The organism is Proteiniclasticum sp. C24MP (assembly GCF_043951855.1).
Classification (GTDB): domain Bacteria; phylum Bacillota; class Clostridia; order Clostridiales; family Clostridiaceae; genus Proteiniclasticum.
Window position 1 is genome coordinate 1 of record NZ_JBINJW010000008.1, and the last position, 57671, is coordinate 57671.

46 protein-coding genes, 2 riboswitches and 2 other annotated features (1 of these 50 running past the window's edge) are annotated in these 57671 nt (G+C 45.2%); of the genes, 13 read left to right on the forward strand and 33 right to left on the reverse strand.

The features are described 5' to 3' along the window. Positions 1-176 precede the first annotated feature (176 nt). A riboswitch (Fluoride riboswitch) is annotated at positions 177-253 on the forward strand. Between the two features lie 55 nt (positions 254-308). Then, positions 309-1490, forward strand: a complete 1182-nt coding sequence (locus ACHAL6_RS07605) for a cation:proton antiporter (protein WP_395269782.1) — start codon at positions 309-311, stop codon at positions 1488-1490. 20 nt (positions 1491-1510) lie between these two features. Here ACHAL6_RS07605 and ACHAL6_RS07610 read toward each other — a convergent pair whose 3' ends face one another. Then, a complete protein-coding gene (locus ACHAL6_RS07610; protein ID WP_395269784.1) occupies positions 1511-2008 on the reverse strand; it encodes a DNA-deoxyinosine glycosylase in 498 nt (165 codons plus the stop codon). A 128-nt stretch (positions 2009-2136) separates the two neighbouring features. On the opposite strand from ACHAL6_RS07610, the gene ndk reads away from it, so the two are divergent. Next, on the forward strand, positions 2137-2538 hold the full coding sequence (gene ndk / locus ACHAL6_RS07615; protein WP_395269786.1) for a nucleoside-diphosphate kinase: 402 nt from the start codon (positions 2137-2139) through the stop codon (positions 2536-2538). Positions 2539-2620: 82 nt separating this feature from the next. Here ndk and ACHAL6_RS07620 read toward each other — a convergent pair whose 3' ends face one another. From ACHAL6_RS07620 to thrS, 4 genes are all read right to left on the reverse strand, one after another. Beyond that, positions 2621-3253 carry a glycerol-3-phosphate acyltransferase gene (locus ACHAL6_RS07620; protein WP_395269787.1) on the reverse strand — a complete coding sequence of 211 codons (633 nt, stop codon included), beginning with the start codon at positions 3251-3253 and terminating at the stop codon, positions 2621-2623. A gap of 61 nt (positions 3254-3314) precedes the next feature. Further along, complete coding sequence (locus ACHAL6_RS07625) at positions 3315-3866, reverse strand: flavodoxin domain-containing protein (RefSeq protein ID WP_395269789.1); 552 nt, start codon at positions 3864-3866, stop codon at positions 3315-3317. A 128-nt stretch (positions 3867-3994) separates the two neighbouring features. Continuing rightward, entirely contained in the window at positions 3995-4381 is a 387-nt protein-coding gene (locus ACHAL6_RS07630; RefSeq protein WP_395269791.1) for an HNH endonuclease signature motif containing protein, read from the reverse strand. A 16-nt stretch (positions 4382-4397) separates the two neighbouring features. After that, a complete protein-coding gene (thrS, locus tag ACHAL6_RS07635; protein WP_395269793.1) occupies positions 4398-6395 on the reverse strand; it encodes a threonine--tRNA ligase in 1998 nt (665 codons plus the stop codon). Positions 6396-6432: 37 nt separating this feature from the next. Beyond that, positions 6433-6647, reverse strand: a binding site (T-box leader). A 157-nt stretch (positions 6648-6804) separates the two neighbouring features. Between thrS and ACHAL6_RS07640 the strand changes: the two genes are divergently transcribed. From ACHAL6_RS07640 to ACHAL6_RS07655, 4 genes are all read left to right on the forward strand, one after another. Continuing rightward, positions 6805-7140, forward strand: coding sequence for a hypothetical protein (locus ACHAL6_RS07640; RefSeq protein ID WP_395269795.1), 336 nt, complete (start codon positions 6805-6807; stop codon positions 7138-7140). Positions 7141-7517: 377 nt separating this feature from the next. Then, the gene (locus ACHAL6_RS07645; RefSeq protein ID WP_395269797.1) at positions 7518-7994 is read left to right on the forward strand and encodes an NAD(P)H-dependent oxidoreductase subunit E; all 477 of its coding nucleotides are present in this window, start codon (positions 7518-7520) and stop codon (positions 7992-7994) included. 1 nt (position 7995) lies between these two features. After that, positions 7996-9873 carry an NADH-ubiquinone oxidoreductase-F iron-sulfur binding region domain-containing protein gene (locus ACHAL6_RS07650; protein WP_395269799.1) on the forward strand — a complete coding sequence of 626 codons (1878 nt, stop codon included), beginning with the start codon at positions 7996-7998 and terminating at the stop codon, positions 9871-9873. An 11-nt stretch (positions 9874-9884) separates the two neighbouring features. Further along, entirely contained in the window at positions 9885-11618 is a 1734-nt protein-coding gene (locus ACHAL6_RS07655) for an NADH-dependent [FeFe] hydrogenase, group A6 (RefSeq protein ID WP_395269801.1), read from the forward strand. 68 nt (positions 11619-11686) lie between these two features. Here ACHAL6_RS07655 and ACHAL6_RS07660 read toward each other — a convergent pair whose 3' ends face one another. From ACHAL6_RS07660 to ACHAL6_RS07675, 4 genes are all read right to left on the reverse strand, one after another. Then, the gene (locus ACHAL6_RS07660; protein WP_207600768.1) at positions 11687-11962 is read right to left on the reverse strand and encodes an HU family DNA-binding protein; all 276 of its coding nucleotides are present in this window, start codon (positions 11960-11962) and stop codon (positions 11687-11689) included. A gap of 175 nt (positions 11963-12137) precedes the next feature. Further along, positions 12138-13016 (reverse strand): Hsp33 family molecular chaperone HslO, encoded by an 879-nt coding sequence (gene hslO, locus ACHAL6_RS07665; RefSeq protein ID WP_395269803.1) that lies wholly within the window; start codon positions 13014-13016, stop codon positions 12138-12140. A 4-nt stretch (positions 13017-13020) separates the two neighbouring features. Continuing rightward, positions 13021-13749, reverse strand: a complete 729-nt coding sequence (locus ACHAL6_RS07670; RefSeq protein WP_395269805.1) for a class I SAM-dependent DNA methyltransferase — start codon at positions 13747-13749, stop codon at positions 13021-13023. 369 nt (positions 13750-14118) lie between these two features. Further along, on the reverse strand, positions 14119-14838 hold the full coding sequence (locus ACHAL6_RS07675) for a single-stranded DNA-binding protein (protein WP_395269807.1): 720 nt from the start codon (positions 14836-14838) through the stop codon (positions 14119-14121). A 183-nt stretch (positions 14839-15021) separates the two neighbouring features. Here ACHAL6_RS07675 and ACHAL6_RS07680 point away from each other — a divergent pair, with 183 nt between their 5' ends. Continuing rightward, a complete protein-coding gene (locus ACHAL6_RS07680) occupies positions 15022-15537 on the forward strand; it encodes a DUF4364 family protein (RefSeq protein ID WP_395269809.1) in 516 nt (171 codons plus the stop codon). Positions 15538-15587: 50 nt separating this feature from the next. Here the strand turns inward: ACHAL6_RS07680 and ACHAL6_RS07685 are convergent, their stop codons facing one another. The 6 genes from ACHAL6_RS07685 to ACHAL6_RS07710 all read right to left on the reverse strand — a co-directional run bounded on the left by ACHAL6_RS07685 (position 15588) and on the right by ACHAL6_RS07710 (position 27111). Then, positions 15588-16895, reverse strand: coding sequence for a bifunctional folylpolyglutamate synthase/dihydrofolate synthase (locus ACHAL6_RS07685; RefSeq protein ID WP_395269811.1), 1308 nt, complete (start codon positions 16893-16895; stop codon positions 15588-15590). A 115-nt stretch (positions 16896-17010) separates the two neighbouring features. Next, positions 17011-19647 (reverse strand): valine--tRNA ligase, encoded by a 2637-nt coding sequence (locus tag ACHAL6_RS07690; protein WP_395269813.1) that lies wholly within the window; start codon positions 19645-19647, stop codon positions 17011-17013. Between the two features lie 94 nt (positions 19648-19741). Next, positions 19742-19955: a binding site (T-box leader), on the reverse strand. 13 nt (positions 19956-19968) lie between these two features. Continuing rightward, positions 19969-24258 carry an acyl-CoA dehydratase activase-related protein gene (locus ACHAL6_RS07695; protein WP_395269815.1) on the reverse strand — a complete coding sequence of 1430 codons (4290 nt, stop codon included), beginning with the start codon at positions 24256-24258 and terminating at the stop codon, positions 19969-19971. A gap of 250 nt (positions 24259-24508) precedes the next feature. Next, positions 24509-25144 carry a recombination regulator RecX gene (gene recX, locus ACHAL6_RS07700; protein WP_395269816.1) on the reverse strand — a complete coding sequence of 212 codons (636 nt, stop codon included), beginning with the start codon at positions 25142-25144 and terminating at the stop codon, positions 24509-24511. Further along, entirely contained in the window at positions 25119-26366 is a 1248-nt protein-coding gene (locus ACHAL6_RS07705) for a M16 family metallopeptidase (protein ID WP_395269817.1), read from the reverse strand. Before ACHAL6_RS07705 ends, recX begins: the two co-directional genes overlap by 26 nt. 16 nt (positions 26367-26382) lie before the next feature. Continuing rightward, positions 26383-27111 carry a class I SAM-dependent methyltransferase gene (locus ACHAL6_RS07710; protein ID WP_395269818.1) on the reverse strand — a complete coding sequence of 243 codons (729 nt, stop codon included), beginning with the start codon at positions 27109-27111 and terminating at the stop codon, positions 26383-26385. 205 nt (positions 27112-27316) lie between these two features. Between ACHAL6_RS07710 and ACHAL6_RS07715 the strand changes: the two genes are divergently transcribed. From ACHAL6_RS07715 to ACHAL6_RS07725, 3 genes are read left to right on the forward strand one after another with little or no spacing between them, the layout of a single operon-like run. Next, positions 27317-28630, forward strand: coding sequence for a PLP-dependent aminotransferase family protein (locus tag ACHAL6_RS07715; protein WP_395269820.1), 1314 nt, complete (start codon positions 27317-27319; stop codon positions 28628-28630). A gap of 38 nt (positions 28631-28668) precedes the next feature. Beyond that, positions 28669-29352: a response regulator transcription factor gene (locus ACHAL6_RS07720; protein WP_395269822.1), complete on the forward strand. Its 684-nt coding sequence runs from the start codon at positions 28669-28671 to the stop codon at positions 29350-29352. Continuing rightward, positions 29345-30838: a sensor histidine kinase gene (locus tag ACHAL6_RS07725; RefSeq protein WP_395269823.1), complete on the forward strand. Its 1494-nt coding sequence runs from the start codon at positions 29345-29347 to the stop codon at positions 30836-30838. The genes ACHAL6_RS07720 and ACHAL6_RS07725 overlap by 8 nt, the downstream gene beginning before the upstream one ends. A gap of 69 nt (positions 30839-30907) precedes the next feature. Here the strand turns inward: ACHAL6_RS07725 and ymfI are convergent, their stop codons facing one another. Next, positions 30908-31633, reverse strand: a complete 726-nt coding sequence (ymfI, locus tag ACHAL6_RS07730) for an elongation factor P 5-aminopentanone reductase (protein ID WP_395269825.1) — start codon at positions 31631-31633, stop codon at positions 30908-30910. A 432-nt stretch (positions 31634-32065) separates the two neighbouring features. Between ymfI and ACHAL6_RS07735 the strand changes: the two genes are divergently transcribed. Next, positions 32066-33244 (forward strand): acetyl-CoA C-acetyltransferase, encoded by a 1179-nt coding sequence (locus ACHAL6_RS07735; protein ID WP_395269826.1) that lies wholly within the window; start codon positions 32066-32068, stop codon positions 33242-33244. A 147-nt stretch (positions 33245-33391) separates the two neighbouring features. Here ACHAL6_RS07735 and ACHAL6_RS07740 read toward each other — a convergent pair whose 3' ends face one another. The 17 genes from ACHAL6_RS07740 to ACHAL6_RS07820 all read right to left on the reverse strand — a co-directional run bounded on the left by ACHAL6_RS07740 (position 33392) and on the right by ACHAL6_RS07820 (position 52726). Then, positions 33392-34222, reverse strand: a complete 831-nt coding sequence (locus ACHAL6_RS07740) for an RnfABCDGE type electron transport complex subunit B (RefSeq protein ID WP_395269828.1) — start codon at positions 34220-34222, stop codon at positions 33392-33394. 15 nt (positions 34223-34237) lie between these two features. Next, positions 34238-34813, reverse strand: coding sequence for an electron transport complex subunit RsxA (gene rsxA / locus ACHAL6_RS07745; RefSeq protein ID WP_395269830.1), 576 nt, complete (start codon positions 34811-34813; stop codon positions 34238-34240). Further along, positions 34813-35526 carry an RnfABCDGE type electron transport complex subunit E gene (locus ACHAL6_RS07750; RefSeq protein ID WP_395269831.1) on the reverse strand — a complete coding sequence of 238 codons (714 nt, stop codon included), beginning with the start codon at positions 35524-35526 and terminating at the stop codon, positions 34813-34815. The genes rsxA and ACHAL6_RS07750 overlap by 1 nt, the downstream gene beginning before the upstream one ends. A 2-nt stretch (positions 35527-35528) precedes the next feature. Next, positions 35529-36923: an RnfABCDGE type electron transport complex subunit G gene (locus ACHAL6_RS07755; protein WP_395269833.1), complete on the reverse strand. Its 1395-nt coding sequence runs from the start codon at positions 36921-36923 to the stop codon at positions 35529-35531. Further along, positions 36923-37795 carry an RnfABCDGE type electron transport complex subunit D gene (locus tag ACHAL6_RS07760; protein ID WP_395269834.1) on the reverse strand — a complete coding sequence of 291 codons (873 nt, stop codon included), beginning with the start codon at positions 37793-37795 and terminating at the stop codon, positions 36923-36925. Before ACHAL6_RS07760 ends, ACHAL6_RS07755 begins: the two co-directional genes overlap by 1 nt. Positions 37796-37806: 11 nt before the next feature. Beyond that, entirely contained in the window at positions 37807-39069 is a 1263-nt protein-coding gene (locus ACHAL6_RS07765; RefSeq protein ID WP_395269835.1) for a 4Fe-4S dicluster domain-containing protein, read from the reverse strand. Positions 39070-39262: 193 nt separating this feature from the next. Then, complete coding sequence (locus tag ACHAL6_RS07770) at positions 39263-40057, reverse strand: MetQ/NlpA family ABC transporter substrate-binding protein (protein WP_395269836.1); 795 nt, start codon at positions 40055-40057, stop codon at positions 39263-39265. Between the two features lie 135 nt (positions 40058-40192). Then, the gene (locus tag ACHAL6_RS07775) at positions 40193-40834 is read right to left on the reverse strand and encodes a methionine ABC transporter permease (protein ID WP_395269837.1); all 642 of its coding nucleotides are present in this window, start codon (positions 40832-40834) and stop codon (positions 40193-40195) included. Further along, on the reverse strand, positions 40824-41795 hold the full coding sequence (locus ACHAL6_RS07780; protein ID WP_395269839.1) for a methionine ABC transporter ATP-binding protein: 972 nt from the start codon (positions 41793-41795) through the stop codon (positions 40824-40826). Before ACHAL6_RS07780 ends, ACHAL6_RS07775 begins: the two co-directional genes overlap by 11 nt. Before the next feature lie 97 nt (positions 41796-41892). Continuing rightward, positions 41893-41998: riboswitch (SAM riboswitch) on the reverse strand. Positions 41999-42099: 101 nt separating this feature from the next. Continuing rightward, the gene (purD, locus tag ACHAL6_RS07785) at positions 42100-43353 is read right to left on the reverse strand and encodes a phosphoribosylamine--glycine ligase (RefSeq protein WP_395269841.1); all 1254 of its coding nucleotides are present in this window, start codon (positions 43351-43353) and stop codon (positions 42100-42102) included. Between the two features lie 10 nt (positions 43354-43363). Continuing rightward, the gene (purH, locus tag ACHAL6_RS07790; RefSeq protein WP_395269937.1) at positions 43364-44869 is read right to left on the reverse strand and encodes a bifunctional phosphoribosylaminoimidazolecarboxamide formyltransferase/IMP cyclohydrolase; all 1506 of its coding nucleotides are present in this window, start codon (positions 44867-44869) and stop codon (positions 43364-43366) included. After that, positions 44847-45425, reverse strand: coding sequence for a formyltransferase family protein (locus ACHAL6_RS07795; protein ID WP_395269842.1), 579 nt, complete (start codon positions 45423-45425; stop codon positions 44847-44849). Before ACHAL6_RS07795 ends, purH begins: the two co-directional genes overlap by 23 nt. After that, positions 45413-46414, reverse strand: coding sequence for a phosphoribosylformylglycinamidine cyclo-ligase (gene purM / locus ACHAL6_RS07800; RefSeq protein ID WP_395269844.1), 1002 nt, complete (start codon positions 46412-46414; stop codon positions 45413-45415). Before purM ends, ACHAL6_RS07795 begins: the two co-directional genes overlap by 13 nt. Beyond that, a complete protein-coding gene (gene purF / locus ACHAL6_RS07805; protein ID WP_395269845.1) occupies positions 46411-47805 on the reverse strand; it encodes an amidophosphoribosyltransferase in 1395 nt (464 codons plus the stop codon). Before purF ends, purM begins: the two co-directional genes overlap by 4 nt. Then, complete coding sequence (purC, locus tag ACHAL6_RS07810) at positions 47802-48509, reverse strand: phosphoribosylaminoimidazolesuccinocarboxamide synthase (protein WP_395269846.1); 708 nt, start codon at positions 48507-48509, stop codon at positions 47802-47804. The genes purF and purC overlap by 4 nt, the downstream gene beginning before the upstream one ends. Continuing rightward, entirely contained in the window at positions 48509-48988 is a 480-nt protein-coding gene (purE, locus tag ACHAL6_RS07815; protein WP_395269848.1) for a 5-(carboxyamino)imidazole ribonucleotide mutase, read from the reverse strand. The genes purC and purE overlap by 1 nt, the downstream gene beginning before the upstream one ends. A gap of 18 nt (positions 48989-49006) precedes the next feature. Further along, positions 49007-52726 (reverse strand): phosphoribosylformylglycinamidine synthase, encoded by a 3720-nt coding sequence (locus ACHAL6_RS07820; protein WP_395269849.1) that lies wholly within the window; start codon positions 52724-52726, stop codon positions 49007-49009. A gap of 294 nt (positions 52727-53020) precedes the next feature. Here ACHAL6_RS07820 and ACHAL6_RS07825 point away from each other — a divergent pair, with 294 nt between their 5' ends. Next, positions 53021-54934, forward strand: coding sequence for an NAD(+) synthase (locus ACHAL6_RS07825; RefSeq protein ID WP_395269850.1), 1914 nt, complete (start codon positions 53021-53023; stop codon positions 54932-54934). A gap of 106 nt (positions 54935-55040) precedes the next feature. Then, positions 55041-57671: the 5' portion of a calcium-translocating P-type ATPase, PMCA-type gene (locus ACHAL6_RS07830; RefSeq protein ID WP_395269851.1), read on the forward strand. It continues 48 nt past the right edge of the window; 2631 of the gene's 2679 nt are visible here — the first part of the coding sequence; the start codon lies at positions 55041-55043; its stop codon lies beyond the right edge, outside the window.

The following is a 57671-nucleotide window of genomic DNA, read 5'->3' on the forward strand; positions in this document are numbered from 1 at the left end:
CTGGGAAACGGAGAAGGACTTCAGAACGGCGAAGGCAATGGTCTGAAAGACGGCGCTGGTAATGGAAACGGCAACGGATTCGGAAGAAACAGATAACATATCATTTCCCCTAAGTTCAGAGCATCAGAAGATGCTCTGATTTTTTTGTTTTCATGTTCTGTCATCTGTGCTATTATAGGAAAGTCGGGAATGAAGATCTCCCGTAGCCCATGAGGCTAAAACCGCTGTTCCGGCTGATGACTTCTGCAGTTTCTTGCAGAGATCATCAGCTTTTGTATTATAAATTCATATTATTACGGAGGGAAAACATGTTACTTAGTTTATCACTGATCCTCATTATCGGATTTTCCTTAAGCGGGATTCTGAACAGATTCAGAATCCCGGGACTCATCGGACTTATCTTCACCGGTATTCTTCTCGGACCGCAAGGTCTGGATCTCATTTCAAAGGATATTTTGAACATTTCCAAAGATCTGAGGGAAATCGCGCTGATCGTCATCCTCCTGCGGGCGGGACTCACTCTGGATCTTCGCGACCTGAAGAAGGTAGGAAGACCAGCTGTGCTCATGAGCTTTATCCCAGCCACCTTTGAAATTCTGGCCATATCGCTCATTGCTCCCCCGCTTCTGGGGATCAGCTTCATTGAGGCGCTGATTCTGGGCGCTGTACTTAGTGCAGTATCCCCTGCAGTTGTGGTGCCTAGAATGATTCACCTTATGGAGAGCGGATATGGAAGAAAAAAACGGATTCCACAGCTGGTTCTTGCTGGAGCTTCTGTAGATGACATTTACGTCATTGTATTATTCACCGCTTTTCTTGGATTGTATGGTGGAAATCAGCTGAATGCAGGTGTTTTTCTTTCTGTCCCGGTATCTGTCCTTTCCGGCTTAGCGCTGGGAATCATTGCTGGGCTTCTTATGGTGAAAGTGTTCAGGATGATTCATATCAGAGATACCATCAAGGTGCTGATCATATTGAGCGTATCCTTCCTTTTCATGAGCTTTGAAGACCTCATTGCGCCATACTTCCCTCTTTCCGGACTTCTTGCAGTCATGGCGCTGGGAGGAACGATTCTCAAAGGGTATGAGATGCTGGCGAAAAGAATCATCGGCAAATTCTCCAAAATCTGGGTAGGTGCGGAGATCCTTCTGTTTGTCCTGGTAGGTGCGGCAGTGGAGATAGAGGCACTCTCCGGTGTCGGATTCAGAAGTGTGATTCTGATTGGGGCTGCTCTTCTGTTTAGAATGATCGGTGTGTTCATCAGTCTTATCAAGACGAATCTGAACAGGAAGGAAAGGCTTTTCACGGCCATAGCGTATCTTCCAAAAGCCACGGTGCAGGCGGCCATAGGAACCATTCCGCTAGCACAGGGCGTAGCGGCTGGAAGCACCATTCTGAGTCTTGCGGTTCTTGCAATCATGCTTACAGCACCTCTGGGCGCTTTGGGGATAGACCGGCTTCATACGAAAATGCTGACCAGAGATGTATGAAGAAAACGGGAATACGCGAGTCAGATATAGGGGGATAATTCCCTGTGCCACTGTTCTATGAGTTTCTGCAGTGACCAGGAAGCATTGGCTGGACTTGTGGAAGGAAGTACTCTGGCGGCAATGCCGGTTGCGTCCGCGCAGTATTTTCCATACAGCGTAAAGGACGTATTACCATTGCAGAAGATGGCACGGATCTTCCCTGTCTCCAGAATTTCTGAGAAGTCGTTTGCCACCACATTCCGGATACTGGAGTCGCTGGAACCTTCGATGTCGCTGGATGCGATGGTATCCCAGAGGGCAATGTGATACATCTTCAGCATATCTTTTTTCTCTTCGATGGTACTTACTTCCCCCTGATATCCCGTAACGGCTTTTAGGACTTTCCAGAATCTGTTCTGCGGATGCCCGTAAAAGAAGCTTTCTTCTCTTGACTTCACGGAAGGGAAACTTCCTAGTATCAGAATACGGGATGTTTCATCATATACGGGACCAAAGGGATGGGTTTCTCTTTCTGACATATGTTCTCACCTCTTTTTCAATCAGTATAGCATAATGTTCTGGTATAACTCAGGACCATTGTTCTATGAAACAGCGCATAATACTGATATAATTTATTCAGAGAAATCAATGATGTTAGGAGAATTTTATGGAAAAGACACTGGTACTGATCAAACCGGATGCCGTGGAGAGAAATCTCATCGGGAGAATACTCAGTCTCTATGAAGACCGAGGACTGAAGGTGACCGCACTGAAAATGCTGAATGCAGATAAAGAGACTGCAATGAAGCATTATGAGGAACACATAGGAAGACCCTATTTCGAGAATCTCATGAACTATATCACAAGAAGTCCCCTGGTGGCTCTGGTGCTGGAAGGTGATGACGCCATCGCACTTGTACGTGAAATCAACGGGAAGACCGATCCGCTGGAAGCCGCTGATGGAACCATCAGAAAGCTTTATGGGGAGACAAAGACCTACAATACGGTTCATGCATCAGATTCGGAAGAAAGCGCCGCAAGAGAAATTGAAATCTGGTTCGGCAGATGACACTTCTCACACTTAAAGCAAGAGGTTCTACGGAGTCCTTGATAAAGAAAGACTAGGCATTCAGTAAATGCCTAGTCTTTCTTTATTTTGAATCTTTTTTTCGATGCAGTACAGTCGAGAGCTTTGTCTCCTCACCGTTTAGGATTCTTTTGAAATTCGGTATATGAAGTTTTATGCTCAAGAGTCCTCCTAGTAGGGTAATCATGACCGGCCATAAACCAAGATCCTTGAAGATGGTCATGAACAGAACATAAATCAGCAGTGATAATGTTCCAATGGCGATATAGTCCGTTGCGAAGGTCACACCTGCTATGATGAACATGGCAATGATGCCGTAGACCGGATTCATGCCCAGAAGAATTCCGATCAGGGTTGCAGTTCCCTTTCCTCCCTTGAATTTCATGAAGAAAGGATAAATATGACCGAGGATGGCGGAGTATCCACCAATGTACAACAGCAGTGCACCTTCTTTGTTGAATCCCACAGAGAACAGATGTTTCACCAGAAGGACCGCAAATACGCCTTTCAGTATATCGATGAGTGCCACAACGACGCCGAATTTCCACCCCAGGGATTCCACAGCATTGGATGCTCCGGCGTTTCCCTGTCCTAAGTTTCTGATATCGACTTTTTTAATCAGTCTTCCAAGCAGATAACCCGATTGGATATTGCCAAGTAAATAACCGATCAGTGCAACAATTATATAATCTCTCATGTTTCTCCTTCTGGAATTCTTCCAAATCAATTATTTCGGCTGAAAGAGGCATAGCTGCACTTTATAGTGACTGCACCTCCTGAACCAGATCTCTGATCAGTTCACGATCGGTGAAATCCACTTGCCTGTGAAATACCGCAAGCATTCCCTTTTCGTCTGAAGTCAGTGGTCTCTTCTTCTTTTTCATATCGATCTTCAGTTTCATGAGCCTCATGAGCAGTCGATCGATGAAGCTCAGTTTTCTGAAGTCGAATCCGCCTCTATAATAGTATAGTTTTACATTCTTTTTTTCAACATCTTTCAGGTTATTCTCAAATATTTCTCTCTGAACCTCTTCCGAACGAAGGGATAGACCTGTACAGAATACAAAAACATTAGGAATCCCATCCACCTGATCTTCATCCATCACCTTTTTCAGTCCATTGATGCCGATGGCATACAGCCCTCCGCCGAAAATCAGTGTATCAATTCCACTTAATACTTCTTTGAGATTTTTCACTTCATTGAGATCATATTTGAGATCATATGCCTCCAGAGAAAGGTCTTCTGCAATCCAATGGGCATATTTCCTAGTGAATCCTGTTTTTGAAGAATATACTACTGCTGCTTTCAACTAAACCACCTCTACTTAAATACTTGATATTTTTAAGATAACACTATCATTGTGATAGTCAAGGATTTTCAAAAAAAAGAAAGATCTGAAAACAGATCTTTCTTTCGTAATCCAGTTAAGGCCATCCATCATACCAAGGGGTCGTAGTAATCTTCTTCTTCTTCTACAAGCTGATGACCACTCATGAGAAAATCGATGATGTCAATTCTTCGATAGCCTTCCTTATATCTTTTCAGTGTCTTCACAAGCGTTCTTAGAAGGCTGTTTGATAATTCAGCTCTTTTCCTGATTTCCTCTTTTCTGTAGAAATCTTCATGAAACAGATTCTGCAGCCGATTCTGCAGTGCCCGCTTGTATTTCAGATCGGTATCAGGGTCTTTATGAGGACCTGACATCCCCCTATGATGCTGCGCACAGAGATAGATCCGATTCAGAGGATATTCAAGTCCTCCCTCATCTTTATGAATGATATGATGTGTGTCTCCAGGTTTTCCACATACAACACATTTATTCAAATCATCGCCTCAACTTTTATTCTTCTGTGTTCTTTGGCGCAAAATGATAATTGTATCTTGTCTCATTCTCCTGCAGTACTCTATTGATGAATTCAGTAAGATCTGCAGAACCTTCGTTGCCTTTTTCACGGCTTGTCACCGCCAGCGTACCAGTTTCCTTTTCCTGCTCTCCGATGACCACAAAGTATGGAATTCTTTCATTTCTTGCTTCACGGATCTTGTATCCGATTTTCTCGTTTCTGTCATCCATTTCCGCACGGATACCCATCTTCTTCATCTTTGCCAGGACTTCCTCCACGTAATCATGGAATTTTTCTGAAATCGGAAGAAGTTTCACCTGAACTGGAGCCAGCCACAGAGGCATTGCTCCGGCATATTTCTCTATGAGAATCGCAAGGGTTCTTTCATAGCAGCCGATGCTGGTTCTATGGATGACAATCGGATGCTTCTTCTGCCCGTCTTTATCCACGTACGTCATGTTGAATCTTTCAGGAAGAGCGAAGTCGATCTGCACTGTGATGATGGTGTCTTCCTTACCATGAACGTTCTTCATCTGCAGGTCGAGTTTAGGGCCATAGAAAGCGGCCTCTCCTTCTGCTTCCACATAATCAAGTCCTGCATGATTCAGAATTTCTCTCATGGTGTTCTGCGTGCTTTCCCATGCTTCTGGATTGTTGATGTACTTATGTGTATCCTTTGGATCCCATTTGGAGAATCTGTAAGTGATGTCTTCCTTGATGCCAAGGGTTTCCATAACATAATTCGTCAGATCCAGTACACCTCTGAATTCTTCTTCCAGCTGATCAGGTCTTACAATCAGATGACCTTCTGAGATGGTGAACTGTCTGACTCTGGTAAGCCCGTGCATTTCGCCTGAGGACTCGTTTCTGAAGAGTGTGGATGTTTCTCCCATCTTCACTGGAAGGTCTCTGTAGCTGTGCTGGTCGGAATTATAGATGGCGAACTGGAAAGGACAGGTCATTGGTCTTAATGCCATGACTTCACCTTCCACATCATCACCGAACAGATCTCCATGTCCATGAGGATCCTGACACATGATGAACATTCCATCCTTGTAGTGATCCCAGTGACCGGATACCTTGAACAGGTCGGATTTCGACATCAGTGGTGTCTGAGTGAACTCATATCCACGGCTTTCTTCTTCATCTTCAATGAATCGCTTCATGACCTGAAGGATTTTTGTGCCGTTTTTCTTGAATAATGGCAGCCCCTGTCCGATCATATCAGATGATGTGAATATGTTGAGCTCTCTGCCTAGCTTATTATGATCCCGCTTCTTCGCTTCTTCCACCATAGCCAGATATTCATCCAGTTCATTCTTTTTAGGGAAGGAAGTACCGTAGATTCTGGACAGCATTTTGTTTTTTTCAGAACCTCTCCAGTATGCACCTGCAACCTGTGTCAGCTTGAATGCTTTTACAGCCTTTGTGGATGCGATATGCGGACCTGCACAGAGGTCTGTGAATTCGCCCATCTTATAGAAAGAAAGTACTTCATCTTCTGGTAGGTCGTTGATCAGCTCCACCTTATAAGGTTCACCCATTTCTTCCATCAGCTTCAGTGCTTCATTTCTGGATAGTGTGTATCTTTCCAGCTTCAGGTCCTCTTTTACGATTTTCTTCATTTCCGCTTCGATCTTTGTCAGGTCTTCTGCAGAAAAACTGCCCTCTTTATCAAAGTCGTAGTAATACCCGTTTTCAATGGCAGGTCCTATGGCAAGCTTCACCTCAGGGAAAAGCCTTTTCACAGCCAGTGCCAGAATATGTGATGAAGTATGTCTGAAAGCATGCTTGCCGTCTTCGTCATCAAAGGTTCTGATTTCCAGTTCGCAGTCTTCGTTTAGTTCATGACGGATGTCCACTCTCTCCCCATTGACACGCCCTGCCATGGCAGCGCGTCCAAGGCCTGATGAGATTGCATAGGCGGCATCAAGAACTGTTGATCCTTTTTCAATCTGAATCACATTTCCGTCTTTCAGTTTTAGATTAATCATGTTATCTCCTCCAATAAAATAAAATAGACCCGTCCCGGAAAGGGACGAGTCATCGTGGTTCCACCCTAATTAAAAGCAACACAACGTCACTTTCGCTTAATACCTTAACGCGGCAAACGTAGATACTTATACTTTCGTCTTCGTACTGCACTCCCAGGTGGTTTTCGCGAATATCATCTTAGGTTGCTTCCAGCCAAGGCAGCCCTCTCTTTAAAGAATCCGGTCGGTACTCTTCCTGTTCAATGTGTTTTGATTTTTGATTGACTTAATTATATCCAATTGACCCCGTTCCGTCAACTTCACATAAGATATTATTCTTAGGGTTCATCACTTGAAAGTTCGAAGAATAACTATAACCGAAAAGCAGAATAAGATATAATAGGAATAACAGGATGAGGAGGTAAAACTGATGTTGACTATAAAACTTCATTTTCCCAGATGCAGTGGGCATGAAAGAAAGAATCGATTGATCAAAAGTATCGTTTATCGTGTTGGTGGAAGATTTTCTCTGGATGACCAGCAGGTAAGAGTCATGTTCTATGAGTCTGAGTTTCGATCTGATATGGAATCGGATTTAGGAGATTTCATTCATATTGATGTAGTATCGTGCCCTTCTCTGGAGCTGGAAGAAAAGAAAGCCCTTGCAGAAATACTCAAGGACGAAATCAATATTTTTTCAGGCACAAAAGTGGATGATGTATCCATCTTCATCATGAATACAGATTGTGCGTCCTATTTCAAGTAAACAAAGAACAGCTGATCTGATTTTAAGTGCAAAACCATTCAATCAGGAGGGTTTGATTCAGATATCTTCCCTCCTTTCTATAAATTCTCGTTACAAACCGCTTATCACTTCGGTGCACTGCAGTGTATCGTCTCATGAAACGCGCTTTTTCTGCGTTATCTTAATTATTCTGTCACAGCATGCCAATTCATACTATTTTGGTCTGTAAAATACCAATCAGAGAAACCGATATGCAGATGCATAATCGGAAAATTAAATGATAAATATTTATCATTTAATGAAAAGAATTCATAATGGACTGAAATTTCTTGATAATACATAGTATTGTCTATATAATTAAGGGTGTTTGGTAAATATTTAACAAGAGGTGAGAGAAAATGTGTACTTTATCACAAAATCCTAAGATTCAGGAACTGGATGAATTTATTGCGAAAATCAACGCGAAGGAATCGGATCTCATAGAAGTTCTGCATCACGCACAGAATCTGTTCGGCTATATTTCCGAAGAACTGGTTGGTCATATCAGTCAGAAAATCGGAGTCCCTAAATCGAAGATCTTCGGAGTGGTCAGCTTCTACTCCTACTTCACAACAGAACCCAGAGGTAAGAATGTAATCAATGTCTGTATGGGAACCGCATGTTTTGTGCGTGGAGCGGACAAGATATTAAGAGAATTCGAGTCGCAGCTCAGGATGAAATCAGGAGAAACTTCCATTGATGGAATCTTCACCATAGATTCCCTGAGATGTGTCGGCGCCTGCGGACTGGCTCCTGTCGTTATGGTGAACGACAAGGTCTACGGCAGAGTCGAAGCAAAAGATGTCAATAAAATCATCAGTGAATGCGAGGTGTAATATGCTAAATAGTATAGATGATCTGAAAAATATCAGAGAAAAAAGTCAAGGACTTCTGTTTCTGAGAAAAAATGCAGCGCCAAAAGGAACCAGAAGAGAAATCCTGGTCTGCGCCGGAACTGGATGCCATAGTGCGAAAAGCAAGGAAATCGTCGAGAATTTCAATGAAGAACTGGAAAAAAGAAATCTCACCGAACAGGCCTCCTGCCATATCACCGGATGTTTCGGATTCTGCGAAAAAGGACCCATCGTAAAGGTTTTTCCTGACGATGTCTTTTATACGGAAGTGACGGAAAATGATGTGGATGAAATCATTTCCAAGCATATCGTTGAAGGTCAGATGGTAGAGCGTCTTCTGTATATCGATCCGAAGACCAGAGAGAAAATCGATACGCAGCATCATATGAATTTCTACAGAAAGCAGAATCGTATCGCCTTAAGAAACTGCGGACTCATCGATCCTGAGAAAATAGAAGAGTACATTGCAAATGATGGATATCTGGCACTTGCCGAAATCATCACGACCAAAGAACCCATCAATGTGGTGGATACGCTGAAAGCCTCTGGTCTTAGAGGACGTGGCGGCGGTGGCTTCCCTACCGGTTCCAAGTGGGGCATGACACTGCGTAGCAAGGGTCCGGAGAAGTATATGATCTGCAATGCCGATGAAGGAGACCCAGGTGCATTCATGGACAGATCCATACTGGAGGGAGATCCTCACAGTATCATTGAAGCCATGGCCATAGGCGGATTCGCCATCGGTGCCAACAAAGGTGTCGTATATATCAGAGCAGAGTACCCTCTTGCAATCAAACGTCTGAAGATTGCCATAGAACAGGCGAAAGCATTCAATCTGTTAGGAAAAAACATACTGAATTCCGGGTTTGATTTCGATCTTGTCATCAAATACGGTGCAGGCGCATTTGTGTGCGGAGAAGAGACGGCGCTGATCCAGAGTATTGAAGGACATAGAGGAGAACCTGTATCGAAACCTCCCTACCCTTCAGAGTCAGGTCTTTTCGGTAAACCTACCTGTGTAAACAATGTGGAAACCCTTGCCAATATTCCGATCATCTTCCAGAAAGGGCCAGAATGGTATTCCTCCATCGGAACAGAGTTCTCCAAAGGAACCAAGGTATTTGCCCTGGCTGGTAAAATCAATAATGTAGGCCTTGTAGAGGTGCCTATGGGCATCACATTAAGAGAAATCATCTATGAAATCGGTGGTGGAATCAAAGGCGGTCACGCTTTCAAGGCGGTTCAGACCGGTGGTCCCTCAGGTGGATGTATTACAGAAAAAGATCTGGACACCCCTATTGATTATGAATCTCTGAGCAGAATCGGTTCCATGATGGGTTCAGGCGGAATGATCGTAATGGACGAAGAGAACTGTATGGTGGACATCGCGAAATTCTATCTGGACTTCACAGTGGAAGAATCCTGCGGAAAATGCACCGCCTGCAGAGTCGGAAACAAGAGACTGCTTGAAATACTGAACAGAATCACAGCGGGTAAAGGTGAACTGGAAGATCTGGAAAAACTTGAAGAACTTTCTCAGACCATTAAAGACACTTCCTTATGCGGACTCGGACAGACTGCGCCGAATCCCATATTAAGCACCATTAAATACTTCGAAGACGAATATCGTGCACATATAGTAGATAAGAGATGTCCTTCAGGTGTCTGCAGAGATCTGCTCAGATATGTCATCACTGATGCCTGCATCGGCTGTACGAAGTGTGCCAGAGCATGCCCTGTGGATGCCATATCCGGAAAAGTTCGTGAGAAACATGAAATTGATCAGGAAATATGCATCAAGTGCGGAGCGTGTTATACTGCCTGCCCAGTGAAGCCGATCAAGGCTGTACAAATTGTATAGGAGGGAAAAAAATGGTAAATATTACCATCAACAATAAAGAAATCCAAGTGCCTGAGAATTTCACGATCCTTCAGGCTGCGGAAACACTGAACATCACAATCCCTACCCTTTGCCATCTTGACCTCCACGACATCAAAATGGTGAATAAAGTGGCATCCTGCAGAGCCTGTGTAGTGGAAGTGGAAGGTAGAAGAAATCTTGCACCATCCTGTTCCACCCCGGTCTATGAAGGAATGAAGATCAAGACAGACAGCTTACGAGCCATCAGAGCCAGAAGAACCATGGTGGAGCTTCTGATTTCCGACCATCCTAAGGACTGCCTGGTCTGCCTGAAGAATCAGGAATGTGAACTGCAGAACATTGCCCACGACCTCGGGGTCAAAAAGATCAGATATGAAGGAGAAATGTCCTTGTTTCATTCCGATAAGACCTCTAAGGCGATTTACAGAGATTCCTCGAAATGCATCCTCTGCAGAAGATGTGAAACCATGTGTAATGAAGTCCAGACGGTATATGCTCTTTCAGGTCTCGATAGAGGGTTTGATACAGTAGTCGGACCTGCATTTCATAACAAGCTGAAAGATACTGCATGTACATTCTGCGGTCAGTGCGTAGCTGTCTGTCCAACGGGTGCACTTGTGGAAGTGGACAATGTGCCTAAAGTATGGAGAGCTCTGGAGAAAAAAGACAAGACCGTAGTCGTCCAGGTGGCGCCAGCTGTAAGAGTGGCCCTTGGAGAACTCTTCGGACTTGAACCAGGAACCGTTGTCACCGGTAAAATGGTTTCAGCTCTGAAAAACCTCGGATTCGATTATGTGTTCGACACCAACTTTGCAGCGGATCTGACCATCATGGAAGAAGCCCACGAAATGATCGAACGTATCACAAACAACAAGAATCTACCGATCCTTACAAGCTGCTGCCCTGCCTGGGTGAAGTTCTTCGAGCATCAGTTCCCTGATCTTCTGGATATTCCATCCACCTGCAAATCTCCTCATGAGATGTTCGGTGCCATCACCAAACATTATTTCGCCGAAAAGATGGGCATCAAAGAAGAGGATATGATTGTGGTATCCGTGATGCCATGCGTTGCGAAGAAATACGAAGCAGAAAGACCCGAGCTGGAATACGGCGGAGTCAAGGATGTGGATATCGTCATCACAACCAGAGAGCTCGGACGTATGATCAAGGAAGCCGGCATCAACTTCCTGATGCTGGATGATGAAGACTACGACAATCCGCTTGGAGAATCAACCGGTGCAGCTTCAATATTCGGTACCACCGGTGGTGTCATAGAGGCGGCACTTAGAACCGCAGCCGTTCAGCTCACCGGCGGAACCATCGACAAGGTGGACTTCACGGAAGTGAGAGGCATGGCTGGTTTAAGAGAAGCCACTGTCACCATCGGAGATCTTACTTTGAACCTCGCCATCGCAAATGGCCTAGGAAACGCCAGAACGCTCCTGGAAAGCATCAGACAAGGGAAAAGCAATTACCATGCCATTGAAATCATGGCGTGTCCTGGTGGCTGTATAGGCGGAGGCGGACAACCCTACCATCATGGAGACCTGGAGATCCTCGAAAAGAGAGCCGCTGGTATCTATGCGATAGATACTCAGCATAAAGTGAGAATGTCTCATGAAAACAAAGCCATTCAGGAGCTCTACGAAAACTTCCTGGGTAAACCAGGTGGAGAGAAGGCCCATAAGCTTCTACATACAACCTATTTCAAGAGAGAACTGTAGAATTAAAACAGAAGAAACAAAGAAAGAACAGCCGAAGCTGTTCTTTCTTTATATTCATGCATAATATATTATTCGTTGATGATTTCCTTCAGGTCTTTTCCTGCTCTGAAAGCGGGCTGCTTGAATTCAGGAATCTGAATTTCTTCATTTGTCTTAGGATTTCTTCCTACTCTTGCTTTTCTATTCTTCACTTCGAAAGTACCGAACCCTGAAAGCTGAACCTTGTCTCCTTCTGTAAGTGCTTCCACGATGGATTCAATTGTTGCCTTCAGCACCTTTTCCGAGTCTTTCTTTGTAAAATTTGTTTTTTCTGCGATCTTTGTAACTAACTGTGCTTTATTCATTATTATTAGTCCTCCTTATTTATGAACACAAAGATTATTAAAACAGAATTTGCCTTATAAATCAAGTGTTACCGACAATTTTGTACATATTTTCATCGGATTTTCAATTCAAACGATTTCATAAATGAACCAGATGGAACAACCCGGTTCCATCTGGTTTTTCTTGTTTGCGGAATTATTTCAGTTCATCCAGTAAACGACCTATATCCTCATGAGAGAAGTCATATTTCTTGTTGCAGAAATGACAGATCAGCTCTTCGGAAGCATTGTCATCATAAATCTGCTTCAGATCCTCTTTTCCGATGGAAATAAGTGCTTTTTCCACCTTTTCCTTGGAACAGTCGCAATATAGTGCAGGGGTTCCTTCACTCAGGATATTAAGGTCCATTCCATCGAAGATATACTCAATGATTTCCACGATGGTGTTTCCATCCCGCTGAAGCGTTGTGATGCTGGGAATCTCTTCCAGACGATACATCAAAAGATCCGCCAGCATCTCATCTGCACCTGGCATCATCTGGATGATGAATCCGCCGGCGTTCATGATGGAACCGTCCACATCCACCAGTACACCTAAAGCGACTGCTGAAGGGGTCTGCTCGGAGACTGTATAGTAGTAGGCCAGATCTTCTGCGATTTCGCCTGTGAAAATCGGTACGGAGCTGACATAAGGTTCTTTCATGCCTAAATCCGTGATCACGGTGAATTTACCATCTATACCGATGATGCCTGAAACATCGAGTTTTCCCTTCTCGTTTACAGGGAGGTCTGCATCAGGATTTACAATGTAACCCTTGACTCTCCCATCTTCTCTTCCAGTGACCAGAACACCGCCAGAAATTCCTCCACCGTTGATCTGTACCGTTACGGAATCCTGCTTGCCTTTCAGCATGGAACCCATGAGGGCACCTGCAGTGAGCATCCTGCCGTATGCTGCGGAAGCTGTGGGCATGGTGTTGTGATTACGCACTGCTTCATTGACCAGTGCCGTTGTATCAGCAGCGATGATTCTTACACTGCCGTTCTGGGCAGTTGCGTGTATTATTTTATCCATTTCATTACCTCTTTCTAACAATGAATGTTACTCTTTCTGAAATATCTGTAATAGGAGTATCACTATAATCTTCACAGATTATAATTTCCTTAAATCCTGACTTTTTAAGCATTTCAACAAGGGTCTTCACTTCATATGCTCTTTCTTCGTGTACTTCTTCTATGCGCTCATAGAGATCTCCTCTTTTTACAAAGAAATTGAGTACCATCTCCACGATATCATCTTCATAGTAATTCTCCCAGGTATAGGCCAGGTCTTCTCTGGTATAGACATAATCCTTCGAACCTAATATTTCTCTGATCTTATAAGCGGAATTCACATCGAAAATGAAGACTCCATCCTCTTCCAGATGCTCATATGCTTTATCGAAAAGCATGCGGACTTCCTGTTCCTCCAGTATGTAGTTGATGGCATCGATGGAGGATGTGATGAGACTGAATTTCACCTGGAATGCGATCTCATGCATGGACAAGGCGAACGCCTGGTGTGGAATCCTCATCGCATTGAATTTATCCACTGCCTGAGTAAGCATATCAGAGGATAGATCCACAAGATAGGTTTCTCTGAACTCTCTTCCCACAAGAATCGAGAGAGATCCTGTGCCACAGCCCAGATCCAGGTACAGATTTCGATTTGGAGTTTTCGAGAGAACAAAGGATGCGATGTGATCATAGTCTATGTCTTCACTGATGAGCTGATCATATATCTCTGAAAAACCCAGATAACTGTCCATAACAATACCTCCTGATCCAGTACTTGATTGTTCCTTCAGTCATGAAGAACATTAGTATTTTATCATGAAATCTGATTTTATCAAAGCTAATCTGGGCGAAAAGAAACGGTTGTCCTTTCAGACAACCGTTCGTGGTTCATTCCGGTTTATGTTTTCTATTTGACAGCACATAACCAGTGAATAATGCTCCAATAGCCAGATAGAGGATGCTCTGTATAAATAAGCCTTGAATGATAAACATTACAGCTGCAATGAACATGAGCACGATAATAAGGCTTTGGAATATCAGCAAACCTTTGAGCATAAATATCCCTACTCTCTTGTAATATGAATTAATTATATACCGATTTCCATTGCTGTCAACTAAATTCAGGAGATATTCAGTTTTTCTTCAAAATCAGCCAAGTCTTCATCTTCCTGCGGTGTATCGTTTACAGATTCCACCAGATGAACAATGGAGGAAGACACTTCGTAGGCCACCTTCTCTTCCGTATGACCATCCGGATAGGTCTTCGTATAACTGCGTGACTGAAGTCTGCCATCGATCTGAATCTTGTCGCCGATGGACATGGATTTTGTGTATTTGGCATTTCTGCCCCAGGCAATGACCGGAATATAGTCCGTTTTATTGAAATGACGGTTCACTGCCAGAAGAAGATCTGTGATTTCTCTCCCGAAGGGTGTCATTCTGTAGACGGGTTCTTTACAGATGAATCCAGTAAGAACAATGGAATTGGGTTCTTCCGCTTTTTCTTCCGGAAAATCGATTTCTCTCACAAAAACAGTCAGAAGCAGTTTGTTTTTCGCTCCGACGACTTTATTGTAGCTTCTCAGCTGCCCGGATACTTTCGTATATCTGTCCTTGAAAAGAGTCTCTTTTTCAAACAGCTTTCCGGAAATAGTAAGGTTCAGGATATCTTTCGAATCGCTTAAGCGATTGACACAGAATTTCGCATGATAGAACTCTTCCCCATAGAGCTCATGACTGAATGCCGGTTCATCTAAAAAGTAGCCTTCGAGTCTGACCAGGTTATCATTTGTTTCTTCCAAGTTGCGTTCCCCCCATTTATGTTGTATCTCAGTGCGCATCGAGTAAAAGCGTACTACAATTTATTATAGCAAAGATGAAGTCGATTACAAGCTTTCATTTCTGGCATATCATAATAATATGAAGACGTACACAGTAGTATCCGGATATTTCCGTTCTATTTTTATATTGTAATAAATTTAATTTTTGGGTATGATTGTTGTAGTCTCCAAGGAGGGTGAGGAATGAATAATGCATTAGCTGAAAATAAACTACTGATTCTATATACTCTGTCTCAATCAAAACTGAACCTGACGAAAACCCAGTTTTCAAATATCATATTAGAATGTATTTATATCAATTACTTCGAATTACAGCAGTACATTGAAGAACTCATCAAAACGGGTCTGGTGGAGCTGGATGTTGTGAATGATAAAGAAGCCATAGTCATATCCGCTCAGGGGAAATCAGTTTTAGAAATGTTCAAGGACAGAATTCACGACCGAAAGAGAAAAGAGATTGACAAGTATCTGGTGGAGAATATCAATCATCTGATCAAGGAAACAACCATCACCCATGAAATCAGCGAAGGTCCTCATGGAACCATCCAGGTTACCTTGTCCGCCTTTGAAAACAAGGATGAGCTCATCAAGATCAGCATGAATTTTCCTACAAAGGAAACCGCAGATAAATCGGTTCAGAACTGGAAAGACCATTCCACAAAAATTTATGAGCTTCTCTATAAGGAACTCATCAGATAAGCTGCAAAGAAAGAATCCGCTGAGGTTATATACTTCAGCGGATTTTCTGTTTATATTCTGCTTTTGCGGGTTCTGTGCTTTTTAAATGCGTGCTCCATATCCCCTATGGTATAGAGTGATCCTGCACAGAGAATCAGATCCCCCTCTTCATACGCATCCAGAGCTTTTTCTATGGCATCCTGGAAGGAATCTGCAGTTTCTCCGACTGCTCCTTCATGCAGCAGTGGAAGGAGTCTTTCCGCCTCCAGCGCTCTGAAATCGTCCGGTGTGAAGCAGACCACCTTCTTCGTGTTTCGGGAAAGCACTTTCGTGACGGTTTCAACATCCTTATCCCGAAGCATGCCCAGGAGCAGGATGACACTCTTCCCCGGAAAATAGAAAGCAAGGCTTTCTTTCAGATTGATTGCTCCGTCCATATTATGTGCTCCATCAATGATCAGGAGCGGCTTTTCACTGATGACTTCCATACGTCCAGGCCATCGGACCTTTTCAAGAGCCAGAGTGATGGCCTCATCACTGATCTTTTCATATCCAAGACGCTTAAGCTCTTCTGCCGCATGAAGAACCACACCTGCATTCAGCATCTGATGGATACCCAGAAGCGAAAGCCTTATTGTGAGTGACTTTCTGCTGCGGAGATCATATCTGATTTTCTGATGAAGTCCATCCATTTCAAGAAACTTCATTTCTCTGGTGCTGGTGAATTTGAGTCTGGAGGAAACTTCCTCCGCTTTCTTCTTAAGGACCCTTCGCACTTCAGGCTGCTGTGAGGTTGAAATAGTGGGATTCCCTTTCATGATTCCAGCTTTATGCCATGCGATGGAGTCCAGAGTATGCCCTAATACAGCAGTATGATCAAAATTGATGGATGCAATGAGCGACAGTACCGGCTTTATGACATTTGTCGCATCATAAAGGCCCCCTATCCCCACTTCAATCAACGCGACATCCACCTTCTGGTCTCTGAAATAGAGAAAAGCCATGGCGGTGACCACTTCAAATTCCGAAGGAAAAGAATAACCTTCAGTCTCCAGTTTTTCACCTGCAGCTTTCACATTTTCAAAGTAGAAGATCACATCCTCTTCAGAAATCATCTGATTGTCGATCTGAATTCTTTCACGGAAGTCGAATATATAGGGAGAAGTGAAAAGTCCGGTCCGGTACCCGCTCAAAAGCAGCACTTCTTCCAGCATCCTGGAGATGGAACCTTTCCCGTTGGTCCCTGCCACATGAATATACTGCTGTTCTTCATGGGGATTTCCAAGAATCTCCATGAGCCGGTTCATGCGGTGCAGGTTTTCTTCTTTCTTTCTTCTTGGAATGCTGTGCAGCGCTTCCAGTGTCTCTTTATAGTTCAATTCAAGCTCACCTGATCTTTCATTCCTATCAATAGCTCTATTATACTTTTCATGGAAAGAATATCAAGAAAAAAAGTATAAGCAGGAAACCTGACTTATACTTTTCTTTTCAGCACTAGTTCAGTGCATGGATTCTTTCGGTTACAGCATCCAGCATGGACTGGTACTTCTCCCCTTTGGCTCTTTCTTCTGCTACGACCTCTTCTTTTGCGTTTGCCAGGAACTTTTCGTTTCCGAGCTTTCTGTTCACGCGTTCGATTTCAGATTCCAGCTTCTTTTTCTCTTTTCCGAGGCGGTCCAGTTCCTTTTCACGATCCACCAGATCCAGCAGCGGAATATAGATTCTTGCTGTGGAAGTGACTAGAGATACGTGGTTTTCATCTGTGCTGTCTTTATCAAGAAGCACCACATCTTCCGCATAAGCGAGCTTTATGAGATAATCCTTTGAATTTTCAAAGATATTCTTCTTGCCTTCATTTGGAAGGATGAACAGTGCTGATTTTTTCTTGTTCGGAACGTTCATCTCCTGTCTCAGATTTCGGATGCTCTTGATGGCTTCGATGATTCCGCCCATTCTCTCTTCGATTTCAGCATCGATGAGAGAGTTGTCCGCTTCAGGCCAGGATGCCATCATGATGGTCTCTTCATCATTCAGGAAGGAATAGATCTCTTCCGTGATGAATGGCATGGTGGGGTGAAGGAGCTTCAGTGACTTGATGAGAACATCTCTTATGATTCTGTAGCTGACACCCTTCTCTTCGTCGGTTCCATTGTAGAATACGGGCTTGATCAGCTCAATATACCAGTCGCACAGCTCGTTCCAGATGAACTCATAGACCTTCGAAAGGGCTATGCCAAGTTCGAATTTCTCCAGATTCTCTGTCACTTCCTCGATGAGATTGTTGATTTTAGACAGAATCCATTGATCCGCCATGGAATAACTGGTGCTGTCTTTATATTTTTCGATGAGTTCATGGTTGATGTTCATGAGGACAAATCTGGAAGCATTCCAGAGCTTGTTGGCGAAGTTTCTTGCCGCCTCCACTCTTTCAGGGTAGAACCGGATGTCGCTTCCTGGGGCATTTCCTGAAATCAGCATGAAGCGTAGTGCATCTGCGCCATATTCATCGATGGTTTCCAGTGGATCCACACCGTTTCCTAAGGATTTGCTCATCTTTCTTCCCTGAGAGTCTCTAACGATTCCATGAATGAATACTTTATCAAAAGGAACTTCTCCCATATTGTAGATCCCGGAGAACATCATTCTCATGACCCAGAACGGGATGATGTCATAGCCTGTAACCAGTGTTGAAGTCGGATAGAAATACTTCAGATCCTCTGTTTCATTGGGCCAGCCTAATGTGGAGAATGGCCATAAGGCGGAACTGAACCAGGTGTCCAGCACATCCTCCTCTTCTGTCAGGCTTCTGCTGCCGCATTTGCCGCAGAGCTTTGGCGCATCATGATCGACATGAACTTCACCACAGTCATCGCAGTACCATACGGGTATTCTATGACCCCACCAGAGCTGCCTTGAGATGCACCAGTCCTGAATGTTTTCCAGCCAGTGGAAATAGGTCTTTTCGAATCTTTCAGGTACAAAGTCTGTCTCTCCGCTCTTCACCGCTTCAATGGCAGGTCCAGCCAGAGGTTTCATTTCAACATACCACTGCTTGGAGATGATGGGTTCAATGACGGTTCCGCAGCGATCATGAGTGTTGACATTATGCATATGAGGTTCGATCTTTTCCAGTAGACCCAGCTCTTCCATATCCTTTATGATGGCTTTTCTGGCTTCATAACGGTCCATGCCCTGGTATTTTCCACCATGCTCATTGATGATGCCCTTATCGTCCAGAACTCTGATGGATTCCAGGTGATGTCTTTCACCTACATGGAAATCATTGGGATCGTGCGCAGGTGTGATCTTCACGCAGCCCGTACCGAAATCCTTATCCACATAATCATCGGCGACAATGGGGATTTCACGGTTCATGAGGGGCAGTGTCAGTGTCTTTCCGACCAGGTCCTTGAATCGCTCATCTTCCGGATGGACAGCTACAGCTGTATCGCCCAGCATGGTTTCCGGTCTTGTGGTGGCAATGACCATGTAACCGGATCCGTCTGCATAAGGATATCTGAAATGCCAGAAATTGCCATTATGCTCCACATATTCGATTTCAGCATCGGAAAGAGCGGTTTCACATTTGGGACACCAGTTGGTGATGCGGTTTCCTCTGTAGATCAGGCCGTCATTGTAGAGTTTCACAAATACTTCTCTTACGGCTCTGCTGAGGTTCTCATCCATGGTGAAGGCTTCTCTTGTGAAGTCACAGGAGGAACCCAGTTTCGTGATCTGATCTCGGATCTTCCCTCTGTATTCTTCAGACCATTCGTAGACCTTTTCAAGGAAGGCTTCTCTGCCCATTTCCTTTTTCACCAGTCCCTGCTTCAGCAGTTCATTTTCCACTCTCACTTCCGTGGCGATGGATGCATGGTCTGTTCCGGGCAGCCAGAGCGCTTCATAGCCCTGCATTCTTCTGAAACGGATCAGGATGTCCTGAAGGGTCAGGTCCAGTGCATGGCCCATGTGAAGTTTTCCTGTGATATTTGGTGGCGGCATCACGATGGTGTAAGGTTTTTTGTCTTTATTCACCTCAGGGGTGAAATACCCTTTATTGAGCCAGTTTTCGTAGATTCGTTTTTCAAAGTCCTTTGGACTATAGGTTGTTTCCAGATTCTTCTTTTCCATATTCTTCCTCCCTCGTATCATTTGATCATAACAGCTCATACTTCAAAGGCGTGATTTCGGCGGTTTTTTCTGTATAAAAAAAGAGCCTTCATCCTAAAAGGACGAAGACTCGCGGTACCACCTTTATTCCCACTGACATGGGCTCTCATACGTTAACGATTTGGATAAACCGTCCAAGCTTACTGTTAGTTCAGCTCAGAAGCTCAAAAGCTACCTTCTCCATGAGTCTAGTGTGAAAACCTTACAGCCTGCGGGTTTTCCTCTCTTTGCACTTCTTCATGGATACTCCTCTTTTTCAGCGCCTTTTTAAATATATTTCCATTATATCTGTCTATTCATGATTGTCAAGGCCTTTTCCTCATCACTCAGGTCCTGATTCCTCTGATTCTTTTCCAGATTCTTGAATGCGATGGAAATCATCAGCTTGATTCTGTTCAGCTGATTCACTTCGCTGGCGCCAGGATCATAGTCGATGGCCGTGATGTTGACGTCCTTGTTCTCTTCTCTCAGCTTCTTTATGACGCCTTTGCCGGTGATATGGTTCGGAAGACATGCGAAAGGCTGCATGCAGATGATATTCTCCACGCCTTCCTCAATGAGCTCCAGCATTTCTCCTGTGAGGAACCATCCTTCTCCCGTCTGATTTCCGATCTGAACCACATCCTTTGTGATCTCCGCCAGATGCTCGATTCTTGCCGGCGGGTGGAACCTTACGGAGTTTTCCAGTTCAGTTCGCATGGTTTTTCTGTAGGCTTCGATGATGGCGATGGCAGCTCTGCTTCCCAGCGCCTTTCCAAGGCTTCCACCCAGATCCTCTCTCTTGGCCACATTGTTGTAGGAGCAGTACAGGAAGAAATCCACCAGATCCGGCATTACTGCCTCACATCCGTTTTCTTCAATGACATTGACTACGGAGTTGTTGGCAGTGGGATGGAACTTCACAAGGATTTCTCCTACCAGTCCGACCTTCGGCTTCACCACATCAATGGTTTCAAGCTCATCAAACTGTCTAATGATCATTCTGATGTTGTCATTGAAGGATTTGATGGTAGGATCTTCCAGATCCTTTATGATTTTCTCCGTCAGGGACTCATAAAGCGCATTGGCGGAGCCTTTAATGGCTTCATAGGGTCTTACTCGATAAAGTACTCTCATGAGCACATCTCCGTAAAGAAGAGCCTGAAGTGCGCTGTTCAAGGTTTTCATATCCAGATCCATGCCAGGATGCTTCTCGAATCTCTGAACAGAAAGCGGTATCACAGGGACCTGTCCGAATCCGGATTCCTTCAGCGCTTTGCGCAGGAATCCCACATAGTTGGTTGCCCTGCAACCTCCGCCTGTCTGCGTGATGAGGCAGGAAGTGTTCTGAGGGTCGTACTCCCCGCTCTTCAGTGCCTTGATGACCTGTCCCACCACAAGAATGGATGGATAGCAGGCATCGTTGTTCACGTATTTCAGTCCTTCATCCACAGCCTTGAAATCCGTGTCCGGCAGCACAACCACGTTGAAGCCGGAATATCTCAAGGAAGCTTCCAGGAATCTGAAGTGAATCGGCGACATCTGAGGACTCAGGAGTGTGTGGGTCTTCTTCATCTCCTTCGTGAACAGCGTACGCTCATAAGTGATGGGCGTATCCTTGATCTCCACGTGATGTCGTTCTCTCTCGCTCATGGTGGCCAGCAGTGAACGCACTCTGATTCTTGCCGCACCCAGATTGTTTCCTTCGTCGATCTTCAGGAGCGTGAAAAGTTTATTCTTGCTGCGTAGAATCTCCTCCACCTGATCGCTGGTGACAGCATCCAGTCCGCATCCGAAGCTGTTCAGCTGGACAAGCTCCAGATTCTTTTCCCCAGCCACAAAGGAGGCGGCTCGATACAGCCTGTTGTGATAGGTCCACTGGTCTATGACGCGCAGAGGCCTCTCCACGGTGCCCAGATGGGCCACGGAGTCTTCCGTAAGAACAGCCATGCCGTATTCCGTGATGAGATTGGGGATCCCGTGATTGATTTCAGGATCGATATGATACGGTCTTCCAGCCAGAACAATCCCTTTCAGGCCGTTTTCTGCAATATACTGAAGCGTCTCTTCTCCTTTTTTCTGAATATCTGATTTATAGAGATCGAGCTCCTCGTAAGCCTTTTTCACAGCTTCTCTGACTTCCGCTGGGGAGAGGCTGTAATGCTTTGCCAGCACCTCATGGAGCTTCTTATGGAGATTCTTTCTGTCAAAAAAGTTCAGGAACGGATTCAGAAACTTCACTTTGCTTAAGGCCAGCACATCCATGTTGTTCTTGATGACCTCAGGATAGGATGTGACCACAGGGCAGTTGAAGTGATTGTTGGCGTTTGCATCTTCCTTTTCCTCATAGGGAAGACAAGGATAGAAGATGAGGTCCACGTCTTTGGCGGCAAGATATTCGATATGGCCATGGACCAGTTTTCCGGGATAGCACACAGACTCGGATGGAATACTGCTCATGCCTTTCTCGTAAAGCGGTTTGGATGACTTTGGTGAAAGCTGCACTTTGAAACCCAGACTGTCAAAGAATGTGAACCAGAACGGGTAGTTCTCATAGAGGTTCAGCACCCTTGGAATGCCGATGGTCCCTCTTGCATTTTCAGCCGTCACGGTGCTCTTGTATCCGAAGGTTCTCTTGTACTTGTAATCATACAGATTAGGAAGCACTTCTTTCTTCTGGATCTTCAGCGGTCTTTCACAACGGTTTCCTGTGATGTATTCTTCTGCACCTTCCTTGAAGATGTTGATGGTCAGTGGACAATGGTTCGTACAGAGATTGCATCTTCTCATTTCGGTCCTTGGACGAAGTTCTCTGACTTGTTCCAGAGAAAGCAGTGAGGTTTCCTTGCCTTCATGCCTGTCTCTGGCGATCTTTGCTGCGCCGAATGCACCCATGAGACCTGCGATATCTGGACGCACTGCTTCTCTTTCTGATATGAGTTCGAAGGCGCGCAGCACGCTGTCATTATAGAAGGTTCCACCCTGCACGATGATCTTTTTACCCATTTCCTTCGGATCTCGCACTTTGATGACTTTGAACAGGGCATTCTTGATGACGGAATAAGAAAGACCGGAGCTGATTTCCGAAACCGAAGCCCCTTCTTTCTGGGCCTGTTTGACTCTGGAGTTCATGAACACCGTGCATCTGGAGCCCAGATCCACCGGCTCTCGGGCTTCAAGCGCTGCCACTGCGAAATCTTTCACCTCATAGCCCAGTGAACTGGAAAAGCTCTCGATGAAAGAGCCGCATCCAGAGGAGCAGGCTTCGTTCAGCATGATGGAATCGATGGATCCATCTTTGATCCGCAGGCATTTCATGTCCTGTCCACCGATATCCAGTATGAAATCCACTCCTTCCAGGAAGTAGTTGGCGGCTTCATAGTGCGCAATGGTCTCAATCTCGCCGATATCGATACCCAGGGCGGCTTTAATAAGCCCTTCCCCGTACCCTGTCACTGTGCTGTGGGCAATGCGGATCCCTTCAGGCAGCGTGACAAGAAGCTCTGTGAGCACTTCCGTGATGAGTTTCAGCGGATCTCCCTGATTGCTGCCGTAATAGGAATAAAGGATATTTAGGTCTTTGTCCAGCAGAATCACTTTTGACGTGGTGGAGCCGGAGTCGATGCCCAGATAGGCATCACCCTCATATTCGGATAAGGGTTTTCGGGGCGCCACAGCCTTGCTGTGCCTCTCCTTGAACGCCTGGAACTCTTCTGGAGTCTTGAAGAGCGGATCGAGTCTGTTCACTTCCTTGCTGAATACATCTTTGAGCTTTCCGGCACGACTCATAAGCACTTCCAGCTGGTGAGGATAGTTTTCGAAGGAGGACAATGCTGCCCCCAAAGCCACATAAAGCTCCGCATTTTCAGGAACGATGATCTCATCTTTCTTCAGTTCCAGGGTCTCGATGAATCGCTTTCTCAGTTCCGGCAGAAAATGCAGCGGACCGCCAAGGAAGGCTATTTTCCCCCTGATGGGTCTTCCGCAGGCCAGACCTGAGATGGTCTGGTTCACTACAGCCTGGAATATGGATGCGGATATATCTTCTTTCTTTGCCCCTTCATTGATGAGAGGCTGGATATCCGTTTTCGCAAATACGCCACATCTTGCGGCTATGGGATAGATATAGCTGGAACCTTCTGCCAGGGTATTGACGCCTGATGCATCTGTTTTCAGGAGCGATGCCATCTGATCGATGAAAGCTCCAGTACCGCCTGCGCAGGTTCCATTCATTCTCTGCTCGATGGAACCGTCAAAATACGTGATTTTCGCATCCTCTCCACCAAGTTCGATGGCAACTTCCGTCTCAGGGATGAAGGTTTCCACAGCTTTTGTGGAAGCGATGACTTCCTGAATAAACTTGATATCAAGCCACGATGCCACAGAGAGTCCTCCGGACCCGGTTACAGCAACATGTATTTCCCTGTTGCCGAAGGAATCATGGATTTTCTTCATGACACTTACTACTGTACTTCGAATATCCGAAAAATGACGTTCGTAGGTACTGTATATGATTTTTCTGTTTTTATTTACGACTACAGCTTTCACTGTAGTTGAACCGACATCCAATCCTAAATAAATCTTATCAAGCATTTTATCATGTCTCCTATCATGCACGTAGCAGGTTGATAATAATATAGAATCAATTATATCATTTTTAAATTTTTAATAAAGATACAAGTTGTTATATTTTAATTATCAGAGTCTGACATGCATGTTAAATTCTTCTACTACCATCATATGCCGATTACAAAAGAACATCTATTTTTTATCAGGAAGTTTAGATAATCTTAAGAACAGAAAGAACGCAGTCATCAGATCTGCGTTCTTTCATAGGATACGGCTATTCGGCGTCTTCCATCACTTTTCTCAAGGTACTGCTGATCAGCTCATAGTCATATCCTTTTCCCATAAGAAACGTATAGAGCTTGTTTTTCAGCTTATAGGAATCGGTTTCTCTTTTTATAAGCTGAGCATACTTCTTCTCTGCAAGCTTCAGACAGGAATCTTCTTCTACAGTTGAGGTGCTTAATGCCTCCAGAGCTCTTTCCATGATGTCTTTGGGGATGCCTTTACCAGATAGCTCATACCGTGCTTTTTTCACGCCTCGGGTTCTCAGCTTTTCCTTGAAAAACGTTTCGGCATACTTGTAATCATCTATGAGTCTGTATTCCTCCATGAATAGGATCACACGACGGATTGTTTCCTCCGTGTATTCCTTATCTCTCAGTCTGGTCTCTATTTCATGGACGGTTTTCAGGCTGCGCTCTATAGCACGCAGTGCTGTATCCTTTGCCTTTATATATTCGTCTTCTCTTGCAAGTTCCAGGAGCAGTTCGGGATCCACTTTATCCCCTTTTTTGAGTGATTTCTTGTAGATGAGCTCCTTATGACAGGACAACAGGAATTCGTCATCAGCGAAGATGCTGACTCGATCCTTGTTCTTCTTGTTTTCACTGATCTGCGTGATGGTCTTCATCGTCTTCCCCCCTTAATCTGTATATGGTAGGTCCGTCAAAGACTTTTCTGCTTACCTTCATGATATCATCCAGTGTCACATTTTCCAGTTTGTCCAGATCTTTTTCAAAGGCCATGGGTTCTTCCATGTTCAGAAGCTCATCCAGTATGAATGAAGACAGATCATGGATGTTATCCAGTGTTCCGTAAATACTGGTTTTCAGGACTTTCTTCATGATCAGAAGATCTTCAGCATGAAAATAGGCACCGCATTTGATTTCCTCGAGAATCTTCAGAATGAGCTGTTCCGCATCGTCTATGCTTTCATCGGGAACCTGAGTGTAGATGAGAAGATTCTGCATCCTGTCGGTGAGATCCAGATCTGAATAAACATCATAGGCAAGCCCTCTGTTTTCCCGGAGTTCTCTGAATAGAATGGAATTGCCGCTGACACCCAGCTTATAGTTCAGTACCCGTAAAGGCAGTTTTTCCTCTTCTGATATGGAAAAGGAATACAGGATTCCAAGGGTGGACTGTTCCATGTCTTTATAAGCGGTGTGTCTTCCCGGAATGTTCTTTTCGAATTTAAGATCAGGTGAATCCACGGCACCTCGTTTCCAGGAGCTGAAGCGTGTCTGCACCAGGCTCCTGATTTCATCATGATCCTTATCACTGATCAGAACCAGTACTGCATTCTCTGGAAGATAGTGTTTTTTGTGGAAGGCAGCCAGTCTGTCTCTAGTGAAAGAAGTGATGGTTTCCTCATTTCCGATGACGTCGTATTTCAGAGGGCTTTGCTCATAGGCGTTGAAGTATAGATTCTTGTGTGTCGTTTCTTCCGCATCGTCATTTGAGGCTCTCAGTTCCGATAGGATCACGCCCTTCTCTTTTTCAAGTTCACCGGCATCAAAACTCGGGAATAGCAGCATGTCACGAAGCAGTGAAAGGCTGTTTTCCAGTTCCTCCGATAGAGCGGATATGGAGAATACGGTGGATATATAGTCCGTATAGGCATTGAAATCACCGCCCAGGTATTCGATTCGGCTGTTCAGGGAAGCATTGTCATCAAACTCAGTTCCTTTGAAAAGCATATGCTCGATGACATGGCAGATTCCCTTCTCTTCCAGAGATTCCGACAGAGAGCCGACTTTCACTGCCAGATTCAGCGAAAAAAGCTTACCCGGCTTTTTTACTGTGACCAGTGTGATTCCGTTTTCAAGAACGGTTTTATTGTAATCAATCATGATGAATCTCCAATTATCAAGTATTTTTCGTTGCTTTCAGTACCAGCGGCATCGAGTTTTCAGTGAAGGGATCCTTTTTGAAGTTTCCATAGACTTCGATGTCAAGGAATCCGATTTTTTCCAGTTCCTTCACAAGTTCATCCTTTTCCAGAGGCAGCAGATACACAGAAGATTCCCTGCTCTCACCCTGAATGTTCAGTGTGGAAGCGAACTCTATGGTGCTGGATGAAACGTCGTAGTTGTAATTACGATCAAATACGATTCCTTTCTCAGGAACGTTTATGGAAGGAAGGTGATCTATGCCCTGTGAGAGGATCCGCTGATAATTGATGATCTGTATGATGAGATCTCCCTTATCAGCCAGCAGATCATATGCGCTTTTCAGAAAAGTTCTTATCTCATCCAAGGATTTCAGATGAACCAGCGAGTTTCCGATGATATAAATCCGTCTGAGTCCACCATCACTGACAAGGTCGATGTTCAGCATGTTGGATACGACGAAATCGGGAGAAACGCCCTCCTTGTGTGCCTTTTCCTCCGCTTTTGCTATCATGGCTTCTTCCAGATCAAGGCCGCAGGCCAGAATGTCATCCTTGATGAGATGAATGGTGTAACTGCCTGTACCACAGGCCACATCAAGAACCTTGTCTCCTGGTTCAAGACCTTCACGTAGAAAAGTATAGGTGTCCTGATTTTCAGGAAAGATGTCATCGTAGTATTTTACAAGCATTTCATAGAATTTCAATTGCTTCAGTCTCCTTTGAACGATTAACGGATGTGTGGAGGCATCTGTCACATAAGTGACATACTCTCAATCTATAATATAACATACCCTAATATAACACAAAATCCCCTGATTCGGGTATCCGTATTCCCGAACACTTGTGGAATAATATGACCAGATAATGGTATAATAAGCGTAAACTGATATGGTACAAAAGGGTGATGAAATGAATTATAAATATACAGAAATTATGGATTATCTGCGATCGGAGATCGAAAAGGACGTGTATACGGATAAGCTTCCATCCATTCGCGGACTTGCAATCAAGTTCGCCTGTTCCAACTCGACTGTGATCAAAGCATACAATGAACTGGAAGCGCTTTCGCTTGTGTTTTCAGCGCCTAAGAGCGGATACTACATCAACAGGAACAAGAAACGTGGAACCAGCGACTTCGATTTCTATTCAGGTGTCCCAAACAACAGAAACCTGCCCATGGAATCCCTGAGGAAGATCTATGATCAGGTGCTGGAAGACAAGAACAGAAGTCTCCTGAACTACAGCTATCCTATGGGATATAATCTTCTGCGAGAACACCTGCTGATGGAGATGCACAATCCGGAAATCAGCCTGGAATCTGTGCTCATAACAGAAGGTGCACAAGGAGCCATGGATCTGCTTCTTGGAACAGATATTCTGGAGAAGAAAGTACTCGTGGAGGACCCTACATACAATATCCTCCTCTCCTTTATGGAAATCAAGAAAATACCCCATGATACTGTGAGCAGAGATCAGAGTGGAATCGATCTTGACAGCCTGGAAGAGAAGGTGAAGAGTGGTGAATTCCAGTTCTTCTTTAGCATCAGCAGAAATCACAATCCCCTGGGCACGGATCTGAAAGAAGAACAGATGAGAAAGATCATTGCTCTGTCAGAGAAGTATGATTTCTATATCATAGAAGATGATTACCTGAATGAATTATCCAAAGGTGCGACCTTCTTCTCACTGGCACCCGAAAGAACCATCTATATCCGAAGCTTCAGCAAGACCGTGGGACCGTACTTCAGAAGCGCCTGTGTGGTGGCTCCGCCTGAAATCGCAAAGAAACTGGCCTACAATATCACGTACCTGAACGGTGGTGCACCGCTATTGAATCAGGCAGTTCTTTTGAAGTATCTGAAATCGGATCACTACACAAAGGACATGGCGAATCTGAGGGACAAGGTGAAGCAGAATATCATGATTTTCAAGAATGCACTGCAGGGATTTCCTTTCCCCTATTACATTCCAGAAGCCGGTTTTTTCGCAAGTCTCTATTTCCCAAGGGACTTTAAGCTGAAAACGCTGCTGGAGGGGCTGCAGGTCAATGGATACAGATTCAGAGACATCACAGGATTCACCAGGCTCGAGGATAAGAAGGTTCTTAGAATCAGTCTGACCAGAGTGGAACCCAATGCCATGAACACCGCAATCCGTGAACTGGTGAAGGAAGTCCTGCTGATGAAGGGTGACAAGGACGACAAGAACAAGATTTATATATAGCTGCTGGATACTGATTACCAGAGTAATAAGGTGAGTGTATGGAGAAGAAAATACTTATAGTGGAAGATGAAAAAAGATTAAGAGATCTGCTCAGGGATTACCTGCTGAAAGAGCAGTATAGCGTGGACCTGGCATCAGACGGAGAGGAAGGACTGGAGATGGCTCTACGGAGTGACTACGATCTTATCCTTCTGGATGTGATGATGCCCTTCATGGATGGGTTCGATATGCTGAAGGAGCTGAGGAAGAAGAAGGATACTCGGGTATTCATCATTACGGCGAAGACCATGGATGACGATTTTGTGGAAGCATACTCCATCGGAGCAGATGATTTCATTGCAAAGCCCTTCTCCCCAAAAATTCTGGTGCTGAAAATCAATAATCTTTTTGCAAGACTGGAATACGAGAAGGATGAGCTGAAAGATCATGTATATGGCAGACTTAGAATAAATGAGAAATCACAGAGAGTTTTTGTGGATGAGGATGAGATTTTCTTAAGCAGGAAGGAGTTTGAACTTCTTCTACTGTTCACTTCAAATGAGGATATTGTACTCTCGAGAGACACCATCATCGAAAATGTATGGGGTTATGACTACGAGGGAGATCTCAGAACCATAGATACCAGCATAAAGAGACTTCGGGAAAAGCTCGGTGAGGTGTTCACCTATATTGAGACGGTTCGCGGATATGGATACAGGTTCAAGGTGAAGGAACATGTTTAAATCAATTTCCAACAAGCTCACCTTCATCATCGTTCTTCTTGTCACAGCGCTGCTTCTGGGATCCATGATTTTCATGTCCTATTCCTTCGAGACGTATTATACGAGAACGAAGAAGACAGCGCTTTCGGAAAATCTCGAGACATTCAGAAATAAGGCAGTTTCTCCCAGTGATACACTGATCCAGTCCATCAATGAGTTTGAAGCCAGCAATAACACGAGGCTGTTTATCTTCGGACAGAACGGCGCGCTTCAGTATATGGCTTATGGTGGAAATAAGATTGATGGAGACTACATCGAAATCATCAATCGGTTCTTTGGAGATCTGGTGACAGATAAGTCATTGGTGGAAGAACTTCTGGTCAACGGAAGCATCATCAGCAGAGAGTATGAAAGACAGGATGGCAGCATAAGATATTTCCTGACCGCCAGTTCCATCAATCTACGGGATGCGGATTCTTTCGCCATCTCCATCAGTTCCATGGTGCCCATCAATGAATCAGCTCGGACCATCAAGAACTTCTTCATCTATGTCTTCATAGGAGGATTTTTTGTTGTGGTCATACTGGCATTTCTTATTTCACACACGGTGACCAAACCCATCAGAAAACTGACCAGCTCATCCAAGGAACTGGCTAAACTGAATTTCGATACACAGATTGACCGGACCCAGAAGGATGAAATCGGCGAGCTGGCAGACAGCCTCTCTACCCTTTCCATGAACCTGAAAGCGGCACTGAACGAACTGAATGAAAAAAACAGGCTGCTGGAGGAGGATGTGCTGAAGAGCCAGAAACTGGAAAACCAGCGTAAGGATTTCATACGTGATATTTCCCATGAACTGAAGACACCCATCACGCTGATCCAGGGTTATACGGAAGGCCTTATTGATGGAATCAGTGAGGAGAACAAGGAGGAGTATCTCTCCATCATTCTGGATGAGTCGAAAAACATGGAAAAACTGGTGAAGGACATGATTGAGCTTTCCTATACTGAATCAGATGCATTCAATCTGAACAGAACCGAATTCAATCTCAGTAATGTTCTGGTCAATTGTGCGGCCCCTTTTCTGGATTATCCTGATGAAAAACTGTCCTTCAGTTTCCGCATAAAGAATCAGTATCTGATTTATGCGGATCTCAACAAGCTCAGTACTGCTATCAGAAACATCATAAAGAATGCCATGACCTATACAGAGCATCAGGAAGAGGCGCAAGTGGATATTTCCCTCTATGAAGAACAGCATGAACTGATCATGAAGATTTCCAACTCCCCTGCCCATATCGAGGAAGAGGAGCTGGAGAATATATGGGTGCAGTTCTACAAAAAAGATAAATCCCGTCAGAGAAAAGAAGGCAGTTCAGGACTTGGGTTATCCATCATCCGTAATATTCTCGAAAAACATGAGCTGGATTATGATCTCATGAACGAAGGAAACGGTGTTGCCTTTGTGATCCGATTTAAGGATTACAGAAGATCAGACCAGTGAGACTTTCATGCAGACAGTAGAACCCCCCCTCACAATGCGATTTCAGCCATTGTGAGGGGGGTTGTGACTTTATAAGGTGAATCCGCCATCCATCGTAAGAACCTGACCTGTGATATAGGTTCCCTTTTCAATGAGAAATGCAGCCAGCTCTGCCACTTCTTCCGGTTTTGCCAGTCGCTTAAAGGGAATGTCTTCTATGAAATCCATCTTCTCCTGATCTGTCAGATTTGCAAGAAGCTTCGTATCCACTCCACCAGGCGCGATGGCATTGACGCGAATGTTCATATGAGACAGTTCCGAAGCAAGACTTCTTGTGAACTGCTCCAAAGCACCTTTTGTCATGGCGTAGGCAACTTCCATGGAGGCGGGTTTTGAACCCCAGATGGAAGAGATGCTGATGATACTGCCTTTACCCGCTTCGATCATACTCGGGATGATCTCCTTGCTGACATAGTACAGCGGTTTGAGATTTATGCTGAGCAGTTCTTCGAAATGCAGTTCATTCATTTCATGAAAGAGATCCCGATAGGAAACCCCTGCTCCATGAATGAGCACTTCAAAGGATCCGAAGTCCTTGAGCATTCTTTTCAAGGTCAATGAATATCCGTTTGTGCTTGAAAAATCCATGGAGTACGCTTCTGCTCGGGTGATTTCCGACAGCTCTTCCATGAGCATCTTTGCCTGAGTATGGTTGTTTCCGTAGACAAGCGCCAGATTATACCCCATACCTGCAAGTTTTCTTGCGATTTCTTTCCCGATGCCTCCTGTAGCACCTGTGATGATTGCATTTTTCATATCTTTCCTCCACCTGGATTATTGTATACATATTATAACAAATTTCAGTGTCGATGGTGTGGTACACTGAAAATAACAGAACCTCGGAAACTGCTCCGATCAGTTAAAATATGGAATCTGATGAAAAATATCATTGAAACATGTGAATAAAATGTAAATTTTAAAACTCGTAAGCATGGGCATCACAGACTCAAACATGATGAAATCCTCATGTTTCAAAGACTTTCCATTTTATTCGTAAAATTTCGCCTGAATTATTACGGATCTGGAACATGAAATTGATTACACATGAGGGGTGTTTCATGTTATTATAATCTTGCAGTCAATTAAGTATATTCACAGGAAACCGCACAGTACGAAAAAGACTCAGTGATGGATTGCAAGAATGTACTTACTAAATTGTATATAGATCATACTGGGAGGTAGAATTGAATGAAAGAAGTTGTAATTGTCAGTGCAGTAAGAACTCCTGTTGGAAGTTTTGGTGGCGTATTTAAAAATGTCTCCGCTGTAGACTTAGGTGTTGTAGCTGTAAAAGAAGCCATCAGACAGGCCGGAATCAGACCGGAAGATGTGGATGATGTCTATATGGGCTGCATTCTGCAGGCAGGACTTGGTCAGGGTGTAGCAAGACAGGTTTCCGTCAATGCAGGTATTCCTGTATCGGTTCCCGCCACGACCATCAACATGCTCTGCGGATCAGGTCTTAGAACCGTATCCCTTGCTGCTCAGACTATAATCGCCGGAGACAATGATGTGGTGGTCGTAGGCGGTACTGAAAACATGTCCAGAGCTCCTTATGTATTGAACAATGCAAGATTCGGATCCAGAATGGGCAACGATACCATGGTGGATACCATGATTCAGGATGCTCTTACGGATGCGTTCAACAACTATCATATGGGCATCACGGCAGAAAATGTCGCAGAGAAATATGGAATCACAAGAGATGAACAGGATGCTTTTGCAGCATCCAGCCAGAATAAAGCGGAAAAAGCCATGGCTGAAGGCAAGTTCAAAGACGAGATCGCCCCTGTTACGATACCTCAGCGCAAGGGAGACCCTGTGGTGGTGGATACAGATGAATATCCGAAGAAAGGTGTGACAGTTGAGAGTCTCAATAGACTTAGACCTGCCTTTAAGAAAGAAGGTACAGTCACTGCTGGAAATGCTTCAGGAATCAACGATGGAGCAGCAGCTCTGGTTGTCATGAGCAAAGAAAAAGCGGATGCACTGGGACTTACCCCGCTGGCTACCATCGTTTCCTACGGAAACGGCGGTGTGGATCCAAGCATCATGGGTGTAGGTCCTGTACCTGCAACGAAGAATGCCCTGTCCAAGACCAATCTGACCATAGATGACATGGATCTCATAGAAGCCAACGAAGCCTTTGCTGCGCAGGCACTGGCAGTTGGAAAAGAACTGAAATGGGATGCTTCAAAAGTCAATGTCAACGGAGGAGCCATTGCCCTAGGTCATCCTGTGGGAGCTTCAGGTGCAAGGATTCTTGTAACGCTTCTACACGAAATGAAGAGAAGAAACTCCACGTATGGGCTGGCTACCTTATGTATCGGTGGTGGAATGGGCACTTCGGTGGTTGTCAAAAGATAATCCGTAAAATTTCAATCAGTTCCCCTGTCTTTTACAATAAGAGCCCCTTAAATCTTCTGATTTAAGGGGCTCTTCATATTGCGCTGAATCGTAAAAACAAACAAAAAAATACTGAGGTGCTTCTTCCTAGAAACACCTCAGTTCTGATTATGCTGTTATATCTTTGGGTTTTGCCTTGTTGATCATCAGGATATTCTCGATGGTCACCTTAGGACAAACCTCAACACAAGCATTACACTGTGTACACTTATCGTAATCAATCTTAGCCAGATTGTTGTTTACATGTATTGCATCGAATTCGCAGGCTTTTTCACATTTTCTGCAGGCGATACAACCTACTTCGCAGTTCTGCATAGCATCTCTTGCGCTGTCATAGGAATTACAAGCAACTCTCACTCTGGAATTGATTGGTACTGACTCGATGAGATTCTTCGGACAAGCCTTTACACATGCACCACAGTTGGTACACTTGTTTTCATCGATGATGGCGATGCCATCTCTGATGACGATGGCATCAAAGTCACAGACTGCTACACATGTACCAAGTCCGAGACATCCGTAAGAACAGGACTTTGCGCCTCCTCCTGGAAGTGCGGAAGCACTGACACAGTCCATGATTCCGTGATACTCATACTTGTCTTTGGATTTATCACAGTCACCGTTGCATTTCACATAGGCAACCATGACTTCCTGAGCATTCACTTTAACACCCATGATTTCACCAATCTGGTTTGCCACTGGATTTCCGCCAACGGTACAAAGTGAGGGTGATGCTCCATCAAGGGCTACACCCTTTGCATAGGCTTCACACCCTGCAAATCCGCATCCACCACAGTTTACACCTGGCAGGACCAGCATAACTTCTTCCACTTTAGGGTCCTGTTTCACTTCAAATACATTTGCTGCGTATCCGAGTAAAACCGCTAGAAGAAGTCCGATGCCAGCTAGAATCGCTATAGGTATAATTAGTTCCATCATTTAACTTCTCCCCCCTTATATAAGACCTTGGAATCCAAGGAATGAAATGGCCATGAGACCTGCAGTTACAAGTGCGATTGGTAGTCCCTGGAATGCTCTAGGAACACTGGATACACGGTCCAGTTTTTCTCTGATGCTTGCCATCAGCACAATTGCAAGGAAGAAACCAAGTGCTGCACCTACAGCGTTGGTAAGGCTTCCAGCTAAGGACAGGTTATCCTGTACATTCAGGAAGGTTACACCAAGAACTGCACAGTTTGTAGTGATCAGCGGCAGGTAGATACCCAGCGCATCATATAGAGCCGGGCTGATCTTCTTGACGACCATTTCGACAAACTGAACCAGTGCGGCGATAACAAGGATGAATGCAACAGTTTTCAGATAATCCAGATCATTTGGAGCCAGCAGGAAGTTGTAAACTGTCCAGGTTCCAAGAGATGCGATGACCATAACAAACAGAACAGCGAAGCCCATACCGATGGATGCATCTCTTTTCTTTGAAACACCCAGGAAACCGCATATTCCGAGGAATCTGGATAGAACGAAGTTATTGACGAGCATTGCATTGATAAAAATAAGTAGTAAATCCATTAGTTAGCTCCTCCCTTCTGAATGAGACTGGAATCTAATGTGATATTCATTTTGTCTTCCTTCGGAATATCACAACCCATTCCGCAGCTCTCACAGTCATGGATCTTGAGAAGATCTTTGCCCTTCTTCAGGTTTCTGTTGTTCAGGAAGGCCATGATCATACCTAAGGTCAGGAATGCCCCTGGTGCCAGGATCATGATGTTTGCAGCTTCATAAGCTTCAGGCAGTACTCTCACACCGAAAAGTGTGCCGGCACCGATGAGCTCTCTGAAGAATGCAAGCACACTAAGAGCCAGTGTAAATCCAAGTCCCATACCGATTGCATCATAGATGGAGTTGAGTACGGAGTTTTTGCTTGCATAGGCTTCCGCTCTACCAAGAATGACACAGTTTACAACGATCAGCGGAATGAATAATCCCAGTGACTTGTAAAGGTCCTGTGCGTAAGCTGCCAGGAACATATCCACTGCAGATACGAAACCTGCGATGATGACGATGTAGGCAGGTATTCTGATTTTGTTCGGAATAAACTTTCTGATGGCTGCAATGATTGCATTGGAGCAGATCAGAACGGCCAGAGTGGATAGTCCCATACCGATTGCATTCACTAAGCTGGTTGAAACCGCTAAAGTCGGACACATGGCAAGAACCTGTACAAAAATGGGGTTTTCACTGAAAAGACCATTCTTCAGTCTTTCTATTAATGCCTTCATCTTTAGTTCCCTCCTTGCATTAGTACGTCATTAAAGTATAGAATCGCTTTGTTTACAGCTCTGTAGACTCCCTTGGAGCTTTCAGATGCACCGGAGTATACCTGTACACTCATTTCTTCTGAAGGCTGATCCTGGAACATCTCCGCAAAGGCATCTTCTGTGATGACAGTACCCAGTCCCTGGGTCTCATTCTGTCTTACGATCATGATGTTCTTCACTTCTCTGGTTGCGGCATCAAAGGATACAGCCACTTCGATGGGCTTATCTTCGTAGTATCCGGGATTGGAGGTGTATACGATGTAACCGGATACTTCTCCCTGATTTCGGACCTCTACAGTCTTGTATTCCCCGTCGATTTCGACCATCTCATCTCCTGTGAGACGCATATTCTCAACACCAGGTTCCACCATAAGCACATTGTGATAGTATTCGATGGCCTGATTCACAGCCTTGTAGACACCCTTGGAACTTTCAGATGCACCGGAGTAGATCTGAGTTTCCAGTTCTTCTGCTGCCACACCCTGGAACTGCTGAGCGAATCCATCTTCAAGAATCACATCACCCAGTCCTGGAGTTTCATTCTGCTCTATGATCAGTATGTTTGTGATTGTTTTTGATTCATTATCGAATCCTACTGCTACTCTGATCGGAGATTCTTCGTAGTAACCAGGATTTGCCGCATATACGACGTATCCTGTGACTTCTCCACCTGTGGTGACTTCCAGGGTCTTTAGGTCTCCAGCAATTTCATTCATTGCATCGCCTGAAAGGTTCATGTTTTCAAGTGTTGGCTCCACTACAGGAACTTCCACCACTTCTTCTCCGAGAATGTTTTCCTTGTGGAATTTTACCGCTTCGTTGATGGAAGTGGTGACCGCACCGGATGAAATAGTCGCACCGGATACCGCCTGAATTTCAGTGTCTGAAGCCGGTGTTCCCTTAACAACCTGGAAACTGGATGATGTTTCCTTCCCTGTAAACTGGGAAATGAACGCTTCTTCGGAAACCAGAGCACCTAAGCCTGGAGTTTCAGAGGACTGAGTCACTTTTGCAGCAACTACGTTACCGTCATTATCAATACCGACTAAGGTTCCAAGGTCAGGTTTGTAACCAGCAATCATCATTTTATATACATAACCCACTACATCGCCGCCTTTTGTGGCCTTGTAGATCTCAGTTATGATTTCATGCTCTTCGTAGTCCGCTGTAACATCTTCAATGGCCTCGCTCTCAGGCATGACCACTGCAAGATCTTCCGCGTTGACGGCGTTGTTCATGGCAATCTGTTCCTTGGTTCCATTGTAGACAAAGGCAACGACACCGGCTACGATGATGCAGATCAGCATCAGGGTTCCGCCAAGGGTCAGAAGCTCACTTACTAAACTTTTCTTTTTCATTACGCAGTAGCCTCCTTTTTGGTATCCACTTTTCCTTTAAAGAAGGTATCTATAAATGGAGCAAATACATTTCCGATGAGAATCGCATAATATGCTCCTTCGATATTTTCAGCCACACCGATGAAGGATGCCGCTGCCACAGCAACAAGAATCGCATAGATCCATTTACCACCGTTGGTGATGGATGAACTTGCATAATCATTGGCCATGAAGAAAGCAATCAGATAAATACTGCTGTTGGCTCCAAGAATTGAGATATCTCCTAAAATGATTTGTGAGAACGCGAGCGCTACAACGATGATTGTGAAGGGCACTCTTACTCTGATGACACCTTTCAGTGCCAGATAGAGTCCACCAACCAGAATGGCCAGTATGGATGCTTCACCGAGGTTTCCACCGGCAGTTCCGAGAAAACGGTCGATGAAAGCTGTTTCTTCGAACCCGTTATTCACAACCAGATTGCCATAGGATACCACTGCGAAGATCTTTGCTGCCACGGCAGGGTTCATGAAATTCTGACCTAAACCGCCGAAAATCTCTTTTACCAGCGCAATGGCAAATACGGAAGAAATCGCTGCAACCCATAATGGTGTGTTAACAGGTAAAATGAGTCCGAGAATCAGACCAGTTACGATTGCAGAAAGATCATGAAGTGAATGTTTCTTGTTAAGCGCTTTCTTGAACAGAACCTCTGTGGCCATGGCACCGATGATTGTGACCAGAACCAGGAAAAGTCCTTTTATTCCATTGAAATAGATTCCCGCTGCTGTGACCGGTACCAGCGCGATGATGACATCAAGCATGATTCTGTTCACTCTCAAGTCAGACTTCACGTGGGGTGAGGAAGCAACGGTTATTTTTCTGTTTTCCATATCCTTACCTCCTATCTTTTAACCTTTTTCGCAGTTTTGAATGACTGAAGCAGATGTCTCTTGGATGGACATACATAGGAACATCTTCCGCATTCCACACACATTCCGCCACGGTTCTTGAAGAATTCATCAAAGTCTCTGTTTATAACAAGTGCATTCAGCTCATAAGGCTGGAGTCCTACAGGACATACGTCCGCACAACGTCCGCATTTGATGCAGTTCATTTCTTCTTCCTTGGAGACTTCGTTCTCATTCAGGAACAGCACTTCTCTGATGCCTCTGTTGATTGGTGCATCCAGGGCGAATACAGCGTCACCGGAAAGGATGTTTCCTGCAACGACTCTGAATGGATCCTCCACTCCAGCTTTTTCCATGACATAATTCAATGTGGTTCCGGAAAGCACCTTGTAGATTCCAGGTGTTTTGACGGCTCCGCCATTAATCAGCAGCAGCTGATAGTGGGTCAGTCTGTTGTCCAGTAAACCCCGTGCCACCGCTGGCAGAAGGAATGCATCCACAACCATGGTGTCCTTCATGGCAAAATCACTGAATACATCTCTGGAAGCCAGATTCATATCGTGATAGAACTGCGTTGGAATTTTTGATACCAGATTCACATCCGTGTTCTTCAGAAGTTCGGTGAATCCAATGACGGAATCCGCATCCGAAGTGGAAAGAACAGTGATGTTCGCATTCTTGTAAAGTGATCTTAGAAGTCCGAGTCCTCTCAGGAAGTCCTCTCTCTCGTTTTCGTAAAGATAAGAGTCCACCTGACCGTAAAGTCCGCTTTCCTGTGCGTTGATGAGCACATTCTTCACATCTTCCTTGAAGGAAAGCTGCATGCCCCTCTTTCTGTTGGAAAGATTCTGGGTCTCGATGAGACCGAGTCCTTTGATCTTCTCTTTCAGTTCTTCGAAAGACAGCGTGCTGTAGTCGAAAGCTTCACGGGTTTCCTTTTCATAAAGAAAATCATTTTCAATGAGAATAACATCTACTTTATTTCCCATGAGATCCACTTTTGTTGTAACCTGCTTCACTGTACCAGATACGCTGGAGTACACAGGAACAACACTGTTGTTTTCACCGACACCAATGATCTGGTTGACGAGTACTCTGTCGTTTCTCTTGACGGTAGGTGAGCATTTCATGTTATGTTGCTGAGACAGTGAATATACCATGTTCTTTGGAGCATCAACATCTATGATTGTACTGAAATGTTCAGCTTCTTTGAACTTGGGCACATGCACTGCTTTGGATATTGAAAACAGTTTCATATACATCCCCCTAAATTTAATCTAAAATATAACAAATACACAATATAGTATAACATTGTAAACGTTCATTAACAATATTTGTCATTAAATTAACAATAGTTGTTTAAAGTAAAAACCGTTGATATACAACGGTTTTTACTGTTTTGATTTCTTTGATTGTGCCTGGTTTTATGCTGTTCTTTTTTAGTACAGTTTAAAATGCCGGGAAAATAGTTCCTTCATATTTTTCTTCTATAAAGGACTTCGTCTTTTCACTGTTCAGAACCTTGTCCAGTGCCTTTGTCTTTTCAGAATCCTTGTCCTCTTCTCTTACAGCCAGTACATTGGCATAAGGTGAATCACCGGACTCGATGAGAAGCGCATCCTCTAGAGGATTGAGATCTGCTTCGATGGCATAGTTGGTGTTGATCACCGCAGCATCCACATCAACGAGTGTTCTTGGCAGTGCTGGAGCATCAAGTTCTGTGAACTGAAGATTCTTCGGGTTTTCCGTGATGTCAAGAACGGATGCGATTTCCGAATCAGCCAGTGAAATGAGGCCATTCTCCGCAAGAAGCTTCAATGCTCTGGACCCGTTGGTAGCATCGTTTGGAATGGCTATGGTCGCTCCATCGGCCAGTTCTTCCAGATCTGTGATCTTATCGGAGTATAATGCCATTGGTTCGATGTGAACTCTGACCGTATAGGTGAGCCCGAGATTTTCGTTGCTGTTCATCTCTTCCAGATACGGAATATGCTGGAAGTAATTGGCATCCAGCTGCCCTTCCGAAAGAGCCTTATTTGGAAGAACATAGTCATTGAATATGGTGACTTCCAGTTCATAGCCAAGTTCCTTCAGGTCTTCTCTCACATTTTCCAGTATTTCTGCATGAGGTACAGCGGAAGCCCCGACAACGATCTTTTCATCAGCCTCTTCGCTGGTGCTGCACCCTGCAAGAATGCCCAGTGCCAATAGTGATGCAGTAAGTAATTTATATGTTTTTTTCATTTTTATTCCCTCGCTTTTGTTTATTATCTGTTTTTCAGATCTGTACTGATTTACTTTTTGTCTTATTTTCTGATTTTGTTCAATTTGTTAAAATATAAACAGCTTCATCGGGTCAGGATAACCTTTGACCACTGTCTATCTTAACAGCAGCTTGAAAATCTGGTTGCCTATGGATTGAATGATCTGCACAACGGCAAAGATCATGATGACGACGATGAACATGATGGTGTTTTCCCACCTGTAATAGCCGTAGTTTATGGCTACTGCACCAAGTCCTCCACCACCGATGATTCCTGCCATGGCAGAGTATCCTACGATATTGATGAATATATTTGTGATGCCCTGTACTAAATTCGGCAGAGCTTCAATGAGCATCACTTTGAAAATGATCTGAGCATTGGTTGCTCCAAAGGACTTCGCCGCTTCAATGATTCCTGGATCCACCGTATCCAGCGAACCTTCAATGATTCTGGCTGCAAAGGGTGTGGCAGCTATGGTCAGCGGAACGATGGCTGCGGTGGTGCCGATGGATGTTCCTACAATGAATCTTGACAGCGGAAAGAGGAGAAACATAAGAATAATAAACGGGAAACTTCTGAATACATTGATGAAGAAGTCCAGTGTATTATATAAGGAAGGTTTTGGTTTCAATCCTTTTTCCTTTGTATAAACCAAGACGATTGCGATGAAAAACCCGAAAAATATGGATAGGATTCCAGAAACGCTGATCATAAGCAATGATTCTAAAAGCGCCTCTATATAGCCGTTAAGATTCATTATGTATCACCTCCACATTCAAACCTTTTTCTACAAGATACGATACGATGTCTTCCTTGTCTTGAGGATTTATGTTGATTACCAGACTCCCCAGGACATTGCCGCTGAAGTTTTCAAGCTTGCCCCATACAATGGAAAAGTCCACATTGAGGTCCTTGCTCATATTCGTGATGATGGTCTGGTTGCTGTAATCTTTTGTGAAAAAGATTCTGATATTGATTCCCTTTGGCAGAATTTCCATTTCATCTTCCCCGATGAGCTTTTTCAGGCTCTTAGCGGGATTCAGGAACAGATCCTCCACTTTTCCAAGGGCAGACACTTTTCCGCCTTCCATCACCGCAACTCTCTGGCAGATGTCTTTTACGACTTCCATCTGGTGCGTCACCACAACCAGTGTCAGCCCAAGCTCTCTGTTGATTTTTTTCAGAAGAGCAAGGATTTCCTTGGTGGTGTTGGGATCCAGTGCTGAGGTTGCTTCATCACAGAGAAGAAATTCAGGATCCAGTGCAAGGGCCCTTGCAATGGCTACACGCTGCTTTTCTCCTCCAGATAATGAACGCGGTTTGCTTTTGTATTTGTCTGAAAGACCTACAAGATTCAGCAGCTCCTTGGCCCGGGTCTGTATTGTTTTTTTGTCATAGCCCCAGATTTCCATAGGAAGTGCCACATTTTCCAGTGCAGTTTTCTGATTCAGAAGATTAAAATTCTGAAAGATCATGGATACCTTTTTTCTGAGTCTGCGTACCCCGTCTGAGTCGAGCGAACCGATGCTGATACCATCTACGATGATATCTCCTTTGTTGAAAGGTTCCAGAGCATTGATGCATCGAAGCAGGGTAGATTTACCCACTCCGCTTCTTCCTACAATACCGAAGATCTCACCTTTCTCAATCCGGAAGGATACGTCTTTGATGACTTCCTGACTGTCATACTGTTTTTCAAGATTTTTAATTTCGATCAATCACTACACCTCACAATTTTTTCTGATGCAAGCATCAAAAACGGCAAAATAAAATTCGCCTAAGAATAAACTTAGACGAATGAAATCTAAAAGCTTATTCTCATCTTTCAGCTTACGCTGCAGGAATTGGCACCATATACAGCAGATGCTGTATTGGTTGCCGGGTTTCACAGGGCCTTTCCCTCCACCTCTCTAGATAAGAAAATATTAATATTTCGTTATATAAATAGTAACACGATTCGAAAAGATGTCAATAAACACTGGATGATATTTATCATTGTCATATTTGTAAAGGTTTAAATTCTTATATTCTCCCTATATCATTTCTGTAATAAAGGTTTTCATTGCGATTTTCATCAAGAAAATCATATACGTTTTTGAAGCATTCTGACTTCTGCCCTCTGGATACGACCGAAAGCACTCTGCCGGAGCTAGATAGAATTCTCTCCTGAAGCACTTTGCTCGCGTAGGAGAACACGCTGACCTGATCTGTTTCGGCATCGAAAAATGAGCTTACATCGATCTCTTTTTCGCAGGTCTTTGGATAGCCTTTAGCGGAAAGGACCACGCATAACGCACAGTCGGATGATAAGACCACATCTTCTTCCTGAAGCGTACCGTCCAGGGTTTTCATAAACAGAGTGTTCAGATCGCTCTCGAGGGTCTCCAGAAGGCTCTGGGTCTCCGGGTCCCCGAATCTCAGATTGTACTCCAGAAGATAGGTCCCTTTCTCCGTAAGCATCAGCCCGAAGAAGATGATCCCTTTGAACAGAAGCTGTTCTGCTCGGAGTCCCACCAGGGTCTTGTCCAGAATGTTCTTTCTGAAGTCTTTTTCCAGCTCTTCCGTAAAATAGGGATTAGGGGTCAGAGAACCCATACCACCGGTATTGAGCCCTGTTTCCCCTTCTCCGATCTTTTTGTGGTCCATGGTGGAATTCAAGGACAGAATGGAATTTCCATCAAACAGCGTGATGATGGAAGCCTCCTTTCCTGTGAGGTATTCTTCTATGACGACTTTTTTCGATGCTTCTTTGAATTTCTCTTCCAGCATATAGGCTTCAAGGGTTTTCAGAGCGTCTTCATAGGTCTCTATGATTTCAACCCCTTTTCCCGCGGCCAGTCCATCCGCTTTGATGACCAATGGGTAAGCAGCTTGGCGGATGTGGGCTTCTGCCAGTTTGAAGTCTGTGAAAACTTCGTATTCCGCGGTTTTTATGCCGTATTTCATCATGAAGTCCTTGGCGTATGCTTTGGACCCCTCGAGAAGCGCAGCTTTTCTGTGCGGACCAATGATTTTAAGATCTGCCTCATGAAAAAGATCTACAATCCCTTCCATGAGATCCGCCTCCGGACCCACGACAGTATAGTCGATGTTGTTGTCTCTTGCAAAGTCTCTCAAATCGGAAAGCGTCCCTTTCGATATGTTTCTGCATTTCCCGAGTCTTTCCGTGCCGCCGTTCCCTGGTGATACATAGATTGCTGTAACCAGATCCGACTCTGCAAGCTTACGGGCAATGGCATGTTCTCTGGCTCCTTCACCAATGATTAGAATTTTCATCCTTTTCCTCCTAGTGCTTAAAATGTCTCATTGAGGTGAAAATCATGGAGATGCCCTTTTCATCGCATAGATCGATGGAATCCTGATCTCTCAGGGAACCTCCGGGCTGAATGATTCCTTTTATGTTATTTCTGGAGGCTTCCTCCACCACATCACTGAAGGGGAAGAAGGCATCTGAGGCAAGAACCACGCCCTGTCCCTGGGCCTTTTCCAGTGCGAATTTCGCAGCATCGATTCTGTTGACCTGACCTCCCCCGATGCCGAGGGTCATCTTGTCCTTTGTGACGACGATGGCATTGGATTTGACATACTTGACGACTGTATAGGCGAACTCCATCTCTTCGCGTTCCTGCTGATCCGGTTCTTTCTTTGTCACGACCTTGAGTTCATTAAATTCGCCGAAATCCTCGTCCTGAGAAAGCATCAGACCGTCCAGTGATACATAAGCTCTTTTTGCGGAAGGAGCTTCGGTGCATCTGATGATTCTCAGATTCTTCTTTTTCTTCAGCACGTCCAGAGCTTCCTCTGTAAAGTATGGCGCCATGACCACTTCCAGAAAGATTTCGTTCATTTTCAATGCAGTCTCTCTGGTCACGGTGCAGTTCAGTGCCACGATGCCACCGAAAATGGAAACAGGATCGCCTTCATAAGCCTTGCTGTAGGCTTCATAATCATCTTTTCCCAGCGCAACGCCACAGGGGGTATTATGCTTCAGCGCGCAGCAGCAAGGTTCCTCGAAGGAACTGGCGACTTTCCATGCGATGTCCAGATCTTTGAAGTTGTTATAGGAAAGCTCCTTTCCCCAGAGGATATCGATATTCTTCAGCGCGCCCTCGGTATCCAGAGATTCATATACAGATGCGCTCTGGTGAGGGTTTTCTCCGTATCTCAGATCACGGACTTTTCTGTAGGAAAGACTGAGATATCTCTTGTCTTCCTCTTCCAGAAGAAAATTGGAAACAGCGCTGTCATAAGCGCCCATAAGATTAAAGACCTGCCCAGCAAGCTTTTTTCTGAAAGCGGCCTTCTCCTCTTCCGTTCCGTTGGAATAGACGGACAGGAAGCTTTCATAGTCCTGCGGATCAGAAAGGGTATAGACATATTTATAGTTCTTGGCTGCTGCACGCAGCATGGTAGGTCCTCCGATATCAATGAATTCAACCTGTTCGTCAACGGTCAGGTTATCCTTCAGTTTCTCGAAAAACGGGTACAGATTGACACAGACGATGTCGATGCCTTCCATGCCTTCCGCTTCCACTTCCAGAAGATCGCTTTCAAGGTCTCTTCTGTAAAGAATACCGCCATGAATCAGAGGATGAAGCGTCTTGACTCTTCCGCCGAGAATTTCCCTCGCCCCTGTGACCTCTTCCACCTTAATGGGATCAAACCCGTTTTCCTTGAGGTAGGCATAGGTGCCACCGGTCGAGATCATTTCAATGTTCTCTTTCACGAAGAAATCGGCCAGTTCCTTAAGTCCTTTCTTGTCATACACACTAATGAGTGCTCTCATAAAAATCTTCCCCCTTTGCCAGCAGTCTGATTGCGTCTGTCAGAGCGCCTTTTTCAATCGAAGAAACAAGTGACTGAATCTCCTCCGGATTCTTTGCATCCTTTATGCCGATGATGCGTTTCAGAATAAAGCTTCCGCCATCCACCACTTCATCGACATAATGCACTGTGCATCCGGAGATGGGCATTTTCGATCGGTGGACTGCCTCATGCACATGAATGCCATACATTCCCCTGCCTCCGAAAGATGGAAGAAGTGAAGGATGCAGATTGATGATTCTGTTTTTCATGGTCTCCAGGACTTTCCCTTCCAGAATGGAGAGGAACCCTGCAAGAACCACCAGATCGAAGGATGCCACTTCCTCAAGAACCCGGTCTGAAAGCGTGTGGTCTCTTTCAAGGATCTTATAAGGAATATTCTCTTTTTCAGCATAGGCTGTTCCGCTGCATCTGCGGTCACATAGCACAAGCCCTACTTCGTAGGATGCATCTTTCTTCGCATCATCCAGGATGGATTTCAGTGTCGTGCCTGCACCGGAAATGAGTACTGCTACCTTAAACATATTTCTTCTTCCCCTTCGTCGATGTAGCCGAGAAGTACAGGAGATTCTCCGTTGGCTGCAAGAAAATCCATGAACTTCTCCTTGTCCTCTCTGCGGATACAGAAGACGTATCCGATCCCTGTATTGAAAGTGTTATAGAAGGATTCCTTCTTCACGCCTCTTTCCTCAAGGAGTCTGTAGATCTTCGGAAGCGCGTAGGCGTTCAGGTTCACATTGATTCTTAAGGTGCTGTCAGTGAGCATGCGCGGCAGATTCTCGATGAAGCCACCACCAGTGATATGAGCCATTCCTCTGATCTTGAAGTTCTTCATGGCCTTCCTTACAATGCCTGTGTAGATTCTTGTGGGTTCGAGAAGATATGCTCCGATGGTCGTATCCATGAACGGCTCGTGATAATCAGTGAATACTCTGCGTAGAAGTGAATATCCGTTGGAATGGAATCCGGATGATGGAAGACCGATGAGAAGATCCCCGGAAGCGATTTCCTCTCCAGTGATGATTTCATCCTTTTCACTGACACCTACAGCGAAACCTGCCATGTCGTAGTCACCCTCTTCATAAAAGCCGGGCATTTCTGCGGTTTCTCCCCCTATGAGGGAAAGACCGCCCTGAAGACATCCTTCCGCAATGCCTTTCACAAGTTCAGAAGACACTTCCGCGTCCAGTTTGCCGCAGGCGATGTAATCGAGGAAGAACAGCGGCTGTGCTCCATGACACAGAATGTCATTGACGCACATGGCCACGCAGTCGATGCCTACAGTGTCGTATTTCTTGAGATCAAAGGCGATTCTCAGCTTCGTTCCGACGCCGTCTGTTCCGGAGATGAGCACAGGCTTTGTGTACCCTTCTGGAATCTCCATCATGCCTGCAAAAGACCCGATGGTATTGAGCACAAGAGGGCTCAGCGTTCTTTTTGCATAGCCTTTTATTTTCTCCACTGATTTGTATCCTTCTTCAATATTCACGCCAGCAGATTTGTAATCCATCATAAATTCATGACCTCCAAAAATTCGTTCGGGGCACCCAGCGGGTAGACACCTTTGAAGCATCCTGTGCAGAATGAGCTGCTTCCCAGGGAAGCGATGAGTCCTTCGTTGCTCAGATAGCTCAGTGAGGTGCTGCCTATGTAGTCTCTGATTTCATTTTTCGTCATTTTGGATGCGATGAGGGTATCTCTGTAGGGGGTATCAATGCCGAAGTAGCACGGGAACATGACCATGGGTGAGGAGACCCTGAAGTGCACTTCCTTTGCTCCTGCACGATAAAGAAGATCCACGAGATATTTTGAGGTTGTTCCACGCACGATGGAGTCGTCAATGAGCACCACTCTCTTTCCTGAGACCACATCCTTCTGGGCATTGAGCTTCAGAGAGACCGCTTTCTCTCTGGCTTTCTGTGAAGGTGTGATGAAGCTTCTTCCGATGTACTTGTTTTTTGAAAACCCGATGTCAAAGGGTATTCCGGATGCCCTGGAGTAGCCGATGGCGGCTGCAAGGCCTGAATCCGGTACACCGATGATCACATCCGCTTCCACAGGAGACTCCTTGTAGAGCATTTCACCGGTTCTGATTCTCAGCGAATGCACACTGATGCCATCTATGATGGAATCAGGACGGGCGAAATAGATGTATTCAAAGGAACAGGTCTGACGGGTCGTTTTTTCTGAATAGACATAGGATTTCACTTCCCCGTTTTCGATGATCACCATTTCACCAGGCAGAATATCTCTTACAAGAGTTCCTCCCACTGTATCAATGGCGCAGCTTTCTGAAGCCAGAATGTAGTCCTCTCCTCTCTTTCCGAGCACAAGAGGGCGGATTCCATAGGAATCTCTTATACCGATGAGTTTCGTTCCGAATCCGATGACCAGCGCGAAACTTCCCTTCACAGTACGGATGGCGTCCAGCACGGCATTTTCTAGTCCGCGGTGGATGCCTCGGGAAATGAGGTTCACAATGACTTCAGAATCCGTATCGGTCTGGAAGAGCACACCGCTGTCCTCCAGGAGACCTCTGATGACTTCTGTATTGATCAGTGTTCCGTTATGTGCTACAGCCATGGCGCCGAACTTGCTTTTTGCAGTCAGCGGCTGGGCATTCAGAACATTGGAATCACCTTTTGTGGAATAACGAACATGTCCTACTGCCACCGTGCCCTTCAGTTCATCAAGATCCTCCTTGGTGAGCGCCTGGGACACAAGACCCATTCTTTTTCTAACCTGCATTTCGTCCTGATGAAAAGATGCGATGCCTGCACTTTCCTGTCCTCTGTGCTGAAGTGCGAAAAGGCCGTCATAGACATCATAGGATGCCTGTGTGTCTTTTGTGCTGATTCCGAAGACACCGCATTCCTCTTTGAATTTGTCCATTATTTCGATCATGATTCACCCTGCTTCATTCTGCTGATGACTTCCGAGTAAGCGCCTTTCACGTTGTCCAGATTTCTTCTGAATCTGTCTTTATCCATTTTCTCATTGGTTTTTTCATCCCAGAGTCTGCATGTATCAGGACTGATTTCATCCGCCAGAAGGATGGTGCCGTCTTTGTCTTTTCCGAATTCGAGCTTGAAATCCACAAGAAGGAGTCCGAGTTTATGGAAGAAGTCTTTCAAAAGCGCATTGATCTTTTCTGTCACTTCGTAGATTTCCTTCAGTTCATCGAAAGTGGATAATCCAAGAGCAACCGCATGGGTGTCATTGATGAGCGGATCCCCGTAGTCATCATTCTTGTAGCAGATTTCAAAAATCGTCGTTTGAAGCGCCTGACCTTCAGGAACGCCCAGTCTTTTCGAGAAGGAGCCTGCTGCCACATTACGTACAATCACTTCCAGAGGAATGATGGACACTTTCTTCACCAGCTGTTCTCTTTCCGAGATGGTGCGGATGTAATGGGTTGGAATATTGTGCTCTTCCAGATATCTGAAGATGATGGAGGTGATCTCGTTGTTCATGATGCCCTTATCTTCGATGGTTCCCTTCTTTTCTCCGTTGAACGCTGTAGCGTCATCTTTGTAGTAGACAACCACCTGATCGTCTTGTTCTGTTTCAAAAATTCTTTTGGCTTTTCCTTCATACAGCATTTTCATTAATAGATTACCTCCACAGCATTATTTTCTTCGATATTCTTTTTCATGACTTCACGATAGGTGAGAAGTTTCTCTCTCAGATCCGGGTATTTGATGGACAGGATTTCCACGGCAAGCATGGCAGCATTTGCGGCGTTGCCTATGCCCACTGTAGCCACAGGAATCTGTTTCGGCATCTGAACGATGGACAGCAGTGCGTCGAGTCCTTCCAGTGCTCCTTTAAGCGGAACACCGATGACTGGGAGAATCGTTTTCGATGCGACAACTCCTGGAAGATGTGCAGCGAGCCCTGCACCAGCTATGACCACTTCAAATCCTTCGGCTTCCTTCTGACGGAGGACCTTCTCCAGCAGATCAGGGGCTCTGTGTGCGGATATGGCGTAGGATTCATTCACCACCCCGAATTCGTCAAGCAGGTCTTTCGCCTTCTTCATGGTTTCCTTATCGGAAGGACTTCCAAATAAAATCAGTACTTTCATTCTTTTGCTCCTTTATTCTTATAGATTATCTGTGTTTCTGAAATACTTTACGCCGGCTCTGAACATTTCCGTATAGTAGGAACCGCTGTAGTTCTGATACAGTCCGTCCTGGTACCTTTCGGTGTGTCCCATCTTCCCGAAGACTCTGCCGTCTTTTGAAGAGATCCCTTCGATGGCCCACATGGAGCCGTTGGGATTAAATGGACCTTCCATGGTCACATCACCGGACAGATCCGTATATTGTGTGATGATCTGACCGTTTTCAAGCAGTTCGTTCAGAAGCTTTTCGGATGCCGTGAATCGTCCTTCTCCATGAGATACAGGCACATCATGTACATCCCCCAGAGCAGCGGCGTTCATCCATGGCGTGTTTCTTGACACCACTTTTGTTCTGGCCATTCTGGACATGTGTTTTCCGGCTGTGTTATAGGTCAGTGTAGGCATTTCTTCATGAGGATCTATGACTTTTCCGTAAGGGAGAAGTCCGGATTTCACCAGACCCTGGAATCCGTTGCAGATGCCAAGTACAAGTCCTTTTCGATTGTCAGTGAGATCATGAATGGCATCTCTGATGAGTGGATTGCGCAGAATGTTTGCGATGTATTTCCCGGATCCCTCCGGTTCATCAGCGGCACTGAACCCGCCTGAAAGCATCAGTATGTGAGAGGATCTTATGCGCTGTGCGAATTCTTCCAGGGAGGCCTTGATCTCCTTCTCGCCATTTCTGAAGACGAAGGTATCTGATACAGCTCCGGCATCTCGGAAGGCATATTCAATGTCCAGTTCACAGTTGGTGCCGAAGAAGACTGGGATCAGCACTTTAGGATGCTCCACATAGGAAGGATAGACAGCGCTTTCCCTGGGGCTGTACTGTGTCTTCAATGTGGTCCCCTCTTCCTTGTACTCATTGAAGATCTCCATCAGGGGAGCCTTGTGATTCTCAAGAAGTGTTTCCAGTGAAATCTCTTCCCTGTCGATTTCGACAGTCTCATTGTCATGGGTGTAGCCTACAACCTTCAGAAGAAGATGATGCCCTATGGACAGTATTTCACCAAGATGCTCTCTGGGCACTTCCAGAACAAAGCTGCCGGGGTCTTTCCTGTTCTCGTGAAGGGACAGCTCTTCCAGTCTGAAGCCGATTCTGTTTCCGATGGCCATATTGAAGACAGTCACGAAAAGTCCTTTTTTCAGTGTATCCACCGACAGAATGTAGCCGCGCTCTCTCAATTTCTGGATGAGCCTTGCATTTTCCTCAAATACCAGTGCGTCATAGACATCTTCGGTTTTCGGAGTTCTGACGCTCAGAAGCACACTGTCTTTCTTTTTCAATGTATTACTGAGGACATGTTCTTTCCTGACGGTGGTCACTGCGAATGAAATCAGCGTATCGGGCACATGAAGATTCTGGAAGGATCCTGACATGGAATCTTTCCCGCCGATGGAAGGCACTTTGAAATCCAGCTGGGCTTTCAGACCACCTAAAAGTGCTGCAAAAGGACGTCCCCAATTGGATGGATCATTTCCCAGCTTTCTGAAATATTCCTGGAAGCTGAGTCGGACTTCTTTCGGGTCCCCACCCAGTGCAACCACTTTTGCCAGACTTTCCACAACGGAGTCGTATGCGCCGGTGAAGGGGTTCTTCTCCAGAGATAGCGGATCGAATCCGTAGGTCATGATGGAAGCATCATAGGTGGTGAGGTCTTTCAGAGGAATGAGAGAAACCATTCCAGGGCTCCTGGTATCCTGATGCGTTCCGCCGTAAGGCAGGATCAGGCTGTTTCTTCCGATGGTAGTGTCGAAATTTTCCAGAAGTCCTTTCTGTGAACAGGAATTCAGCTCTGAAACCTCTGCCAGTGCTTTGGCAAGAGTCAGATTCTCTTTCGCTGAACGGGTTTCTTCCCTCTCCAGCTCCACAAGAACGGAAGCTTCCGAGGTTGCTCCGTTGGTATCGATAAAGGCTCTGGAGACATCAACCACCACCTGATCTTCGTAGTACATTCTGAGTCTTCCGGTATCGGTCACTACTGCGACCACAGTGGCTTCCAGATTCTCCTCTTCGGCATAGTGGATGAAGTCCGTCAGATCCTTCTCTTCGATGACTACAGCCATTCTTTCCTGAGATTCTGAAATGGCGATTTCCGTAGGATCGAGTCCCATGTATTTCTTCGGCACGCGATGCAGATAGATGTCAAGAGACTCAGCCAGTTCTCCGATGGCAACGGATACTCCGCCGGCACCGAAATCGTTGCATCTTCTGATGAGTCGGGAGGCTTTCTCGTTTCTGAAGAATCTCTGGAGTTTTCGCTCTTCCACAGCATTTCCCTTCTGAACTTCTGCTCCGGACTCTGAGATGGAAGATGCGTCATGACCTTTGGAGGAACCTGTAGCGCCTCCGATGCCGTCTCTTCCTGTTCTTCCGCCTAGAAGAATGATGAGGTCCCCTTTTTCAGGTGTCTCTCTACGTACATTCTCTTTCAGTGCGGAAGCGATGACAGCACCTGTTTCCAGTCTTTTGGCCTCATATCCGGGATGATAGATCTCTTCTACGTATCCAGTGTTCAGACCGATCTGGTTCCCATAGGAAGAAAATCCTTTTGCGGCACCTCTCACAATCACTCTTTGCGGAAGCTTTCCAGGAAGTGTTTCCTTCAGGGATTTTCCAGGATCGGATGCTCCGGTGATTCTCATGCCCTGATAGACATAAGCTCTACCGCTGAGGGGATCTCTGATCGCGCCTCCGAGACAGGTGGCAGCGCCTCCGAAAGGTTCTATTTCCGTAGGATGGTTGTGGGTCTCATTCTTGAACATGAGGAGTACGTCTTTCAGTCCTGCATCGGTCCGTACTGTTCTTGAAATGCTGCAGGCATTGATTTCTTCAGACTCGTCAATGTCAGATGCATAGCCCTTGGCCTTCAGATATTTTGCGCCGATGGTGCCCAGATCCATCAGTGTGATGGGGCGATGCTCTCTGCCCAGCTCTTTTCTGATCTGAAGATACTGATCGTAAGCTTCTCGTAAAGGACTGAAGTCGCTTCTCAGCTCGATGTCTTTCAGATGAGTAAGAAAGGTGGTGTGTCTGCAGTGATCCGACCAGTAGGTGTCAAGGACCTTGATTTCTGTAATGGTAGGATTCCTGTTCTCTTTGATGAAGTATTTCTGGATGAGAAGCAGATCTTCCTTCGTCATAGCCAGAGCATGAGCTTTCAGAAAGGAGATCAGCTGCTCCTCAGTGAGGCTTTGAAACCCGTCGATGATTTCCACATTCATGTTTTTCTGCGGAAAGTCTTCGAATCGGGTTTCAATCTTCCCTGTTCTCATTTCCACGGGATTCAGAAGATACTTCTGTATCCTTTCGAGATCTTCCGCTGATGCATCCGGAAAAACATAAATGGTTTTGTAACGGACTTCCACATCGAATTTTCCGAGAACCAGCTTGATGCAGTCTTCCGCCGCTTTCGCCCGCTGGTCATACTGTCCAGGCAGCAACTCCAGAATGAAGTGCGGCAGATGAAGTAAAGAGGATGCATCTTTGAAGGTCGTATCCGTGCTTGATTCAGCGAATACTGTATAGGCTACCTTTTCCAGTTCATCCTCCAGGAGTCCCTGCACCTGATAGAAGTGGATTATTCTGGATTCTGCCTGCAATCCAAGCATCAGTGCAAGATCCCTGTTCAGCTTCTGTTCTTCGTTTCTAAATTCCGGTTTCTTCTCAACGAAAATATTAAGTATACTGCTCATGTTTTCCTCCCGAACGTTTTATACCTAAATGATAACATCCTAAGTTATAATGTCAACATTATTGGATGAATTTTAATAATCGTTCGTACAGGTGTGAATATTAGCCGGTAATTATACGTTTTCACAAATATGGAGGTCCCTTCGTGACGGTTCGATTCGAAGCATATATAGATTTCTTCCCGATAAGGATTCCTTTTCTTCCCTTGTTTAAAGCTTGATGACTAGGTGGTATAATGACTGTAATATATCCTGATATGAATCAGGATGAACTTACGATATGGAGAGGTATAAGAAATGGATTATATCAAAATATCTTCTGTGTCACCGAAACTGAAAGTTGCGGATGTACACTACAACAAGGAAGAGATTCTTAAATCAGTCAGTCAGCTCGCCCGAAGTAAAGTGAAGGTGGCCCTGTTTCCGGAACTGGCTCTGACCAGCTACACAGCATCGGATCTGTTTTTTTCTGTGGATCTTCTGGAGGAAGCGGAAAAGGCACTTGAGGAAATCATCGAATTCACCAGAAATCTGGATATGGTCGTTATCCTGGGTCTACCCGCAAGACATGAAGGAAGACTCTTCAACAGCGCTGCAGTTCTTTTCGAGGGAGAGATTCTGGGCATCGTACCAAAGCAGAATCTGCCCAATTACAACGAATTCTATGAGAGCAGATGGTTCACAGCCTATAACACGACCCATGGACACCAGATCGACCTGGGTGATCATAAAGGAATCCCCTTCGGAAATCTTGTGTTTTCAGCGGGTGAATATACATTCGGGGTGGAAATATGCGAAGATCTTTTCGCCACGGTCTCCCCTTCGTCCAGTCTGTCACTCCAGGGAGCGGAAATCATATTCAATCTGTCCGCATCCAATGAACTGGCAGGAAAAAGCGAATACAGACGGGATCTTGTGAAAATCACCAGCGCGAAAAATCTAGGCGCATATGTCTATGCTTCCGCCGGACCCAACGAGTCCACCACGGATCTGGTTTTCAGCGGACATCTTCTGGTCTGCGAATATGGTACGGTCATTGCAGAAAATGACAGATTTTCCATGGAGTCCGACCACATCACCGCCTTCATCGACATCGCAAGAATCCGAGGAGAAAGACTGAGAAACACAACGTTCAGAAATGAGGCGGTGAACCCTCAGTATCTGGCGGATAAAGTATCTTTCCGCCATCATTCCTATGAAGTGGTGGATTTTGACAGAAAAATCGATCCCCATCCATTCGTACCGAACAATCCGGAGGAAAGAAAAAAAAGAGCAAGAGAAATCCTGAACATACAGAGTCATGGTCTGGTGAAGCGACTCCAACATCTTCATATGAAGAAGACCGTCATCGGCATCTCTGGAGGACTGGATTCCACTTTAGCGCTGCTGGTGATTGTTAAAGCATATAATATCATGGGGATTCCCTATGAAAATATCGTAACTGTGACCATGCCCGGATTCGGTACTACGGATCGGACGTACCAGAATGCCCTTGAACTTTGCAGGGAGCTTGGAACGGACCTTCGGGAGATCAGTATTGTGGAAGCTTCGCTTCTGCATTTCAGAGACATCGGTCATGACAAAAATGTCCATGATGCGACTTACGAGAATGTCCAGGCGCGAGAAAGAACGCAGATACTTATGGATATCGCGAATAAGGAAGGCGCCATCGTCATAGGAACCGGAGATCTGTCGGAGCTTGCCCTCGGGTGGTGCACCTACAACGGCGATCAGATGTCCATGTATGGCGTCAATGCCTCCATACCGAAATCCCTGGTGCGTTATCTGGTGCGATATTTTTATGAGGAGGAATTCACTGGACGAATTTCCGAAGTGCTGAAAGATGTGCTGGAAACACCTGTGAGCCCTGAACTTCTCCCGAAAGGAAAAGAAGATGAGCTGCTGCAGATGACAGAGGATATTGTCGGTCCCTATGAGCTTCATGACTTCTTCCTGTATCACTACATGAAGTACGGAGCAGGCTATAAAAAGATCCTCTTCATGGCCGAAGCTGCATTTAAGGATCTCTATGATCCGGAAACCATAGGAAAATGGCTGAAAGTCTTTGTGAAGAGATTCTATACACAGCAGTTCAAACGATCCGCCATGCCGGACGGGCCGAAAGTCGGCAGCATCTCCTTATCTCCCCGTGGGGATCTGAGAATGCCTTCTGATGCATCCTACAATACTTTCATGGATACTTTAGAATAAGTTAACTGCCTAGGCACATTTTAAAGGTATAATAATCAGGTGGTTTCTTAGATATTCTGCGGATTCAATATGATAATACGAAAAGTAAAAAAAGAGAGGTGTTAATATGTGGTTCAATAAATCACAAGACGAGGTCTTGAAAGAACTGGATGTCGATTTATCCAGTGGTCTGTCAGAGGCTGAAGTACAGACAAGAAGAGAGAAATACGGAGAGAACAAACTTCAGGAAGGCAAAAAGAAAACTCTGGTTCAGCTGTTTTTTTCGCAGCTAAATGATGCACTTATTTATGTTCTGCTTGGAGCAGCGGTGGTTACGCTGATTGTCGGTGAATACGCAGACTCCGTCATCATTCTTGCGGTGGTGTTTCTGAACGCGACCATCGGAGTGGTTCAGGAAGCCAAAGCCGAAAAAGCCATCGAAGCCTTGAACAAGCTGACCACCCCCAGATCTCTCGTGCGAAGAGACGGGGAAACCAAAGAAATCAATTCCACACAGATTGTTCCTGGAGATGTGGTCATTCTTGATGCGGGACGTTATGTCCCTGCTGATATCAGGCTTACCACCAGCTCGAACCTTCAGATCGAAGAATCCGCTCTGACAGGTGAATCTGTTCCATCGAGCAAATTCTATGACAAGGTGTTCACGGAAGAGAACATTCCTGTGGGTGACCGGACCAATATGGCATTCATGTCCACCCTTGTGACCTATGGTCGTGGGGAAGGTGTTGTGGTGGGCACCGGAATGGAAACCATCGTCGGTAATATCGCGAAAAGTCTGAATGAAGAGACTGACGATATGACTCCTCTGCAGAAAAGAATGGATGAACTCGGCAAGACATTAGGTAAACTTGCCCTTGGTATCACGATTCTGATGTTTATCATCGGTTTCCTTCAGGGAAGAGACCTTCTGGATATGCTTCTGACATCCATCAGCCTTGCAGTGGCGGCCATACCGGAAGGACTACCTGCCATCGTGGCCATTGTTCTGGCTCTGGGTGTCACCCGCATGAGCAAGATCAATGCCATCGTGAAGAAGCTGCCTGCTGTTGAAACACTGGGCTCTGTCAATATCATCTGTTCCGACAAGACAGGAACACTTACACAGAACAAAATGACCGTCCTGAAATATTACATCTATGATGAACTGGTGGAAGTGGACATAAGAGAAGAATCTCATGAGGCAAAAGATGAGGCGTCGGAAGAACTCATCAAGTCCTTTGTTCTCTGCAGTGATGCCACTGCCAATGAGAAAGAGTCCACCGGAGATCCGACGGAAATCGCTCTGATTGTTCTGGGCAACAAACATGGAATGACGAAAGATGAAATGAACAGGCTGTATCCCCGAGTGGATGAGAAACCCTTTGATTCAGACAGAAAACTCATGTCCACCCTCAACGAAGAGAATGACGGTTATCGTGTACATACAAAAGGCGCCATTGACAATATCCTGAAGATCTCCTCCTCGATTCTGATCAACGGAGAAGTGAAACCGCTGACAGAGGAAATGAGAAAGACCATTCTTGATAAATCCATCGAGATGTCCAATGAGGCATTAAGAGTTCTAGGTGTTGCTTATAAGGATGCTGAGGAGAAAATCGATCCCGAAGAAATGGAAAAGGATCTTACAGTCATAGGATTTGTCGCAATGATCGACCCACCTAGACTGGAAGTGAAGGATTCCATCGCATCTGCTCATATGGCCGGCATCACATCCATCATGATCACCGGTGACCATAAGAATACTGCAGTTGCCATAGCCAAGGAGCTGGGTATCGCAGATGATATCGGTCAGGCCATGACCGGTGCTGAAATCGACGAACTCTCCGATGAAGAGTTCGCTGAAAAAATCAACAATTACAGAGTCTTTGCCAGAGTTTCACCGGATCATAAGGTGAAAATCGTCAAAGCCTTCAAGAAACAGGGCAACATCGTGTCTATGACCGGTGACGGCGTTAACGATGCGCCATCACTGAAACATGCAGACATAGGTGTAGCCATGGGCATCACCGGTACAGACGTATCAAAAGGCGCGGCGGATATGATTCTGACAGATGACAACTTTACAACCATCGTTGCAGCCATTGAAGAAGGAAGAAATATCTACAACAACATCAAGAAAGCCGTAATCTTCCTGCTTTCATGTAACCTTGGAGAAATCGTGGCGATTTTCGTATCGGTACTCTTCTCCTTCGCGATTCCACTGCTCCCTACTCAGATCCTCTGGGTGAATCTGGTTACAGATACGCTTCCAGCGATCTCATTAGGAGTAGACCCTGGAGACCCGGATGTAATGAAGAAAGAGCCAAGAGATCCGAAGGAAAGCTTTTTCGCACGAGGTGCAGGAATCAGAGCAATCATCGGAGGACTTCTCATCGGTTCCCTTACTTTGCTTGCATTCGCCATAGGCCTTGAAGAGCGGGGTTCTTCCCTTTTCGAATCTGCCGATGCGCCGGAAGATGTCCTGATTTATGCCAGAACCATGGCTTTTGTCGTACTGGCCACATCACAGCTTTTCTATTCACTGACCATGAGAAGCGAAACAAAATCCATATTCCAGGTGGGATTCTTCAAGAACAAGTATCTTCTTCTGTCAATCATTGCAGGAACAGGACTACAGTTCGGATTGATCTCCATCCCATTCCTGGCAGAAGCGTTTAAAGTCATCGCACTGCCGCTGAATGACTGGCTCATCGTCTTTGGTTTATCCCTGCTGCCTCTCCTAGCCAATGAGATCATC

What these genes read in the sequence shown, in the direction of transcription:
- ACHAL6_RS07720 (WP_395269822.1), top strand. Translation starts at nt 28,669, where the DNA reads ATGGAGAAGAAAATACTTATAGTGGAAGATGAAAAAAGATTAAGAGAT.
- ACHAL6_RS07670 (WP_395269805.1), bottom strand. Translation starts at nt 13,749, where the DNA reads ATGGACAGTTATCTGGGTTTTTCAGAGATATATGATCAGCTCATCAGT.
- ACHAL6_RS07755 (WP_395269833.1), bottom strand. Translation starts at nt 36,923, where the DNA reads ATGAAAAAGAAAAGTTTAGTAAGTGAGCTTCTGACCCTTGGCGGAACC.
- ACHAL6_RS07795 (WP_395269842.1), bottom strand. Translation starts at nt 45,425, where the DNA reads ATGTTTAAGGTAGCAGTACTCATTTCCGGTGCAGGCACGACACTGAAA.
- ACHAL6_RS07680 (WP_395269809.1), top strand. Translation starts at nt 15,022, where the DNA reads ATGAATAATGCATTAGCTGAAAATAAACTACTGATTCTATATACTCTG.
- ACHAL6_RS07770 (WP_395269836.1), bottom strand. Translation starts at nt 40,057, where the DNA reads ATGAAAAAAACATATAAATTACTTACTGCATCACTATTGGCACTGGGC.
- purF (WP_395269845.1), bottom strand. Translation starts at nt 47,805, where the DNA reads ATGATCGAAATAATGGACAAATTCAAAGAGGAATGCGGTGTCTTCGGA.
- purD (WP_395269841.1), bottom strand. Translation starts at nt 43,353, where the DNA reads ATGAAAATTCTAATCATTGGTGAAGGAGCCAGAGAACATGCCATTGCC.
- purM (WP_395269844.1), bottom strand. Translation starts at nt 46,414, where the DNA reads ATGATGGATTACAAATCTGCTGGCGTGAATATTGAAGAAGGATACAAA.
- ACHAL6_RS07705 (WP_395269817.1), bottom strand. Translation starts at nt 26,366, where the DNA reads ATGATTGATTACAATAAAACCGTTCTTGAAAACGGAATCACACTGGTC.
- ACHAL6_RS07690 (WP_395269813.1), bottom strand. Translation starts at nt 19,647, where the DNA reads ATGGAAAAGAAGAATCTGGAAACAACCTATAGTCCAAAGGACTTTGAA.
- purE (WP_395269848.1), bottom strand. Translation starts at nt 48,988, where the DNA reads ATGAAAGTACTGATTTTATTTGGAAGTCCTTCCGATAAGGAAACCATG.
- ACHAL6_RS07825 (WP_395269850.1), top strand. Translation starts at nt 53,021, where the DNA reads ATGGATTATATCAAAATATCTTCTGTGTCACCGAAACTGAAAGTTGCG.
- ACHAL6_RS07750 (WP_395269831.1), bottom strand. Translation starts at nt 35,526, where the DNA reads ATGAAGGCATTAATAGAAAGACTGAAGAATGGTCTTTTCAGTGAAAAC.
- purC (WP_395269846.1), bottom strand. Translation starts at nt 48,509, where the DNA reads ATGAAAATGCTGTATGAAGGAAAAGCCAAAAGAATTTTTGAAACAGAA.
- ACHAL6_RS07655 (WP_395269801.1), top strand. Translation starts at nt 9,885, where the DNA reads ATGGTAAATATTACCATCAACAATAAAGAAATCCAAGTGCCTGAGAAT.
- ACHAL6_RS07760 (WP_395269834.1), bottom strand. Translation starts at nt 37,795, where the DNA reads ATGGAAAACAGAAAAATAACCGTTGCTTCCTCACCCCACGTGAAGTCT.
- ymfI (WP_395269825.1), bottom strand. Translation starts at nt 31,633, where the DNA reads ATGAAAAATGCAATCATCACAGGTGCTACAGGAGGCATCGGGAAAGAA.
- rsxA (WP_395269830.1), bottom strand. Translation starts at nt 34,813, where the DNA reads ATGGATTTACTACTTATTTTTATCAATGCAATGCTCGTCAATAACTTC.
- ACHAL6_RS07645 (WP_395269797.1), top strand. Translation starts at nt 7,518, where the DNA reads ATGTGTACTTTATCACAAAATCCTAAGATTCAGGAACTGGATGAATTT.
- ACHAL6_RS07765 (WP_395269835.1), bottom strand. Translation starts at nt 39,069, where the DNA reads ATGAAACTGTTTTCAATATCCAAAGCAGTGCATGTGCCCAAGTTCAAA.
- ACHAL6_RS07775 (WP_395269837.1), bottom strand. Translation starts at nt 40,834, where the DNA reads ATGAATCTTAACGGCTATATAGAGGCGCTTTTAGAATCATTGCTTATG.
- ACHAL6_RS07650 (WP_395269799.1), top strand. Translation starts at nt 7,996, where the DNA reads ATGCTAAATAGTATAGATGATCTGAAAAATATCAGAGAAAAAAGTCAA.
- ACHAL6_RS07735 (WP_395269826.1), top strand. Translation starts at nt 32,066, where the DNA reads ATGAAAGAAGTTGTAATTGTCAGTGCAGTAAGAACTCCTGTTGGAAGT.
- ACHAL6_RS07725 (WP_395269823.1), top strand. Translation starts at nt 29,345, where the DNA reads ATGTTTAAATCAATTTCCAACAAGCTCACCTTCATCATCGTTCTTCTT.
- ACHAL6_RS07640 (WP_395269795.1), top strand. Translation starts at nt 6,805, where the DNA reads ATGTTGACTATAAAACTTCATTTTCCCAGATGCAGTGGGCATGAAAGA.
- ACHAL6_RS07610 (WP_395269784.1), bottom strand. Translation starts at nt 2,008, where the DNA reads ATGTCAGAAAGAGAAACCCATCCCTTTGGTCCCGTATATGATGAAACA.
- ACHAL6_RS07740 (WP_395269828.1), bottom strand. Translation starts at nt 34,222, where the DNA reads ATGATGGAACTAATTATACCTATAGCGATTCTAGCTGGCATCGGACTT.
- ACHAL6_RS07660 (WP_207600768.1), bottom strand. Translation starts at nt 11,962, where the DNA reads ATGAATAAAGCACAGTTAGTTACAAAGATCGCAGAAAAAACAAATTTT.
- recX (WP_395269816.1), bottom strand. Translation starts at nt 25,144, where the DNA reads ATGAAGACCATCACGCAGATCAGTGAAAACAAGAAGAACAAGGATCGA.
- ACHAL6_RS07675 (WP_395269807.1), bottom strand. Translation starts at nt 14,838, where the DNA reads ATGCGCACTGAGATACAACATAAATGGGGGGAACGCAACTTGGAAGAA.
- ACHAL6_RS07620 (WP_395269787.1), bottom strand. Translation starts at nt 3,253, where the DNA reads ATGAGAGATTATATAATTGTTGCACTGATCGGTTATTTACTTGGCAAT.
- ndk (WP_395269786.1), top strand. Translation starts at nt 2,137, where the DNA reads ATGGAAAAGACACTGGTACTGATCAAACCGGATGCCGTGGAGAGAAAT.
- ACHAL6_RS07695 (WP_395269815.1), bottom strand. Translation starts at nt 24,258, where the DNA reads ATGCTTGATAAGATTTATTTAGGATTGGATGTCGGTTCAACTACAGTG.
- ACHAL6_RS07605 (WP_395269782.1), top strand. Translation starts at nt 309, where the DNA reads ATGTTACTTAGTTTATCACTGATCCTCATTATCGGATTTTCCTTAAGC.
- hslO (WP_395269803.1), bottom strand. Translation starts at nt 13,016, where the DNA reads ATGGATAAAATAATACACGCAACTGCCCAGAACGGCAGTGTAAGAATC.
- ACHAL6_RS07715 (WP_395269820.1), top strand. Translation starts at nt 27,317, where the DNA reads ATGAATTATAAATATACAGAAATTATGGATTATCTGCGATCGGAGATC.
- thrS (WP_395269793.1), bottom strand. Translation starts at nt 6,395, where the DNA reads ATGATTAATCTAAAACTGAAAGACGGAAATGTGATTCAGATTGAAAAA.
- ACHAL6_RS07820 (WP_395269849.1), bottom strand. Translation starts at nt 52,726, where the DNA reads ATGAGCAGTATACTTAATATTTTCGTTGAGAAGAAACCGGAATTTAGA.